This is a genomic window from Geodermatophilus sp. SYSU D00708, from assembly GCF_054050115.1.
The window spans coordinates 226,680-282,420 of record NZ_JBJGYS010000003.1 but is presented as its reverse complement, the minus strand read 5'-3'; the positions used below and the strand labels follow the sequence as shown (position 1 = coordinate 282,420).

Annotated in this window: 56 protein-coding genes, 2 tRNA genes and 1 pseudogene (1 of these 59 running past the window's edge); 31 read left to right on the top strand and 28 right to left on the bottom strand. The window is 75.7% G+C overall.

Translation table 11 applies throughout. The annotated features are described in order from the left end of the window. Positions 1–133: 133 nt before the first annotated feature. The 5 genes from ACI79D_RS04820 to ACI79D_RS04800 all read right to left on the bottom strand — a co-directional run bounded on the left by ACI79D_RS04820 (position 134) and on the right by ACI79D_RS04800 (position 5,973). Entirely contained in the window at positions 134–973 is an 840-nt protein-coding gene (locus tag ACI79D_RS04820; RefSeq protein WP_456917175.1) for a hypothetical protein, read from the bottom strand. Positions 974–1,025: 52 nt separating this feature from the next. Further along, entirely contained in the window at positions 1,026–1,913 is an 888-nt protein-coding gene (locus ACI79D_RS04815) for a TatD family hydrolase (RefSeq protein WP_456917174.1), read from the bottom strand. Next, positions 1,910–3,703, bottom strand: coding sequence for a methionine--tRNA ligase (gene metG, locus ACI79D_RS04810; protein ID WP_456917173.1), 1,794 nt, complete (start codon positions 3,701–3,703; stop codon positions 1,910–1,912). Before metG ends, ACI79D_RS04815 begins: the two co-directional genes overlap by 4 nt. A gap of 32 nt (positions 3,704–3,735) precedes the next feature. After that, positions 3,736–4,368, bottom strand: coding sequence for a hypothetical protein (locus tag ACI79D_RS04805; RefSeq protein WP_456917172.1), 633 nt, complete (start codon positions 4,366–4,368; stop codon positions 3,736–3,738). A 102-nt stretch (positions 4,369–4,470) separates the two neighbouring features. Beyond that, on the bottom strand, positions 4,471–5,973 hold the full coding sequence (locus ACI79D_RS04800) for an amino acid permease (RefSeq protein ID WP_456917171.1): 1,503 nt from the start codon (positions 5,971–5,973) through the stop codon (positions 4,471–4,473). A gap of 120 nt (positions 5,974–6,093) precedes the next feature. On the opposite strand from ACI79D_RS04800, the gene corA reads away from it, so the two are divergent. After that, positions 6,094–7,200 (top strand): magnesium/cobalt transporter CorA, encoded by a 1,107-nt coding sequence (gene corA, locus ACI79D_RS04795; protein ID WP_456917170.1) that lies wholly within the window; start codon positions 6,094–6,096, stop codon positions 7,198–7,200. Positions 7,201–7,250: 50 nt separating this feature from the next. Here corA and ACI79D_RS04790 read toward each other — a convergent pair whose 3' ends face one another. Next, positions 7,251–8,123, bottom strand: coding sequence for an endonuclease domain-containing protein (locus ACI79D_RS04790; RefSeq protein ID WP_456917169.1), 873 nt, complete (start codon positions 8,121–8,123; stop codon positions 7,251–7,253). A gap of 127 nt (positions 8,124–8,250) precedes the next feature. Further along, complete coding sequence (gene rsmI / locus ACI79D_RS04785; RefSeq protein WP_456917168.1) at positions 8,251–9,093, bottom strand: 16S rRNA (cytidine(1402)-2'-O)-methyltransferase; 843 nt, start codon at positions 9,091–9,093, stop codon at positions 8,251–8,253. A 145-nt stretch (positions 9,094–9,238) separates the two neighbouring features. Here rsmI and ACI79D_RS04780 point away from each other — a divergent pair, with 145 nt between their 5' ends. The 3 genes from ACI79D_RS04780 to ACI79D_RS04770 all read left to right on the top strand — a co-directional run bounded on the left by ACI79D_RS04780 (position 9,239) and on the right by ACI79D_RS04770 (position 12,971). Then, the gene (locus ACI79D_RS04780) at positions 9,239–10,759 is read left to right on the top strand and encodes a dolichyl-phosphate-mannose--protein mannosyltransferase (RefSeq protein WP_456917167.1); all 1,521 of its coding nucleotides are present in this window, start codon (positions 9,239–9,241) and stop codon (positions 10,757–10,759) included. Positions 10,760–10,804: 45 nt separating this feature from the next. Beyond that, the gene (locus ACI79D_RS04775; RefSeq protein WP_456917166.1) at positions 10,805–12,112 is read left to right on the top strand and encodes an MFS transporter; all 1,308 of its coding nucleotides are present in this window, start codon (positions 10,805–10,807) and stop codon (positions 12,110–12,112) included. A gap of 64 nt (positions 12,113–12,176) precedes the next feature. Next, positions 12,177–12,971 carry an enoyl-CoA hydratase/isomerase family protein gene (locus ACI79D_RS04770; protein ID WP_456917165.1) on the top strand — a complete coding sequence of 265 codons (795 nt, stop codon included), beginning with the start codon at positions 12,177–12,179 and terminating at the stop codon, positions 12,969–12,971. Here ACI79D_RS04770 and ACI79D_RS04765 read toward each other — a convergent pair. The 6 genes from ACI79D_RS04765 to galU form a co-directional block, all read right to left on the bottom strand. After that, the gene (locus ACI79D_RS04765; protein ID WP_456917164.1) at positions 12,968–14,728 is read right to left on the bottom strand and encodes a PQQ-dependent sugar dehydrogenase; all 1,761 of its coding nucleotides are present in this window, start codon (positions 14,726–14,728) and stop codon (positions 12,968–12,970) included. The two genes, ACI79D_RS04770 and ACI79D_RS04765, sit on opposite strands and share 4 nt — an antisense overlap. A gap of 206 nt (positions 14,729–14,934) precedes the next feature. Continuing rightward, a tRNA-Ala gene (locus ACI79D_RS04760) sits at positions 14,935–15,008 on the bottom strand. A gap of 122 nt (positions 15,009–15,130) precedes the next feature. Continuing rightward, complete coding sequence (gene sepX / locus ACI79D_RS04755) at positions 15,131–15,850, bottom strand: divisome protein SepX/GlpR (RefSeq protein WP_456917163.1); 720 nt, start codon at positions 15,848–15,850, stop codon at positions 15,131–15,133. A gap of 179 nt (positions 15,851–16,029) precedes the next feature. Next, the gene (locus tag ACI79D_RS04750) at positions 16,030–16,650 is read right to left on the bottom strand and encodes a GNAT family N-acetyltransferase (protein WP_456917162.1); all 621 of its coding nucleotides are present in this window, start codon (positions 16,648–16,650) and stop codon (positions 16,030–16,032) included. An 8-nt stretch (positions 16,651–16,658) separates the two neighbouring features. Continuing rightward, complete coding sequence (gene glp / locus ACI79D_RS04745) at positions 16,659–18,047, bottom strand: molybdotransferase-like divisome protein Glp (RefSeq protein WP_456917219.1); 1,389 nt, start codon at positions 18,045–18,047, stop codon at positions 16,659–16,661. Between the two features lie 41 nt (positions 18,048–18,088). Further along, positions 18,089–19,003 (bottom strand): UTP--glucose-1-phosphate uridylyltransferase GalU, encoded by a 915-nt coding sequence (gene galU / locus ACI79D_RS04740; protein ID WP_456917161.1) that lies wholly within the window; start codon positions 19,001–19,003, stop codon positions 18,089–18,091. A gap of 51 nt (positions 19,004–19,054) precedes the next feature. On the opposite strand from galU, the gene ACI79D_RS04735 reads away from it, so the two are divergent. The 5 genes from ACI79D_RS04735 (at position 19,055) to ACI79D_RS04715 (ending at position 24,636) form a co-directional block, all read left to right on the top strand. Next, positions 19,055–19,648 carry a 5-formyltetrahydrofolate cyclo-ligase gene (locus ACI79D_RS04735; protein WP_456917160.1) on the top strand — a complete coding sequence of 198 codons (594 nt, stop codon included), beginning with the start codon at positions 19,055–19,057 and terminating at the stop codon, positions 19,646–19,648. Positions 19,649–19,692: 44 nt separating this feature from the next. Further along, a complete protein-coding gene (locus ACI79D_RS04730; protein ID WP_456917159.1) occupies positions 19,693–21,072 on the top strand; it encodes an SLC13 family permease in 1,380 nt (459 codons plus the stop codon). Positions 21,073–21,091: 19 nt separating this feature from the next. Further along, a complete protein-coding gene (locus tag ACI79D_RS04725; protein ID WP_456917158.1) occupies positions 21,092–22,294 on the top strand; it encodes a CaiB/BaiF CoA transferase family protein in 1,203 nt (400 codons plus the stop codon). After that, positions 22,291–23,811 (top strand): carboxyl transferase domain-containing protein, encoded by a 1,521-nt coding sequence (locus ACI79D_RS04720; RefSeq protein WP_456917157.1) that lies wholly within the window; start codon positions 22,291–22,293, stop codon positions 23,809–23,811. The genes ACI79D_RS04725 and ACI79D_RS04720 overlap by 4 nt, the downstream gene beginning before the upstream one ends. Before the next feature lie 105 nt (positions 23,812–23,916). Next, entirely contained in the window at positions 23,917–24,636 is a 720-nt protein-coding gene (locus ACI79D_RS04715) for an AAA family ATPase (RefSeq protein WP_456917156.1), read from the top strand. Between the two features lie 3 nt (positions 24,637–24,639). Here ACI79D_RS04715 and ACI79D_RS04710 read toward each other — a convergent pair whose 3' ends face one another. Continuing rightward, entirely contained in the window at positions 24,640–25,674 is a 1,035-nt protein-coding gene (locus ACI79D_RS04710; protein ID WP_456917155.1) for an LLM class flavin-dependent oxidoreductase, read from the bottom strand. Between the two features lie 185 nt (positions 25,675–25,859). After that, positions 25,860–26,351 (bottom strand): MarR family winged helix-turn-helix transcriptional regulator, encoded by a 492-nt coding sequence (locus tag ACI79D_RS04705; protein ID WP_456917154.1) that lies wholly within the window; start codon positions 26,349–26,351, stop codon positions 25,860–25,862. A gap of 353 nt (positions 26,352–26,704) precedes the next feature. On the opposite strand from ACI79D_RS04705, the gene ACI79D_RS04700 reads away from it, so the two are divergent. The 3 genes from ACI79D_RS04700 to mscL all read left to right on the top strand — a co-directional run bounded on the left by ACI79D_RS04700 (position 26,705) and on the right by mscL (position 28,207). Then, complete coding sequence (locus ACI79D_RS04700) at positions 26,705–27,034, top strand: FmdB family zinc ribbon protein (RefSeq protein WP_456917153.1); 330 nt, start codon at positions 26,705–26,707, stop codon at positions 27,032–27,034. 84 nt (positions 27,035–27,118) lie between these two features. Then, a complete protein-coding gene (cpaB, locus tag ACI79D_RS04695; RefSeq protein WP_456917152.1) occupies positions 27,119–27,736 on the top strand; it encodes a Flp pilus assembly protein CpaB in 618 nt (205 codons plus the stop codon). Positions 27,737–27,769: 33 nt separating this feature from the next. Beyond that, on the top strand, positions 27,770–28,207 hold the full coding sequence (gene mscL / locus ACI79D_RS04690) for a large conductance mechanosensitive channel protein MscL (RefSeq protein WP_456917151.1): 438 nt from the start codon (positions 27,770–27,772) through the stop codon (positions 28,205–28,207). A 4-nt stretch (positions 28,208–28,211) separates the two neighbouring features. Here mscL and ACI79D_RS04685 read toward each other — a convergent pair whose 3' ends face one another. Continuing rightward, positions 28,212–28,913 (bottom strand): YbaK/EbsC family protein, encoded by a 702-nt coding sequence (locus ACI79D_RS04685; protein ID WP_456917150.1) that lies wholly within the window; start codon positions 28,911–28,913, stop codon positions 28,212–28,214. Positions 28,914–29,003: 90 nt separating this feature from the next. Between ACI79D_RS04685 and ACI79D_RS04680 the strand changes: the two genes are divergently transcribed. Further along, positions 29,004–29,363 carry a VOC family protein gene (locus tag ACI79D_RS04680; protein ID WP_456917149.1) on the top strand — a complete coding sequence of 120 codons (360 nt, stop codon included), beginning with the start codon at positions 29,004–29,006 and terminating at the stop codon, positions 29,361–29,363. Further along, entirely contained in the window at positions 29,360–29,794 is a 435-nt protein-coding gene (locus ACI79D_RS04675; RefSeq protein ID WP_456917148.1) for a PaaI family thioesterase, read from the top strand. Before ACI79D_RS04680 ends, ACI79D_RS04675 begins: the two co-directional genes overlap by 4 nt. Here the strand turns inward: ACI79D_RS04675 and proS are convergent. From proS to ACI79D_RS04645, 6 genes are all read right to left on the bottom strand, one after another. Continuing rightward, positions 29,788–31,200, bottom strand: a complete 1,413-nt coding sequence (gene proS / locus ACI79D_RS04670) for a proline--tRNA ligase (protein WP_456917147.1) — start codon at positions 31,198–31,200, stop codon at positions 29,788–29,790. The two genes, ACI79D_RS04675 and proS, sit on opposite strands and share 7 nt — an antisense overlap. A 37-nt stretch (positions 31,201–31,237) precedes the next feature. Beyond that, positions 31,238–32,158: an MSMEG_6728 family protein gene (locus ACI79D_RS04665; protein WP_456917146.1), complete on the bottom strand. Its 921-nt coding sequence runs from the start codon at positions 32,156–32,158 to the stop codon at positions 31,238–31,240. 31 nt (positions 32,159–32,189) lie between these two features. After that, entirely contained in the window at positions 32,190–32,483 is a 294-nt protein-coding gene (locus tag ACI79D_RS04660; RefSeq protein ID WP_456917145.1) for a biopolymer transporter Tol, read from the bottom strand. A 71-nt stretch (positions 32,484–32,554) separates the two neighbouring features. Further along, the gene (locus ACI79D_RS04655; protein WP_456917144.1) at positions 32,555–33,421 is read right to left on the bottom strand and encodes an NAD-dependent protein deacetylase; all 867 of its coding nucleotides are present in this window, start codon (positions 33,419–33,421) and stop codon (positions 32,555–32,557) included. Positions 33,422–33,461: 40 nt separating this feature from the next. Then, the gene (locus ACI79D_RS04650) at positions 33,462–33,908 is read right to left on the bottom strand and encodes an SRPBCC family protein (RefSeq protein WP_456917143.1); all 447 of its coding nucleotides are present in this window, start codon (positions 33,906–33,908) and stop codon (positions 33,462–33,464) included. 21 nt (positions 33,909–33,929) lie between these two features. Further along, the gene (locus ACI79D_RS04645; RefSeq protein WP_456917142.1) at positions 33,930–35,477 is read right to left on the bottom strand and encodes a PucR family transcriptional regulator ligand-binding domain-containing protein; all 1,548 of its coding nucleotides are present in this window, start codon (positions 35,475–35,477) and stop codon (positions 33,930–33,932) included. 139 nt (positions 35,478–35,616) lie between these two features. Here ACI79D_RS04645 and ACI79D_RS04640 point away from each other — a divergent pair, with 139 nt between their 5' ends. From ACI79D_RS04640 to ACI79D_RS04630, 3 genes are all read left to right on the top strand, one after another. Then, positions 35,617–36,114 (top strand): nucleoside deaminase, encoded by a 498-nt coding sequence (locus ACI79D_RS04640; protein WP_456917141.1) that lies wholly within the window; start codon positions 35,617–35,619, stop codon positions 36,112–36,114. Beyond that, complete coding sequence (codB, locus tag ACI79D_RS04635) at positions 36,111–37,427, top strand: cytosine permease (RefSeq protein WP_456917140.1); 1,317 nt, start codon at positions 36,111–36,113, stop codon at positions 37,425–37,427. The genes ACI79D_RS04640 and codB overlap by 4 nt, the downstream gene beginning before the upstream one ends. Before the next feature lie 91 nt (positions 37,428–37,518). Continuing rightward, on the top strand, positions 37,519–38,337 hold the full coding sequence (locus ACI79D_RS04630; RefSeq protein ID WP_456917139.1) for an alpha/beta fold hydrolase: 819 nt from the start codon (positions 37,519–37,521) through the stop codon (positions 38,335–38,337). Here the strand turns inward: ACI79D_RS04630 and ACI79D_RS04625 are convergent. After that, positions 38,334–38,723 carry a hypothetical protein gene (locus ACI79D_RS04625; RefSeq protein WP_456917138.1) on the bottom strand — a complete coding sequence of 130 codons (390 nt, stop codon included), beginning with the start codon at positions 38,721–38,723 and terminating at the stop codon, positions 38,334–38,336. The two genes, ACI79D_RS04630 and ACI79D_RS04625, sit on opposite strands and share 4 nt — an antisense overlap. 172 nt (positions 38,724–38,895) lie before the next feature. On the opposite strand from ACI79D_RS04625, the gene ACI79D_RS04620 reads away from it, so the two are divergent. From ACI79D_RS04620 to ACI79D_RS04585, 8 genes are all read left to right on the top strand, one after another. Next, entirely contained in the window at positions 38,896–39,168 is a 273-nt protein-coding gene (locus ACI79D_RS04620; RefSeq protein ID WP_456917137.1) for an SHOCT domain-containing protein, read from the top strand. 66 nt (positions 39,169–39,234) lie between these two features. After that, the gene (locus tag ACI79D_RS04615; RefSeq protein WP_456917136.1) at positions 39,235–39,744 is read left to right on the top strand and encodes a hypothetical protein; all 510 of its coding nucleotides are present in this window, start codon (positions 39,235–39,237) and stop codon (positions 39,742–39,744) included. Continuing rightward, complete coding sequence (locus ACI79D_RS04610; protein ID WP_456917135.1) at positions 39,741–40,619, top strand: MOSC domain-containing protein; 879 nt, start codon at positions 39,741–39,743, stop codon at positions 40,617–40,619. Before ACI79D_RS04615 ends, ACI79D_RS04610 begins: the two co-directional genes overlap by 4 nt. A 64-nt stretch (positions 40,620–40,683) precedes the next feature. After that, complete coding sequence (locus ACI79D_RS04605; RefSeq protein ID WP_456917134.1) at positions 40,684–41,262, top strand: sigma-70 family RNA polymerase sigma factor; 579 nt, start codon at positions 40,684–40,686, stop codon at positions 41,260–41,262. Beyond that, a complete protein-coding gene (locus ACI79D_RS04600; RefSeq protein WP_456917133.1) occupies positions 41,246–42,322 on the top strand; it encodes a hypothetical protein in 1,077 nt (358 codons plus the stop codon). Before ACI79D_RS04605 ends, ACI79D_RS04600 begins: the two co-directional genes overlap by 17 nt. Before the next feature lie 2 nt (positions 42,323–42,324). After that, on the top strand, positions 42,325–43,290 hold the full coding sequence (locus tag ACI79D_RS04595; protein WP_456917132.1) for an ABC transporter ATP-binding protein: 966 nt from the start codon (positions 42,325–42,327) through the stop codon (positions 43,288–43,290). Positions 43,291–43,363: 73 nt separating this feature from the next. Continuing rightward, entirely contained in the window at positions 43,364–44,203 is an 840-nt protein-coding gene (locus ACI79D_RS04590; RefSeq protein WP_456917131.1) for an ABC transporter permease, read from the top strand. 176 nt (positions 44,204–44,379) lie between these two features. Beyond that, positions 44,380–45,378, top strand: a complete 999-nt coding sequence (locus tag ACI79D_RS04585) for an anti-sigma factor RsbA family regulatory protein (protein ID WP_456917130.1) — start codon at positions 44,380–44,382, stop codon at positions 45,376–45,378. A 15-nt stretch (positions 45,379–45,393) separates the two neighbouring features. On the opposite strand, the gene ACI79D_RS04580 is transcribed toward ACI79D_RS04585, so the two are convergent. Further along, positions 45,394–45,466 (bottom strand) — tRNA-Arg (locus ACI79D_RS04580). 228 nt (positions 45,467–45,694) lie between these two features. On the opposite strand from ACI79D_RS04580, the pseudogene ACI79D_RS04575 reads away from it, so the two are divergent. Together ACI79D_RS04575 and ACI79D_RS04570 are read left to right on the top strand one after the other, a co-directional pair. Further along, positions 45,695–46,018, top strand: a pseudogene (locus tag ACI79D_RS04575) (GNAT family N-acetyltransferase); the annotation flags it as partial. Between the two features lie 37 nt (positions 46,019–46,055). Then, positions 46,056–47,423, top strand: a complete 1,368-nt coding sequence (locus tag ACI79D_RS04570) for a cryptochrome/photolyase family protein (RefSeq protein ID WP_456917129.1) — start codon at positions 46,056–46,058, stop codon at positions 47,421–47,423. Between the two features lie 3 nt (positions 47,424–47,426). Here the strand turns inward: ACI79D_RS04570 and ACI79D_RS04565 are convergent, their stop codons facing one another. Further along, positions 47,427–48,266 (bottom strand): SCO6745 family protein, encoded by an 840-nt coding sequence (locus tag ACI79D_RS04565; protein WP_456917128.1) that lies wholly within the window; start codon positions 48,264–48,266, stop codon positions 47,427–47,429. Positions 48,267–48,330: 64 nt separating this feature from the next. Between ACI79D_RS04565 and ACI79D_RS04560 the strand changes: the two genes are divergently transcribed. Together ACI79D_RS04560 and ACI79D_RS04555 are read left to right on the top strand one after the other, a co-directional pair. Further along, positions 48,331–49,140 carry an Fpg/Nei family DNA glycosylase gene (locus ACI79D_RS04560; protein WP_456917127.1) on the top strand — a complete coding sequence of 270 codons (810 nt, stop codon included), beginning with the start codon at positions 48,331–48,333 and terminating at the stop codon, positions 49,138–49,140. Between the two features lie 62 nt (positions 49,141–49,202). Then, positions 49,203–50,024 (top strand): hypothetical protein, encoded by an 822-nt coding sequence (locus ACI79D_RS04555; protein WP_456917126.1) that lies wholly within the window; start codon positions 49,203–49,205, stop codon positions 50,022–50,024. A gap of 7 nt (positions 50,025–50,031) precedes the next feature. On the opposite strand, the gene ACI79D_RS04550 is transcribed toward ACI79D_RS04555, so the two are convergent. Then, positions 50,032–50,343 (bottom strand): putative quinol monooxygenase, encoded by a 312-nt coding sequence (locus tag ACI79D_RS04550; protein WP_456917125.1) that lies wholly within the window; start codon positions 50,341–50,343, stop codon positions 50,032–50,034. Positions 50,344–50,417: 74 nt separating this feature from the next. Between ACI79D_RS04550 and ACI79D_RS04545 the strand changes: the two genes are divergently transcribed. After that, positions 50,418–51,827: an FAD-dependent oxidoreductase gene (locus ACI79D_RS04545; RefSeq protein ID WP_456917124.1), complete on the top strand. Its 1,410-nt coding sequence runs from the start codon at positions 50,418–50,420 to the stop codon at positions 51,825–51,827. A gap of 4 nt (positions 51,828–51,831) precedes the next feature. Here the strand turns inward: ACI79D_RS04545 and ACI79D_RS04540 are convergent, their stop codons facing one another. Then, entirely contained in the window at positions 51,832–52,902 is a 1,071-nt protein-coding gene (locus tag ACI79D_RS04540) for an inositol monophosphatase family protein (RefSeq protein ID WP_456917123.1), read from the bottom strand. 36 nt (positions 52,903–52,938) lie between these two features. On the opposite strand from ACI79D_RS04540, the gene ACI79D_RS04535 reads away from it, so the two are divergent. Beyond that, positions 52,939–53,436 carry a DUF1648 domain-containing protein gene (locus tag ACI79D_RS04535; RefSeq protein WP_456917122.1) on the top strand — a complete coding sequence of 166 codons (498 nt, stop codon included), beginning with the start codon at positions 52,939–52,941 and terminating at the stop codon, positions 53,434–53,436. 18 nt (positions 53,437–53,454) lie between these two features. On the opposite strand, the gene ppc is transcribed toward ACI79D_RS04535, so the two are convergent. Continuing rightward, positions 53,455–55,741: the 3' portion of a phosphoenolpyruvate carboxylase gene (gene ppc / locus ACI79D_RS04530; protein WP_456917121.1), read on the bottom strand. Its footprint extends 512 nt past the window's final position; only the last 2,287 of its 2,799 coding nucleotides appear in the window; its start codon lies off the right edge, out of view — the gene reads right to left on this strand; it ends in the stop codon at positions 53,455–53,457.

Genomic DNA, 55,741 nt, shown 5'->3' with positions numbered 1-55,741 from the left:
CATGTGGGCACGCCGACACGCACAGTCAGCGACGTGCCGCGTGGGACGGGTGTGACGGATGCGCTGCGTGAGGTCCGCGCGGTGAGCAACACCACAGTGTGGCGCCGCCCTCGACGGGGCAGCGCCGACGGCCTCAGCCGGCGAGCGCGCGGTCCCGGGAGCGCACCGGCCGCAGCCAGGTGAGCAGGAAGACGGCGACCGCGAGCCCCGCGGCGAGCCCGGCGAACCCGCCGGCGACGAGCGCCACGGGGAGCAGGTCCACGCCCTCGGTGACCCGGTCGCCCAGGTCGATGCCGGCGGCCAGCAGCAGGGTCCCCAGCGGCAGCAGCGCCAGCACGCTGGCCGCGGCGGTGACCAGGTGCGCGGTCCAGGTGCGCAGCGCCTCGTCGACGGGGACGTCGGCGCCCTCGGCCGGCAGCGGGCGGAGCACCGCCCGGAGCAGCGCGATCTCGGTCAGCAGCCAGGTGAGCAGCGGCACGACGAGGGCGACCCAGGCCACGGAGTCGGGCAGGCTGTCGCGCCGCCACATCAGCACGGTGGTGAGCACCTCCGCGGCGACCACCGCCCGCATCGTCCAGACCAGCAGCGGGGAGATCTGCTCGGAGCGCCGCGGCCGCCGCGCGGGGGAGCTGAGCCGCCAGCGCGGCCGCGGGCGGGTCACCTCGGCCAGGACGACGCCGACCAGCAGCCCGATGACCAGGGCCGGCGCCCACAGGAAGACCGACGCCTCGGCGAACAGCACGATGCTGACCCCGATGCCGACCAGTCCGACCAGCCAGCCCAGCGCGCGGATGCGGCGGCCGTGCTGCGCCTGGCGCTGCAGCGTGGCGGTGCCCTCCGGGGTGGGCGTCGCGAAGTCCACGGCGGCGCCCGCGACGGCGCGACGGCCGGCGGCCAGCGCCCAGGCGCGCGCGAGCAGGACACCCGGGACCAGCACGGCGATGAACAGCACGACGGCGATGAGGCGGCCCACGCCATCAGTGTCCACTCTTCTCCTGGGAGCGGGAGAGCCGTCCTCCCCGCGCTCAGCGAGCAGCCGGTGCGCCGTCCTCCCAGGGTCCGAAGACCCGCTCGGCGGTGGCGGTGAGCGCGGCACACAGCTGCGGCAGCTCGGTGCCGGTGACCTCGGCCAGCGCCCGGACGGTCAGCGGCACCATCCGCGAGGCGTTGGGCCGGCCGCGGTGCGGCATCGGGGTGAGGAACGGGGAGTCGGTCTCCACCAGCAGCTGGTCGAGCGGTGTGAGGGCCGCCGCCTCGCGCAGGTAGCCGGCGTTGCCGAAGGTCAGCGTGCCGGCGAAGGAGAGGACGTAGCCCCGCTGCACGCAGGCCTTGGCGAAGGCGGCGTCCCCGGAGAAGCAGTGGAAGACGGTGTGCTCGGGAGCGCCCTCGTCCTCGAGCACGCGCAGGATCTCCTCGTGCGCCTCGCGGTCGTGGATGACCAGCGCGACGCCGCGGTCCTTGGCGATCCGGATGTGCGCGCGGAACGACGCCTCCTGCGCCGCCCAGCCCTCGGGCCCGGTGCGGAAGCGGTCCAGCCCGGTCTCCCCCACCGCGCGCACCCGCGGCAGCCCGGCGAGGCGGTCGATCTCGGCCAGCGCCTCGTCGGTGGCCGCGCCGTCGCCGGCCTCGTTCGGGTGCAGGGCGACGGCGGCGAGCACGTTCGGGTGCCGGGCGGCGAGCTCGGCCGACCACCGCGAGGAGCCGACGTCCACCCCCACCTGCACCAGCCGTGGGACACCGACCGCCGCGGCGGCGGCGATCTCGGCGTCCACGGCGTCCTCGTCCGGACGGCGGTCGCTGTCGAGGGCGATGTCCAGGTGCGTGTGGCTGTCGACCGCCGGGGACGGCAGCGGCTCCGGGGACGGCGGCGGCTCCCCCCGCCGGTTGGCGCGGGCGCTGGCCGAGCGACTCACTCCTCGCCCTCGAGCCGGCGCAGTTCCTCCTCGACGATCGACTCGTCGAGCTTCTTGAACACCGGGGTGGGCGGGGACAGCGGCGTCCCCGCCTGCAGCGGCCGGGAGGCCCAGACCGCCTGGGCCGACGCGTAGTCGCCGGTGATGACCGGGTAGGGCGAGCCGTCGTCGAGGTCGGTGACCTCGTCGACGCGCGGGGCCGGCGACCACACGCCGGTGCCACCGAGCAGCTCGTGGATCTTCTGCGCCGAGTGCGGGAGGAACGGCGTGAGCAGCGCGTTGCAGTCGCTGACCGCCTGCAGCGCGGTGTGCAGGACGGTGTCCCGGCGGGCCGGGTCCTCCTTGAGCTTCCACGGCGCCTGGTCGGACAGGTACTTGTTCGCCTCGCCGACGACGCGCATCGCCTCGGTGGCGGCGGCCTTCTGCCGGTTGCGGGAGAGCAGCTCGCCGATCGGGCCGAACGCGCCCTGCGTCGTGGCCAGCAGCGCGCGGTCGGCGTCGGTCAGCTCGCCCGGCGTGGGGACGGCGCCGACGTTCTTGGCCGCCATCGACACCGAGCGGTTGACCAGGTTGCCCCAGCCGGCGACCAGCTCGTCGTTGTTGCGGCGGCGGAACTCCGACCAGGTGAAGTCGGTGTCCTGGGTCTCCGGCCCGGCGGCGGCGATGAAGTAGCGCAGCGCATCGGCGTCGTAGCGGGCCAGGAAGTCCCGCACGTAGATGACGACCTGCCGGGAGGAGGAGAACTTGCGCCCCTCCATGGTGAGGAACTCGCTGGAGACCACCTCGGTGGGCAGGTTGAGCCGGCCGAGCGACCCCGCCGTGCCGCCCTTGTCGCCCTCGCCGTTGTAGCCGAGCAGCTGGGCGGGCCAGATCTCGGCGTGGAAGACGATGTTGTCCTTGCCCATGAAGTAGTAGGCGTCGGCGTCCGGCGTCTGCCACCACTGCCGCCACGCGTCGTCGTCCCCCGACCGGCGGGCCCACTCGATCGACGCCGACAGGTAGCCGACGACGGCGTCGAACCACACGTAGATGCGCTTGTCGGGGCGGTCGATCCAGCCCTCCAGCGGCACCCGCACACCCCAGTCGATGTCGCGGGTGTAGCTGCGCGGCTTGAGGTCGGTGAGCAGGTTCTTGGCGAAGTTGAGGACGTTGGGGCGCCACCCCGAGCGGCTGTCCAGCCAGGTGCCCAGCGCCCTGGTGAAGGCCGGCAGGTCGAGGAAGTAGTGCTCCTCCTCGACGAACTTCGGCGTCTCGCCGTTGATCCGGCTCACCGGGTTGATCAGGTCGACCGGGTCGAGCTGGTTGCCGCAGTTGTCGCACTGGTCGCCGCGGGCGCCGTCGTAGCCGCAGATCGGGCAGGTGCCCTCGATGTAGCGGTCGGGCAGGGTGCGCCCGGTAGACGGGCTGATCGCGCCCAGCGTCGTCTTCGGGAAGACGTACCCGTTCTTGAGCAGCCCGAGGAAGATCTCCTGGCTGATCGCGGCGTGGTTGGCCGTCGTCGTCCGGGTGAACAGGTCGTAGGACAGCCCCAGCGACTGCAGGTCACCGACGATGACCCGGTTGTTCCGGTCGGCGATCTCCCGCGGGGAGACGCCCTCGGCGTCGGCGGCGACCGTGATCGGCGTCCCGTGCTCGTCGGTGCCGCTGACCATCAGCACCCGGTCGCCCACCATGCGGTGGTAGCGGCTGAAGACGTCCGAGGGGACGCCGAAGCCGGAGACGTGGCCGATGTGCCGCGGACCGTTGGCGTAGGGCCAGGCCACGGCGGTCAGGATGTGCCGATCACTCACACGTCAACAGTACGGAGCGCCGTCCACCCGGCTCAGCGCTGGCTGGTGCCCGCCGTCGCCGCGCCGCCGGGCGTCTCCGGCGGGGTGGGGGTGACGAGAGCGATCGTCAGCAGGGCCAGGCCGATCACGCCGACGGTGGCGGCACGCAGGGCAGGGTGCGCCGGTGCCGGCTCCGGCGGCCGGGTCGAGGCCCGGGGCCCGGCGGCCACCCAGGCCACGGCCGTGGGGGCGCCGGCGAGCAGCAGCTTGCCCACCGGGACACCGAGCGCCATCAGGGCCAGGGCCGGCCCCGGGAGGGACGCCGGCAGGCCGTCGAGCAGCGGCGTCCCGAGGCTGAGGCCCAGCAGGACGGCGAGCAGCCCGATCTCGGCGGTGGCCACGCCCGTGTGGAGGCGCCGCCCCGAGCCGTCGGCGAGCAGCACTCCGCCGCCGGCGCAGAGCACCACCCAGCCGGCCAGGACCAGCAGGACGACGGCGACGACCAGCCCGGAGGGCCGCAGCGGGGACAGCAGCAGGCCGTCGAGGCCGGTGAGCGCACCCGCGACCAGCGCCACGGCCTCCACCCCGGCGACCCCGGCGGCGGCCACGACCGTCACCGGCGGACGGCGCCGCGCCGGCGCCACCGGCGCGACGGTGGGGCGGGGGTCGAGGACGGTGCTCGCCACGGGGCTGCTCTCCCTGGCCGGGGACGACGGTCACCGGTCGGGTCGGCGCGGGCGGGAGCCCGCTGAACGCCCGCGGGGAGGGGCCTCACCCCTCCGGGGGAGTCAGCGGCGGGCGATGTTCTCGGCGGCCGGCAGCCGCTCTCCGGTGGCCATCCGGCTGCGTCGACGGCCGTACACGAAGTACATGCCGATGCCGAGCAGCATCCAGACGAGGAAGCGCAGCCAGGTATCGGTGGGCAGGTTCGCCATGAGCCACAGCGAGGCCAACGCCGAGACGATCGGCAGGACCGGCACCCACGGCACCCGGAAGGACCGGTGCAGGTCCGGACGGGTGCGCCGCAGCACCCAGACGCCGATCGACACGAGGAAGAAGGCGAAGAGCGTGCCGATGTTCACCAGCTCCGCGAGCGCGGTGAGCGGGACGAACCCGGCGAGCAGCGCGACCACGATCCCGGTGGCGATCGTGATGCGGTACGGGGTGCCGTACCGGTGGTGGACCTTCGCCAAGCCGGGCGGCAGCAGGTGGTCACGGCTCATCGCGAACAGCACCCGGGACTGACCGAGCATCAGGATCATGACGACCGAGGTGAGCCCGGCCAGCGCGCCGAGCGAGATGATGCTCGAGAAGACCGGCATCCCGTTGGCCGAGAACGCGCCCGCGAGGGGTGCGGTCGCGCTCAGCTCGGTGTAGTTCTGCATCCCCACGACCACCAGAGAGACCGCCACGTAGAGAGCGGTGCAGATGGCCAGCGAGCCGAGGATCCCGCGCGGCATGTCCCGCTTGGGGTCCCGGGTCTCCTCGGCGGCGGTCGCCACGATGTCGAAGCCGATGAAGGCGAAGAACACGATCGCCGCGCCGGCCAGGACCCCGCCCCAGCCGTAGAGGCCGGGGCTGAACCCGGTGAGCACCGAGATCAGTGGCGTGTGCAGCCAGCCGCCCTCCCCCGCGGGCGCGGGCTCGGCCGGCGGGACGAACGGCGAGTAGTTGTCCGCCGTCACGTAGAAGAGCCCGACGACGATCACGAGCAGGACGACGGCCAGCTTGATGGCCACGATGATCGCGGTGACCCGCGAGGAGAGCTTGATCCCCAGGATCAGGACGCCGGTCATCACCAGCGTGATCGCGATCGCCGGGATGTTCACCGTCGCCGTCTCACCCGCGATCGACGACGGCAGCGGTGTGCCGACGTCGCCGAGCAGCTGGTTGAGGTAGCCCGACCAGCCCACCGAGACCGTGGCGGCGCCCAGGGCGAGCTCGAGCACGAGGTCCCAGCCGATGATCCACGCGATGAACTCGCCGAAGGTCGCGTACGAGAACGTGTACGCCGACCCGGCCACCGGCACGGTGGAGGCGAACTCCGCGTAGCAGAGCGCGGCGAGACCGCACACCACGCCGGCGATCACGAAGGAGATCGCGACCGCGGGGCCGGCCTGGTCGCGGGCGACGATGCCGGTGAGCACGAAGATGCCGGTGCCGATGATCACCCCGACCCCGAACACCGTGAGGTCGAGACCCGACAGGTTCTTCTTGAGCCGGTGTTCGGGCTCGTCGGTGTCGCGGATGGAGTCCTCGACGGACTTGACCCGACGCGTGTTCGCGGCCACGGCGCCTCCTCGCGGTCCACCGGCCGACCCGGCCGAGCTCCTCCCGGCAGCGTGACACGGGTGCAGCGAGCCTGCATGCCTACGCTGACGTGCTGGACGGGACAGGAGGAGGAGCCAGGGATGACCGGCACGGAGATCCCCCGCAGCACGCCGGGCGGGCCGCTGCCGGAGCCGCCGACGCTGCGACCGCGTCCGGCGGGACCGCCGCGGGCGACGCCGAGCCGGCCCGACGGCGTGGGCCCGGTCGTCGACTGCGCCGTCTACGTCGACGGACGCCGGCAGGCCCCGGTCGACCCGGAGGAGGCGCTGCAGACGGCGGTGGCCCAGGGCGGTTTCGTGTGGCTCGGGCTGTACGAGCCCACCGAGGAGGAGCTCGGCCGGATCGCCGAGCGGTACGGCCTGCACCCGCTGGCGGTGGAGGACGCCGTCTACGCCCACCAGCGGCCCAAGCTGGAGCGCTACGACGACGCCCTGTTCATGGTGCTCAAGACCGCGACGTACGTGGAGCACGACCGGCTCACCGCGACCAGCGAGGTCGTCGACACCGGCGAGGTCATGGTCTTCCTCGGCCGGGACCACGTGATCACGGTCCGGCACGGGGAGCACGGTCAGCTCGCCGACCTGCGCCGCAGCCTGGAGGAGCAGCGCGAGCTGCTGTGCCTTGGTCCCGCCGCGGTCCTCTACGCGGTGGCCGACCACGTCGTCGACGACTTCGTGGACGTGGCCGGTGCGGTCGAGGAGGACGTCGACGAGCTCGAGGCGTCGGTGTTCAGCGACCGGCGCACCGACGACATCGGCCGGCTCTACCAGCTCAAGCGCGAGCTGATGTCGCTGCGGCGGGCGGTGTCGCCGCTGGAGGTCCCGCTGCAGCGGCTCGCCGAGCGGCAGATCGACGTGATCCCGCAGCCGATGCGGTCCTACTTCCGCGACGTCCAGGACCACGCCATCCGGGTGCGCGACCAGGTCGCCGGCCTCGACGAGCTGCTGACCTCGATCCTGCAGGCGTCGCTGGCCCGGACCTCTCAGGCCGACAACGAGGACATGCGCAAGATCTCGGCGTGGGCCGGCATCATCGCCGTCCCCACTGCGATCGCCGGGATCTACGGGATGAACTTCGAGTTCATGCCGGAGCTGCACTGGCGCTTCGGCTACCCGCTGGTGCTCCTGGTGATCATCGGCGCCTGCGTGCTCCTGTACCGCGGCTTCAAGCGCAACGGCTGGCTCTGAGGGCTCCTCGGGTCCGCTGCCGCTCGGATTCGCGGTGTGTGCACACTCCGTCATCGGGTGAGCGCCGCCCGGATCGTCGCCACGAGCTGCGCGGGACGGTGCAGGTCCGATGCGGTGACGAAGACGACCGTCCAACCCGCCGCCTGGAGTCGGTTGAGGCGCCTCCGGTCCTTCGCGAACTGGCCGGGCTCGGCGTGCCAGGCGCCGTCGTACTCGACGGCGATCCTGAGCTCGGGCCACGCGAAGTCGACCCGGGCGACCTCGTGCCCCTCGTGCCGGACGACGTACCGGGCCACCGGCGCCGGCAACCCGCTGTCGACCACCAGGAGGCGCAACCGGGTCTCCTGCGGCGACTCGGCCCAGCCGTCCGCTCGGCGACAGGCCCGTCGGACGCGGGCGGACGCCGCACCTGGGACGTCGACCCGAGCGCGGATCGACCCGAGGTCGACGAGTCCCGCGACGGCCACGCGGTCGATGGCGACGACGGCGTCGTCCGGAGCGAGCACCGCCGCAGCCCGGACGGTCGCCGACTCCGGCGAGAGGAGACGCACCCGGTCCAGCACCCGGACGTCGTCCGGGTCCAGCGGCAGTCGCCGGACCCGGACGCCGGGGATGCGGCGGGGATGCGCTCCCGGCCCCAGGACGACCTCCACGTCGTCCCGCTCGTCGGCGAGTTCCACGCCCCACAGGACCGCGGCGCTCAGGCCCGAGACGACCGCACCGGGGAGGAGGACCCGAGCCGCGGCTCGGGCACGCAGCCGATGCGAGTCGGGCACCCGCGCGTCGACGTAGACGTCCCGGTGGACCCGGCGACAGGACGGGCCGCGCAACGCCGCGGGAGTGAGCAGGCCGCGGTCCACCACGTCGGTCCCGCGGAAGACGCGGCCTCGCAGCGATTCGGGGAGAGGGGTCGCGGGTGGCATGCGCGCACGCTCGCCCAGCCGGCCCGCGCGGCCTCTCCCGTCGTCCACAGCGAACGTCTTGTGCACACATCGGCCTCCAGGCGGGCGTCGGACCGCGCTGTGTGCACACGACGCTAGGGCGCGAGGATCAGGCCTCGGGCTTCGCGGCGAGGACGGCGTCGTAGACGGTGCGCCGCGGCAGCCCCGTGCGGACGACGACGGCGCGGATGGCGTCCTTGCGGGTGGCGCCGGCGGCCTCCTCGTCGGCCACCAGCGCGGCCAGTTGCGCGGGGTCGACCGCCACCGGGCCGGCCGGCGCCCCGCCCACCACCAGGGTGATCTCCCCGCGCACGCCCTCGGCCGCCCACGACGCCAGCTCGACCAGCGACCCGCGGCGGACCTCCTCGTGGGTCTTGGTCAGCTCCCGGCAGACGGCGGCCGGGCGGTCCGGGCCGAACGCTGCCGCGGCGTCGGTGAGCGCGTCGGCCAGCCGGTGCGGCGACTCGAAGAAGACCATCGTGCGGCGCTCGTCGGCCAGCCCGGCCAGCCGCGACCGCCGCTCCCCGCCCTTGCGCGGCAGGAAGCCCTCGAAGCAGAACCGGTCCACCGGCAGGCCCGACACCGCCAGCGCCGTCGTCACCGCCGAGGGCCCCGGGACCGAGGTGACCGCATGACCCGCGTCGATCGCCGCCCGCACCAGCGTGTAGCCCGGGTCCGACACCGACGGCATGCCGGCGTCGGTGAGCAGCAGGACGGTCGCCCCGGAGGCCAGCGCGTCGAGCAGCCCGGGCAGCCGGGAGCGCTCCACCGACTCGTGGAAGGTGACCACCCGCCCGGTGAGGGTCACCTCGAGGTCGGCGGCCAGCCGGTGCAGGCGGCGGGTGTCCTCGACCGCGAGCACGTCCGCCGACGCCATCGCCGACCGCAGCCGCGGCCCGACGTCACCGGGCTGGCCGAGCGGGGCACCGCCGAGCACGAGGCGTCCAGTCACGCGGGCGAGCCTGTCACGCCGGAGCTCGCCGGCCCGCCTGCAGGGGGCCGCCCCCTGCAGGGGCCCGCCGCGAGCCCGCGAGTGGCGGGGGCAGGGGTGTCTCACGGTGCCGGGGGCAGGCGGGTCCGTTCACTACCCTGACCCCATGGCGGTGCTGGCTCCCGATCGCACGGACCGGGAGCCCGGCGAGCCCCGGTCCGGCCGGGTGCGGCGCCCGCCGGTCCCCCGCCCCCGCCGCGACCGCACCCCGCCCCTGCCGGCCGACCGGCGGCTGTCCTGGGTGCTGGCGGCAGTCCTGGGCGTGGTCACCTTCGCCGTCCGGATCTGGGACCTCGGCTACCCCTCGGACCTGCTGTTCGACGAGGCCTACTACCCGCCCGAGGCGAACGAGCTGCTCGAGTGGGGCCACGAGTACAACCGCGGCTACACGTTCATCGTCCACCCGCCGCTGGGCAAGTGGCTGATCGCCGGCGGCATCCACCTGTTCGGCTACGACTCCTTCGGCTGGCGGTTCCCGTCCGCGGTGGCGGGCACCGTCGCCGTCGTCGTCCTCACCCGGCTGGGCCGGCGGCTGACCGGGTCGACGCTGCTGGGGCTGGTCGCCGGGCTGCTGCTGGCGCTGGACGGGTTCGCCTTCTCGCTGTCGCGCATCGGCCTGCTCGACGTCTTCCTGCAGGTCTTCGTCGTCGGCGCGGTGGCCTGCCTGGTGGTCGACCGCGACCGGGTGCGCGAGCGCATCCGGGCCGCGCAGGCCACCGCCGGCTTCCGGCTGGGCCCGCGCGGCTGGCGGATCGCGGCCGGGTTCCTCTTCGGCTGCGCCTGCGCGGTCAAGTGGAGCGGGGTGTACTTCCTCGCCCTGTTCGCCGTCCTGTCGCTGTTCTGGGACCGGGCCGCCTGGCGGGAGGCCGGCGTCGCGCGCCCGACCCTCACCGCCGCGCGGCGCGGGCTGCCCGGGGCGCTGTGGGCGCTGGCCGCCGTCCCGGTGCTCACCTATCTCGCGAGCTTCACCGGCTGGTTCCTCGGGGAGACCTCGCAGGGCCGGGCCTGGGCGCAGCAGAACCCGGAGACGGCGTTCCCGTGGGTCCCCGACGCGCTGCGCTCGCTGTGGCACCAGCACGCCGAGTGGCTGCGGTTCCACAACGGCCTGTCGACGCCGCACCCGTGGGAGTCCGGACCGTGGTCGTGGCTGGTGGACGGCCGGCCGATCCTGCTGTGGAACCCGCAGGGGCTCACCGACGCCGCGGGCGAGCAGGTGGTCCGGTACATCCTCATGGTCGGGACGCCGACGCTGTGGTTCGCCTTCGCGCCGGCGCTGGTCTGGCTTGCCTGGCGCCTGGTGGCGCGCCGCGACCCCGCCGCCCTGCTGGTGGCCACCGCGATCGCCGCCGGGTGGGGCACCTGGTTCCTCAACCCCGAGCGGACCATGTTCGTCTTCTACATGGCCCCGGTGGTGCCGTTCTTCGTGCTGGCCGTGGTGCTGGTCCTGCAGGACGTGCTGGGCCGGCCGGACAGCGACCGCTGGCGCCGCCAGGTGGGGCTGGGCGCGGTGGCGCTCTACGTCGGCGTGGTGGCGGCGACCTTCGTCTTCTTCTACCCCGTGCTGACCGGGCAGCCGCTGTCGCACGCCGAGTGGCTGGACCGGATGTGGTTCCCCTCATGGTTCTGATCCCGGGTGGCACACCCCGATAGTTGGGGTCTACAACAGATTGGTGTGAGCGCACACGGAGCCGGCCTGTTCCGGCAGCCCAAGGCCGTCTACGCCGTCGCCTTCGCCTGTGTGGTGAGCTTCATGGGGATCGGCCTGGTCGACCCGATCCTCCCCGCGCTGTCCGAGCAGCTGCAGGCCTCGCCCAGCCAGGTGACGCTGCTGTTCACCAGCTACCTGGTGGTCACCGCGGTCGCGATGCTCGGCACCAACTGGGTGTCCAGCCGGCTGGGGGCCAAGCGCACGCTGATGGCGGGCCTGACGGTGATCGTCGTCTTCTCGGCCCTCGCCGGGTTCTCGGGCTCGGTGGGCCAGGTCGTCGGCTTCCGCGCGGGCTGGGGGCTGGGCAACGCGCTGTTCATCGCCACCTCGCTGGCGGTCATCGTCGCCTCGGCCTCGGGCGGCTTCGCCGGCGCGATCGTGCTCTACGAGGCCGCCCTCGGCCTGGGCATCGCCGCCGGACCGCTGTTGGGCGGCCTGCTGGGCGACATCAGCTGGCGCGGCCCGTTCTTCGGCGTCGCCTGCCTCATGGCGATCGCGCTGGTCGCCACCGCCGTCCTGCTCGACCCGACGCCCACCCCGCCGCGCCGCAGCACGTTCTCGGCGCCGCTGCGGGCGCTGCGCCACCGCGGGCTGCTGACGATGAGCGTCACGGCGCTGCTCTACAACTGGGGCTTCTTCACGATGATGGGCTACGCGCCCTTCCCGATGGGCCTCTCGGCGATGCGGCTGGGCCTGGTGTTCTTCGGCTGGGGCCTGCTCGTGGCGTTCTTCTCCGTCATCGGCGCCCCGGTCCTGCAGCGCCGCTTCGGCACCGCGCCGGCCCTCTACGCGGCCCTGGCGCTGTTCACCGTCGACCTGGTGGTCATGGCCGTCGGCGCGGAGTCGGTCCCGGTGCTCGTCACCACCGTCATCGTCAGCGGGGCCTTCATCGGCATCAACAACACGCTGACCACCCAGGCGGTCATGCTGGTCGCCCCCGTCGAGCGCCCGGTCGCCTCGGCCGCGTACGGCTTCGTCCGCTTCCTCGGTGGCGGGCTGGCCCCCTTCGCCGCCGGCGAGCTCGCCGAGGCGGCCGGCGTGCACGTGCCCTTCGCCGTGGGCGCGGGAGCCGTGGTCGCCGGCATCGCGGTCCTGGCCACCGGTCACCGGCTGCTCGCGCAGGCCGACGCCGGCCTGGACGAGGACGGCGCCGCCGCGGAGAGCCACGGCCCGGTGGACGACGTGGCCGGTGAGGTGGCCGACGAGTTCGGCGGCGCACCCGGCGCGATCGACAGCGAGGTGCAGGTGGCCCACCCCCGCGCCCGCGCCTGAGCGGGCCGACCTCCGTACCGTGACGACCCAGGCAGACCCGCGCACCGGCACGGAGGAGACGGCGATGACCAGCGCACAGGACCGACCGCGGGTGCTGACCGGGGTGGACGGTGACGTCTGGGCGATCACCCTCGACCGCCCCGAGACCGGCAACGCCCTCGAGCCGGCGATGGCCGCCGAGCTGGCCGCGGCGGTGCGCGACCGCCCCGCCGAGACCCGCACCGTGCTGCTGCTCGGCAACGGGGACCGGTTCTGCGTCGGGGGCGACGTGCGCGCCTTCGCCGGGGTGGACGACCCGGCCACCTACGTCGGGCAGCTCGCGCAGGACTGGCACCAGGTCATCCGGGCGCTGCTGTACTGCCCGGTGCCCGTGGTCGCCGGCGTGCAGGGCGCGGTCGCCGGCGCGGGCGTCGGTCTGATAGGAGCCTGCGACATCGTCGTCTGCGCGCGGTCGACCAAGATCCGCCCGGCCTACGGCGCGATCGGCTACTCCCCGGACGGCGGGAGCTCCTGGGCGCTGACCCGCGCCCTCGGTGCCCCGCGGGCCCTGGAGCTGATGCTCACCAACGGCGCGCTCACCGCCGCCGAGGCGCACATGTTCGGCCTGGTCGCCCGCCTCGTGGAGGACGAGGAGGTGCACCAGGCGGCGATCGCGCTGGCGCAGGCGGTGGCGGCGGGCCCGGTGCGGGCGATGGTGCGCACCCGCGCGCTGGTGCGGCAGGCCGCCGTCCGGACGCTCGAGCAGCAGCTGGACGACGAGGCGCGGCTCATCGCCGAGTCCGCCGCCGACCCCGAGGGCAGAGAGGGCGTGCGGGCCTTCGTGGAGAAGCGCCAGCCCGACTTCCGCAACGCGCGCTAGACGACGTCGGCCGGCAGCGCCTCGAAGGAGGCCCGGGCCTCGACGCCGGCCGCGTCGGTGACCGTCGCCGTCACGACCAGCCGGGTGCCCTCGCCGTGGTCGACGAACGGCCGGGAGTACTCCGGCCCCTCGAAGGACTCCCCCGGGTGCTCGTGGCACAGCCCGGCGCTGCAGTGCACCAGCACCTCGCTCCACCGGACCGTCAGCCGCCCGTCCTCGGCGTCGGTGCCCTCCGCGGTGGCCTGCACCAGGTCGTCGGGGACGTAGCGGCGCTCCGGCGGTGGCGGGGTCAGCGTCAGCACCGGCGGGGAGTTGCCCGGGACGACGGTGAGCGTCGTGCTCGCCTCCGCCCCGCCGGGGTCGGTGACCGTGAGCCGGGCGGTGACCGGCCCGGGGTCGGCGTAGGTGTGCTGCACCTGGACGCCCTCGCCGGTGGTGCCGTCGCCGAAGTCCCACCGGTGGGTCAGCGGCTCGCCGTCCCACTCGCTGGACGCGCTGCCGTCGAAGGTCACCGTGCGGGTGGCGGCGTCGACGGTGGCGGTGGCCCGGGCGGTCGGGGGCCGGTTGCCGGGCGCGTACACCAGCCGCTTGAGCACGCTGCCGCCGATGTCGGCCCAGACGACGTCGCCGTTGTCCGGGGCCGAGGCGAACGCCACGGGCAGCCCGTTGCCCGCGCCGAAGCCCTCGGCCTCCGGCTCGCGGACCAGCCGCCCGTCGGCGTCGGAGCGCAGCGTGTAGACCCGCTGGGACGAGTAGTCGCCGAAGAAGTAGGCGCCCTGGTACTCCGCCGGGTACGCGCTGCCGGTGTACACGACGCCGCCGGTGATGGACGTGCCGGCCGGTCCGTGCCGGTAGGTCCACAGCGGCACGGTGTTCGCCGCGTCCTCGCAGCCGGGCAGGTCGCGGTAGCCGGGGGTGCGCTCCTGCCCCTCCCAGCACGGCCAGCCGTAGCTGGCCCCGGGCCGGACGACGTCGACCTCCTCCCACGTCCCCCAGCCGACGTCGCCGAGGATCGGCACCCCGGTCACCGGGTCGAGGCTGAGGCGGAACGGGCTGCGGAAGCCGCCGGCGTACACCCGGCTCTGCCAGGACGCCGGGTCGGCCTCGTCGTAGAACGGGTTGCCGGGGACGCCGCGACCGTCGGGCAGCAGGTGCAGGAGCTTGCCGTAGCCGCTGGTGGGGTCCAGGGCGCGCAGGGCGAGCGGGTCCATGGCCCGGAAGTCGGCGCTGTCGCCGATGGTGACCCACAACGAGCCGTCGGGGTCGGCGACCACCCCGGTCAGGGCGTGCACGTCGGACCCGGCCGGCAGCTCGAGGACGACGTGCTCGTCGGTCAACTCGGCGTCGGTGAGGGTCCACGCCGACAGGCGCATCGTCCAGCGGCCGTCGACGTCCAGCGTGCGGCCGGTGTAGACCGTGCCGTCGGGCGCGACCTCGACGGCGACCAGCCCCAGGTCGCCGGTGGTCACGACGGGCAGCTCGGCGACCGTCCGCGCCTCTCCGGACGGCGCCACCCGGGCCACCCGCCCGTTCTTGCCGGTGGTGAGCCAACCCCCGTCGGGCAGGAAGGCGACGTCGGTGAGCAGCTCGTCCTGGCCGCTGGGCAGGTCCACGACGACGAACCCCGACGTCAGCGTCGGCGCGGCCGCGGCCGACCCGGGGGTGACCACCACCGCCCCGGCGACCAGTGCCACGAGGGCGGCCAGCCGCACCGCGGCACGGGCCCCCGGGGAGGAACCGCCTCGCTCTCGCGTCACGCCGCGCGACGCTCCCCGAGGGCGTCCCGATCACCAAACACGACACGACGGTGTCGCCGACCCCTCGGGGCGTTCCCACGATGGGTGGCCGGCCGTGCGCGGGCTGTCGCACGTCGGAGCGAGATGGTCCCGGCCGGTGACGGAACGCCGCCCGGAGATGCAGCAGGCCCCGCCCGGTCTGCCGGGCGGGGCCTGCTGTGTCGGGGTGGAGCTGAGGGGATTTGAACCCCTGACCCCCTCGATGCGAACGAGGTGCGCTACCGGACTGCGCTACAGCCCCTGACGGGAGACGAGTCTACCGTCCGCCCGCCCCGCCCCCGCCACCGGCCTCGTGACGCGCTGGAACGGCCGCCCTCCAGGGCCCCGCGCCGAGCTTGCGAGGCGCGGGGGGAGGGTGGTCCTTCAGCCGTTGACGACCTTGCGCGGCTGGTAGACGTCGATGTCGGCGAAGCCGATGTCGTCGTCGTCCAGGCCCACGACGGCGCTGTTCTGCCAGCCGGCCGGCGCCGCGGCGCGGGCCGCGACGACACGGCCGGGGCGCAGCGGGTGCACCGGCGCGAGCGGCAGGCTCGGGTGCGGCAGGTCGACGGGGTGGTGGTGCACCTCCTCGGCGACCGGCGCCTCCGCCACCGGTGCGTGGCGCGGCGCCGGCACCGGCCGGGCGGCGGGCCGCGCACCCGGCTGGCGGGCGGCGCGGGCGGCGGCCCGGGCGGCGCGGCGGGCGGCCAGCCGCTCCCGGCGCGCGGCGGCGCGCAGCACCATCAGGTAGGCCACGACGGCGAGGTCGAGCACGCCCTGGGCGATCCACAGCCAGGGGCTGTAGAACAGCGCGCCGACCAGGGCCAGCAGCGTGAGCGCCACCAGGCCGGCCAGCGTGCGACGGCGCACCGCGTGCACGTCGACCCGCAGCTCGCCGGAGGTCAGCAGGGCCCCGCGGTCGATCGCGACCTTCTCGGTCTCGGCATAGAGCGCCGGGTCCACCACTCGTCGCCGCTGCAGGGTCCGGCCGGAGTCGGTCAGACCGCCGCGACCCGCCTGGGAGTCACCGCGGGTCACCACCATCGGGACCAGCACGACGAACCACAGCACGACCAGAGCGGCCAGCAGCACGCCCGAACCCATCCAGAACACCACCCGTCACACGAGTCACTTGCCGGGCGAAGTTACGGCCTGCACTACCCCGTTCGGGGGAGGCGCGCGGGCGTGTCACTGAAGTGTCGTGTGACTGGAGTGTCGTCGGCGCGGCGTGTCGACAAAGACCCCCGCGGAGGACGACCGCCGGCGTGGTAGGGCGCCCCGGGTCAGCGGGGTTCGCCGGACCGCCAGCGGGCGAGGACCCCCTCCGGCGCGTCCTCGGCGAGCAGCGCGTAGCACCGGTGGTCGCGCCAGTCGCCGTCGATGTCCAGGTAGCGGCGCAGCAGTCCCTCGGCCCGGAACCCGAGCCGCTCCACCAGGCGCTGGCTCGGGCCGTTCTCCGGCCGGATGTCGGCCTGCAGCCGGTGCAGCCGCGCCGGGCCGAACGCGTGGTCGCACACCAGCGCCACCGCGAGCGTGGCCAGCCCCCGGCCGGCCACCGAGCGGTCGATCCAGTAGCCGAGGTTCCCCGAGCGCAGGGCTCCCCGGACGACGTTGTCGATGGTGACCTGCCCGACCAGCCGCCCGTCGACGCGGACGACGAACGGCAGCGTCGTCCCGGCGACCGCGCGGCGGAGCACCGCGCGGCGCATCACCCGGTACGACTGCGGGGTGTGCCGGGCCGCCCACGGCGAGGGCGCGGTCGGCTCCCACGGCGACAGCCACGCCTCGTTGGCCAGCCGGACCCGACTCCACTCCTCGGCGTCCCGGCGGCGCGGCGGGTGCAGCTCGACCGGCCCGAAGGACAGGCGGGCGGGCCACCCGGGGTGGAGCGCGGGGTCGGGCACGGGTCGGCTCAGCCGCCCAGCAGCAGGGGCATGACGGTGACCAGCCCCCCGGCGGCGACCTCGGTGACGTCCTCGTCCACCACGATCAGGCAGTTGGCCCGCGCCATGCGCGCCAGCATCGCCTCGTCGCCGTCCCCCAGGGGCTCGACGACGTAGCCGCCGTCGGGGTGGCGCATGACCTGGCCGTGCAGGTACTGCCGGTAGCCCAGCGGGGAGGTCAGCTGCTCGGCGGCGATCGCCTGCACGGTGCGGCGGAACAGCTGTCGCTTGCCGAGCATGAGCCGGATCGCCGGCCGCACGAACACCTCGAAGGCGACCAGGGCCGCCACCGGCTCCCCGGGCACGCAGATGACCGGGACGCCGTCGCGGCCCAGCCGGCCGAAGCCCTGCACCGGGCCCGGGTGCATGAACACCGGGGAGAACCGCATGTCCCCGAGCTCGGCCAGCACCTCGCGCACCATGTCGCCCTCGGCGGCGAGGGTGCCGGAGATGAGGACCAGGTCGCTGCGCAGCAGCTGGCTCTCCAGCACCTCCGACAGCCGGCGCCGGTCGGCGGGCACGATGCCCGACCGGTAGGCCTCGGCCCCCGCGTCGCGCGCGGCGGCCGCCAGCGCGTAGCTGTTCACGTCGACGACCTGGCCGGGGGCCGGCGGGGTGCTGATGTCGACCAGCTCGGCGCCCGCCGAGAGGACGGCGATCCGCGGGCGGGGGCGCACCAGCACGCGGTCGCGGCCGACGGCTGCGAGCAGGCTGATCTGGGCCGGCCCGATGGGGGTGCCGACCTGCACCGCCGTCGTCCCGGGCGCGACGTCGTCGCCGGTGCGGCGCACGTAGCCGCCGGGCGCCACGGCCGCGTGCACGGCCACCGTGGCCATGCCCTGGTCGGTCCACACCGCGGGGACGACGACGTCGGCGCCGGTGGGCAGCATCGCGCCGGCGGCCACCTTCATGGCCAGCCCGGGGCCGATGGACGACGGTCCGCTGGCGCCGGTGTCGGTCTCCCCCACGACCGCCAGCGAGGCCGGCTCGCCGGGGGTGGCGCCCTCGATGTCGAGGGCGCGGGCGGCGTACCCCTCCAGAGCGGCCTGGTCGAACGCCGGCAGCGCCCGCTGGCTGACGACCTCCTCCGCGCAGAGCAGCCCCTGCGCGTCGAGGACGGCCAGCTCGATCGGGTCCGGCTGCGGCACCGCGGAGAGGATCTCGTCGAGCTGCTGCTCGACCGTCCGCGGTGCGGGCGGCTCGACCGCGCTGGGGGGCGGCGGGACCTGACCGCGGTCGATCGCGGTCGTCTCGTGGCTGCCCTCCGCCGCCGGGGGCAGCACCGTGCCCCGGCGCAGGTCCATCGCCGTGGTGTCCCGCTGTCCTGCGGGCGTCCCGCGCGTGCCGTCCTCGGTCATTCCCACCACGGAGGTCGATGCTGCCCCCTGAGGGGCCGCGCTCAGGCCTGCGACGCGCCCTTCGGGGACAGGTCGGCCACGAACTCGGTCAGCCAGGCCCGCAGCGGCGGCCCGAGGTCGTCGCGCTCGGAGGCGAGCCGGATCACCGCCTTGAGGTAGTCCAGCCGGTCGCCGGTGTCGTAGCGGCGGCCGCGGAACACCACGCCGTGCACCGGCTCGCCGCGCTCGACGAGGGTGGCCAGGGCGTCGGTCAGCTGGATCTCGCCGCCGCGGCCGGGCGCGGTCTCCCGCAGCACGGCGAAGACCTCCGGCGCCAGCACGTAGCGGCCGATGATGGCCAGGCTGCTGGGGGCCTCGTCCACGGGCGGCTTCTCGACCAGGCCGGTGACGGCGACGACGTCTCCCTCGGCGTCCTCCACCGCGACCGCGCCGTACTTGTCGATGTTCTCCCGCCCGACGTCGAGCAGGGCGATCACCGAGCCACCGTGCTGCGCCTGGACCTCCAGCATCTGCTCGAGCAGGAGGTCGCGGGCGTCGATGAGGTCGTCACCCAGCAGCACGGCGAACGGCTCGTCACCGACGAAAGCCGCGGCCTGCAGCACCGCGTGCCCCAGCCCGCGGGCCTCGCCCTGGCGCACGAAGTGCACCTGGGCCACGTCGGTCGAGGCCTGGACGGCGGCGAGCCGGTCGGCGTCGCCCTTCTTCTCCAGCGCGGTCTCGAGCTCGGGGTTGCGGTCGAAGAAGTCCTCGATCGAGGCCTTGTTGCGCCCGGTGACCATGAGCACCTCGGCCAGCCCGGCGCGCGCGGCCTCCTCGACGATGTACTGCAGCGCGGGCCGGTCGACGACCGGCAGCAGCTCCTTGGGCACCGCCTTGGTGGCCGGCAGGAACCGCGTCCCCAGTCCCGCGACCGGGATGACAGCCTTCCGCGCCGGGCGGGAGCTCGAAGTGGGCATGACCGGAGCCTAGTGAGGGGGCCGACCACCGGCCCTGGCTAGCCTGCGGCGGTGCCCCCTCCGGATGACGTGGCCGCCGTCAAGGCGGCGCTGCGCACCCGGTTCCGCGCCCGGCGCGAGGTGCGCCCGGCCGTCGAGCGGGCCGCGGCGGCCGCCGCGGTCACCGCCGCCCTGCTGGACGGGCTGGCCGGCGTCCGGACGCTGGCGGCCTTCGTCCCCGACGCCACCGAACCGGGTGCGGGTCGGCTGCCGGCGGCCTACAGCCGGCTCGGGGCGCGGGTGCTGTTGCCGGTGGTGCCCCCCGAGGGGCGGGAGCTGGGCTGGGCGGTGGACCGCGGCCGGTTGGCGCCGGGGCGCTTCGGGCTGCTGGAGCCGGTGGGCCCGCGGCTGGGGCCGACCGCGCTCGGGACGGCGGAGGTCGTCGTCGTCCCGGCGGTGGCGGTGGCGCGCTCGGGCGTGCGGCTGGGGCGGGGCGGCGGGTACTACGACCGGGCACTCCGGCACGCCCGCCCCGAGGCTCGGCTGGTGGCCCTGGTGTTCGACGACGAGCTGGTCGACGAGCTGCCGTCGGAGCCGCACGACGGGCCGGTGACCGCGGTCGTCACGCCGTCCGGGGGCTGGGAGGCGCTACCGACCGGTCACTGAGACAGTGATCACGCCCTCGTCCCCCGACGCTGTGGGAGCCCACCGTGTCACCCGAGATCGTCACCATCCTGGCGCTCGTCGTGATCTTCGCGATCGCGACGCTCCTGCCGATCAACATGGGCGCGCTCGCCTTCACGGCCGCGTTCATCGTCGGCACGCTGTCGGTCGGGTTGACCACCGACGACATCCTGGGCGGCTTCCCCGCCGAGCTGGTGGTGACGCTGATCGGCGTCACCTACCTGTTCGCGATCGCGCAGAACAACGGCACCGTCGACCTGCTGGTCCGGGGCGCCGTGCGGCTGGTCGGCGGCCACGTCGCGGCCATCCCGTGGATCATGTTCTTCGTCACCGCGCTGCTCACCGCGATCGGCGCCCTCTCCCCCGCCGCGGTGGCGATCATCGCCCCGATCGCGCTGACCTTCGCCGTCCGGCACGGGATCAACCCGCTGCTCATGGGCATGATGGTGATCCACGGGGCCCAGGGCGGCGGGTTCTCGCCGATCAGCGTCTACGGCGTCACGGTCAACACGATCGTCGACGACGAGGGTCTGCCCGGCAGCCCGCTCGCGGTCTTCCTGGGCAGCCTGTTCTTCAACATCGCCATCGCGGTCGTGCTCTTCCTGGTGCTCGGCGGCCGCCAGCTGATCGGCCGGAAGGTCGCCGCCACGGTGCCGGTGGAGGCCGAGCGGGAGGAGGCCACCGTCGTCCGCGGGCACGGCGCCTCGCCCGGCCCGGCGGTCGGCGGGGGCGGCGGCACGACCGGCGGCGACCGGACGACGGGTGGGGCCGGCGGCGACGACACCGCGGAACCGGCGAGCCCGAAGGTCACGATCGACCAGGTCCTGACCCTCGTCGGCCTGGCCGTCGTCGCGGTCCTGGCCCTGGTGTTCGACCTCGACATCGGCTTCGTGGCGATCACCGTCGCGACGGTGCTCGCCCTGTTCGCCGCCGCCCGGCACAAGAACGCCGTCAGCCAGATCAGCTGGTCGACCGTGCTGCTCATCGCCGGCGTGCTGAGCTACGTGTTCGTCCTGCAGGAGGCCGGCGCGATCGACTACGTCGGTGAGGCGGTCACCGGTCTCGGCGCACCGCTGCTGGTGGCCCTGCTGCTCTGCTACATCGGCGCGATCGTGTCGGCGTTCGCGTCGTCCGTCGCGATCATCGGGGTCGCCATCGCGCTGGCGGTGCCGTTCCTGCAGGGCGGGACCATCGGCGCCGTGGGCGTCGTGGTGGCCCTGTCGGTGTCCTCGACCATCGTCGACGTGAGCCCGTTCTCGACCAACGGGGCCCTGGTGCTCGCCAACGCCCAGGACGTCGACAAGGACCGCTTCTACAAGCAGATCCTCGCCTACGCCGGGATCGTCGTCGCCGTCGGACCGCTGCTGGCCTGGCTGGTGTTCGTCGTCATCCCGTCGTGGTTCTGACCGGAACGGAGACCTGAACGTGTCTGGACCGCTCGACGGCGTCCTCGTCGTCGACCTGACCCGCGCCCTCGCCGGCCCGCACGCCGGGATGATGCTGGGCGACCTCGGCGCCCGCGTCATCAAGGTGGAGAGCCCCGGCACCGGGGACGACACCCGCGGCTGGGGCCCGCCGTTCGTCTGGCCCGGGGGTGGTGGGGCGGGCGACGACTCAGCCGGTGACCGGGAGTCCACCTACTTCCTCTGCACCAACCGCAACAAGGAGTCGGTGACCCTCGACCTCAAGGACGACGGCGACAAGGAGCTGCTGCGCGAGCTCGTCCGCCGTGCCGACGTGCTGCTGGAGAACTTCCGCCCGGGCACGCTGGCCCGGCTCGGCTTCGGCACCGACGTGCTGGAGTCGCTCAACCCGCGGCTGGTGACCCTGTCCATCAGCGGGTTCGGCCACGACGGGCCCGAGGGCGGGCGCGCCGGGTACGACCAGATCGCCCAGGGCGAGGCGGGCCTGATGTCGCTGACCGGGCCCGGCCCGGACGACCCGCAGCGCGTCGGCGTCCCGATCGGCGACCTGCTCGCCGGCATGTACGGCGCCTACGGCGTGCTGGCCGCCCTCATCGAGCGGGAGCGCACCGGCCGCGGCCAGGTGGTGCGCACCTCGCTGCTCGCCGCGATCGTCGGCGTGCACGCCTTCCAGGGGACGGCGTGGACGGTGGCGGGCAAGGTGGGCCGCGCGCAGGGCAACCACCACCCCTCGATCGCGCCGTACGGGCTGTTCCACTGCAAGGGCGGCAGCGTGCAGCTGTCCTGCGGCTCCGAGGGGCTCTGGCGCAAGCTGTGCGCCGAGTTCGGCCTGGACCCCGATGCCCCCGGGCTGGCCACCAACGGCGAGCGGGTGGGCAACCGCCAGCAGGTGATCGAGCTGCTGGAGCGGACCTTCGCCGACATCCCCCCGGAGGAGCTGCTGGCCCGGCTGGCCGCCGCGGGCATCCCGGCGGGCAAGGTGCGCTCGATCGACGAGGTCTACGGGTGGGACCAGACCCTGTCGCAGGGCCTGCTGGTCGACGTCGAGCACGCCACCCTCGGCCGGCTGCAGTTGCCCGGCCCGCCGCTGCGGTTCTTCTCCGCCGGTCCGGACGGCGAGACCGAGACCACCCGCCGGGACCACGCCGCGCCGCCGGTGCTCGGCTCCTCCAACGAGGCGATCCGCGCCTGGCTGCAGCAGTGAGTCGCCCGCTCGACGCGCGAGCGCTGCGGGACCTCGTCCTCGATCCCGGCTCGTGGCGGAGCTGGGACTCCCCCGTCGAGATCGGGGACGTGCCCGAGGAGTACGCCGCCGAGCTGGCCCGCGCGGCGGAGAAGTCCCGCCAGGACGAGGCGATCATCACCGGTGAGGGCCGGCTGCGCGGCCGGCGGGTGGCCGTGCTCGCCGGCGAGTTCGGCTTCCTCGCCGGCTCGATCGGCACCGCCGCCGCCGAGCGGCTGATCGCCGCGGTGGAACGGGCCACCGAGGAGGGGCTGCCGCTGCTGGCCGCGCCGGTCTCCGGTGGCACCCGCATGCAGGAGGGCACCGTCGCGTTCCTGCAGATGATCGGGATCACCGCGGCCATCGCCCGGCACAAGGAGGCCGGGCTGCCGTACCTGGTCTACCTGCGGCACCCGACGTTCGGCGGCGTCCTGGCCTCGTGGGGGTCGCTGGGCCACGTGACGATCGCCGAGCCGGGCGCCTCCGTCGGGTTCCTCGGCGCGCGGGTCTACCAGGCGCTCTACGGCGAGCCGTTCCCCGACGGCGTGCAGACCGCCGAGAACCTCGCCGCGCACGGGGTGATCGACGCCGTCGTCCCGCACGAGGAGATCGCCGACGTCGCCGACCGGGCCCTGCGGGTGCTCGCCGCCCGCCAGACCTGGCACCACGACGTCCGGGACGCCGAACGGCCGACCGCCGAGGACGGCACGGACGCCGACGACCCGGAGGACGGCCGCAGCGCCTGGGACGTCGTCACCGCGTCGCGGCGCCCGGACCGCCCTGGCGTGCGCCGGCTGCTGCGGACGGCGGCCACCGACATCGTCGGCCTCTCCGGCACCGGCGCCGGTGAGAAGGACCCCGGGCTGCTGCTGGCCCTGGCCCGCTTCGGCGGCGCGCCGTGCGTCGTCCTCGGCCAGGACAGGCGCGGCCAGTCCCTGACGGCGCCGCTGGGGCCGGCCGCGCTGCGGGAGGCCCGGCGCGGCATGCGGCTGGCCGCCGAGCTGCGGCTGCCGCTGCTCACCCTGATCGACACCCCGGGTGCCGCGCTGTCGAAGGAGGCCGAGGAGGGCGGGCTGGCCGCCGAGATCGCCCGCTGCCTGCAGGACCTGGTGATGCTCAAGGCGCCGACGCTGGCCGTGCTGCTCGGTCAGGGCACCGGCGGCGGGGCGCTGGCGCTGGTGCCCGCCGACCGCGTGCTGGCGGCGGCCAACGGCTGGTTGGGCCCGCTGCCGCCGGAGGGCGCCTCGGCGATCGTGCACCGCACCGTCGACCGCGCCGGGGAGATGGCCGCCTCGCAGGGCGTGCGCGCCACCGACCTGTGGCGGGCCGGGATCGTCGACCGGGTGGTGCCCGAGCGGCCCGACGCCGCCGACGAGCCCGTGGAGTTCTGCCGGCGGCTGGGCCGCGTGCTCGGCGAGGAGCTGGCCGACCTGCTCGGCCGGGACGACGGCGAGCGGTTCCGCCGCCGGCTGCACCGCTACCGGCACCTGGGGCGCTGAGCGGACGCCTCCACCGTGGCCCTGGAGCCGCGGGGAGTAGCCGGAGCCGCGTCGGGGCGCGGCTCCGGCGAGCCCGGCGCGGCTCCGGTGGGCCAGGATGCGCGCGTGGACCGACGACCCGTCCGGCGGCTGCGGCCCGACCCCTCCGCGCCGCGCCCTCCGGACGGCGTGTGGCCGGTGACCGTGCCGGCCGTCGCGCAGGTGCTGCGCGAGGGCCTGGAGCTGCCGGCCGGCGCGACCGTGCTGGTCGGCGAGAACGGGTCGGGCAAGTCGACGGTGCTCGAGGTGCTGGCCGCGGCGCTCGGGCTCAACGCCGAGGGCGGCTCGGTGGGCGCCCGCCACGAGACCCGGCGCAGCGAGCCCGGGTCGCTGGACCTCGTCGTCGAGCGCAGCCCGGGGGCAGCCCGCTGGGCCTACTTCCTCCGCGACGAGACCCTGCACGGTCTCTACAGCTACCTGGAGGACAACCCCGACCTGCACCGCCCCGAGACGCGGTTCCACGAGATGTCGCACGGCGAGGGGTTCCTCTCGCTGCTCGGCCGCCGCGCCACCCGCCCCGGCTTCTACCTGCTCGACGAGCCCGACGCCGCGCTGTCGTTCACCGGCACGCTCTCCCTCGTGGTCCGGCTGGCCGAGCTGGTCGCGGGCGGGGCGCAGGTCGTCGTCGCCACCCACTCCCCGGTGCTGGCCGCGCTGCCCGGCGCGCGCCTGCTGGAGGTCGGCTCCTGGGGGTTGCGGGAAGCGCAGTGGGCGGACCTGGAGCTCACCGCGAACTGGCAGCAGTTCCTCGGCGACCCGGCGTCCTTCCTGCGGCACCTGACCTGAGGGTCAGGCGGCGGTCTCCCGGGCGGTCAGGCCCCACGCCCGCGCGACCAGCTCGAGGCTGCGCACCCGCTCGTCGACGCCGTGGGTGGACGCGGTCAGCATGAGCTCGTCGGCGCCGGTGTCGGCGGCCAGCCGCCGCAGCCGGTCGACCGCCGAGCCGACGTCGCCGACGATCGCGTTGCTCGCCATCCCCTCGGCCGCGGCCCGCTCGGGGTCGACCTCGGCCTCCTCGATGGTGGGCACCGGCCGCAGCCGGTTGAGCCGGATCGACAGCCGCATCAGCTGCCCGGGCAGCGCCAGCCGGCGGGCCTGCTCGTCGGTCTCGGCGGCCAGCACGTTCGCGGTCACGATCGTGTACGGCCGCTCCAGCGCCGGTGAGGGGCGGAAGGTGTCGCGGTAGAGCTCGACGGCGGTCAGCGTGTGCGGGCTGCCGAAGTGGTGGGCGAAGGCGAACGGCAGCCCGAGGTGGCCGGCCAGCTGCGCGGAGAACCCGCTGGAGCCCAGCAGCACGACCTGCGGCGCGGACGACGCCGCCGGGGTGGCGCGGAACTTGTCGGCGAGGCCGCCCTCGACGCGGGGGTCGCCGAACAGACCGAGCAGGTCGATCAGGTGCTGCGGGAAGTCGTCGGCGGAGAGCGCGGCGGGGTCGCGGCGCAGGGCGACCGCCGTCTCCTGGTCGGTGCCCGGTGCCCGACCGATACCCAGGTCGACGCGGCCGGGGTGCAGCGCCTCCAGCAGCGCGAACTGCTCGGCGACGACCAGCGGCGCGTGGTTGGGCAGCATCACGCCGCCCGAGCCGATCCGGATCCGCTCGGTCACCGCGGCCAGGTGCGCGATCAGTACCGGCGGGTTGGTGCTGGCCACCGCCGGCATGTTGTGGTGCTCGGCGACCCAGAGCCGGGTGTACCCGAGGCGGTCGGCAGCCTGCGCCACACGGGTGGTGGCGGCCAGCGCGTCGGCGGTGGACTGCCCCGACCCGACGGTGGCCAGCTCGAGGACGGACAGCGGCAGCGGCTCGGACATCACCCGCGGCAACACGCCGACGACGTCCCCGCTTCCCGAGTCAGGCCACGGTGACACGGGTCGGGTTCCGCGCCCCGGTCCGCTCCTCGCTCGTCCCTCGCTGCGATGCTCCCGCGGCTGTCACCCGACGGTGACACGGGTCGGGTTCCGCGCCGCGGTCCGCTCCTCGCTCGTCCCTCGCTGCGATGCTCCCGCGGCTGTCACCCGACGTCGGCGCCGTGCTCCAGGCGCAGGCTGTGGTCCGGGTCCAGCCGCTCGATGACGGCGTGCAGCGCCTCGCCCAGCGCCTTGACCTGCTCGTCGGTGAGCGGGTCGAACAGCGCCGCCCGGACGGCCTCCACGTGGCCGGGCGCGACCGAGCGGACGACGTCCCACCCGTCGTCGGTGAGGACGGCGACGTTGCCGCGGCCGTCCTCGGGCGAGCGCTCCCGGCGCACCCAGCCGCGCTCCTCCAGCCGTGCCACCGTGTGCGACAGCCGACTCTGCGACTGGTTGGCCCGCCGGGCCAGGTCGCTCATGCGACGGCTGCGGCCCGGGGCCTCCGACAGCATGGCGAGGACGACGTACGCGGCGTGGGTCAGCCCGGCGTCGCGCTGCAGCTGGGCGTCGAGCACCCGCGGGACCAGCTCGGCCACGGTCAACCAGGCCCGCCAGGTCTGCTGCTGCTGCTCGTCGAGCCACTCCTGCGCCACGAACCGAACCGTACTGGCGTGTTCCGGGTCGGCCGCGGGCCGGAGGACCGGGTCCGCGGCAGGACGTTGGACCCGCCTCACGCGCCTGGTGGCCCGGCCGCCCACGGGGAATGTCCCGGCGCGGGGGGCGTTGACAGCAGTGCCGGTCCGCTACGTGCCCCCGGGCCTCACCTCCCGCCGCTGCGTGCGGCCACTCGCCGAGAGGCGGCCGTCGGACCGGCGCACAGACCCAGGCGGCCCCTCGTGCTCGTGACACTCGTCCCCCGCACGTGGACGTCGCGCGTTCCAACCCGCATCATTGGCAGTCGCCGGGTGAGAGTGCCAGCCCGGCCCGTCCGACGAGGAGCTCCGCCGTGCCCACGTACCAGTACGCCTGCACCAACCCCGAGGGCAGGCACGAGTTCGAGGTCGTGCAGTCCTTCACCGACGCGCCGGTGGGCGAGTGCCCGTCGTGCGGCAGCACGGTGCGCAAGGTGTACGGCTCCGTGGGCGTCGTCTTCAAGGGCTCGGGCTTCTACCGCACCGACAGCCGGTCGAGCTCCTCGTCCAGCGAGCAGGCAGGCTCCGCCAAGAAGGAGCCCGCCGCCGCGTCGAGCAGCAGCTCGTCCAGCTCGTCCTCCTCGTCGTCCACCGGCAGCTCCTCGACGTCGAGCTCCTCGGCCGGCAAGGCCGCCGCCAGCTGACGCCGGCCGGTCCACAGGCCGGCACTCCTCCACAACCCGGCGGTAGCCGACTCCGAGACGGGTCCGAGCCGCCAGCGTGGACGCATGCGTCTGCGCCGTCCTCGCTCGCCGCTGCACACCGCCCGGCGGGCCCTCGCCGGGCTCCTGGCCGCCGTCGCCCTGGTGCTGGCCCTGCACCCGGCCCCCGCACCGGCGGTTGCGGCCGCCCCCGCGACCGTGCCGGTGGTCGTCGCCGCGGCCGACCTGGCCCCCGGCGCCGTGCTCGCCACCGGCGACCTCACCCTGGCCCGCTACCCCGCCGCCCTGCGCCCCGCCGGGGCGGCGGCCGACCCAGCAGCGCTGGTGGGGGCCACCCTCGCCGGAGGGGTGCGCGCCGGGGAGCCGCTGACCGACGCCGCCGTGGTGGGCGCCGGGCTGACCGCGCAGCTGGCCGAGGGGGAGGTGGCCGCGCCGGTGCGGCCGGCCGACCTGGCGGTCAGCGGGCTGGTCCGGCCCGGCGACCGGGTCGACGTCCTCGCCACGACGCCCGGCGCCGAGCGAGCCGAGGTCGTCGCCGCCGGCGCCCTCGTGCTCGCCACGCCGGGGCCGGACGACGCCGACGACGGGCTGCTGCTCCTCGCGGTGGACGCCGCCACCGCCGCGGAGCTGGCCGCCGCGGCCACGACCGCGACGCTGGCCCTCAGCCTCCCGCCCCCGGCGTGACCGGCACCGGGCCGGTGTGGGTGGATGGCGTCCATGCTCAAAGGCTTCAAGGACTTCCTGCTCCGCGGCAACGTCGTCGACCTGGCCGTCGCGGTCGTCATCGGCGCGGCCTTCACCGCGGTCGTCAGCCAGTTCACCGCGTCGTTCCTCGAGCCGCTCATCGCGCTGTTCGGGGGCGGCGGCATCGAGGGCGGCACGTTCACGGTCAACGGCCAGGTGTTCGACTGGGCGGCGTTCGTCAACGCGGTCATCACCTTCGGGATCACCGCCGCGGTCGTCTACTTCCTCGTCGTGCTGCCGATGAAGACGATCATGGAGCGGCGCCAGCGCGGGGAGGAGCCCGGTCCCGTGGCCCCCACGCAGGTGGAGCTGCTCGTCGAGATCCGCGACCTGCTGCGGGCCCAGCAGGGCACCGGCCCCGGCCTCGACCCGTCCGGCCCGGGGACGACGACGCTGCCCGGCCAGCTCTGAGCCTTCAGTCGCTGCCCCAGTGCGGCGGCCGGTCCTCCAGGTAGCGGCGGTCGGCGGAGGAGGCCTCGTCGGGTCGCTCGCCCCACCCGAGGTCGCGGTCGTCCGGTGCCCGATCGGCCCGGGCGGCCGGTGCCGGCCCGGGCGGCTCGACCGGCTCGCGGCCCAGCCCCTCGAGGACCTCCACCGACGGCAGCGCGGCCAGCGCGGGCCCGGGCACGGCGAGCTTGCTGCCGCGGGTGCCCGATCCGACGACGACGAGGTCCGTGGCCGCCACCGCGGCGTCGACCAGCACCGGCCAGGACGACGGCAGCCCGATCGGGGTGATGCCGCCGTAGGCCATGCCGCTCTCGGCGACCGCGACGTCCTGCGGGGCGAAGGACGCCTTGCGCGCGCCCAGGTGCCGGCGCACCAGCCCGTTGACGTCGGCGCGGGTGCTCGCCGGCACCAGGCAGGCGGCCATCGTCGTCTGCCCGGCCCGGCGGGCGGCCACCACCACGCAGTTGGCCGAGGCCTCCAGGGGCACCCCGTAGGCCTCGGTGAACGCGGCGGTGTCGGCGAGGTCGTCGTCGATCTCGGCCACCCACGCCGGCCCGGTGAGGTCCGCGAGCGCCGCGGCCACCGCGGCGGCCAGCAGGTCGGGCCGGTCGGCAGCGGGCAGCCAGGTCAGCGAACCGAGCTGGGGGGCGGTCGAGGGGGTCGCAGGCACGGACCGATCCTGCCCCGCCGGCCGGGACGCCGCGCCGGCCGGCCCGGGACCGCGCTGGTGAGCGGTGCTGCGGACCCGCAGGATGGGGCCATGATCGGCCAGCTGCACTCCGTCGTCCTCGACGCGCCCGACGCGCACGCCCTCGCCACCTTCTACGCCCAGCTGCTGGGGATGGAGGTCAGCAAGGGAGGCCCCGGCGACGACTGGGTCGTCGTCACCGGCCAGGGCTACCGGCTGGCCTTCCAGCAGGCGCCCGACCTGCAGCCACCGGACTGGCCGGACCCCGACCGGCCCCAGCAGTTCCACCTCGACGTCCGGGTCGCCGACATCGACGAGGCCGAGCCGAAGGTGCTCGCCCTCGGTGCCCGGCGGCTGCCCGGAGGCGGCGGCGACTTCCGCGTCTTCGCCGACCCGGTGGGCCACCCCTTCTGCCTGGTGTGGGACGCGTGACCACCGCCGGGGACGCCCTGCCGTCGGTCGACCTGGCCGCGGCGAGCCGGTTCGTCGCCGCCTCCGGGTTCGAGGTCACCGAGGTCAGCGGCACCCGGGTCACCGGGCACGTCGACCTCGGGCCCGACCAGCACACGCCGTGGGGCGTGGTGCACGGCGGCGTGTACTGCACCGTCGTCGAGTCGGCCGCGAGCATCGGCGCGAGCGCGGCCGTGGTCGACCGCGGCCAGTTCGCGGTCGGCGTCAACAACAGCACCGACTTCCTCCGGCCGGTGACCACCGGCCGGGTCGAGGTCCTGGCCGAGCCGATCCAGCAGGGCCGCACCCTGCAGCTGTGGCTGGTCACGCTCAGCCGCAGCGAGGACGGCAAGCCGGTGGCGCGCGGCCAGGTGCGCCTGCAGAACGTGCCCCTGCCGGGCAGCGGTCAGTAGGCGCGCCCGACGACGGCCAGCACGCCCGGCTCGTCGTCGGTGCCCGGCAGCCCGCCGTCCGGCCGGACCAGGCAGCGGACGGTGACGCCGTGCTCGGCCAGCCGCGCCTCCCCCTCCGGGCCGAGCCGGTCCCAGGGGATCCGGCCCCACCCGTCCTGGGCGGCGGCACGCGCCTCCTCGGCCGTCCCGACGTCCGCCGTCCGCTCGGCGAGGCGGGCGCGGGCCTCCGCGAGCAGCCGGGGCTGGTCCTCCTCGAGCGCGCGCCGGACGGCCCCGGCCACCGCGCCCAGCGGGACCGCCGCGGTGTCGCCCGGGATCCGCCGGACGACGGTCGCCCGCCCCTCGACGAGGTCCCGCGGCCCGAGGTCGACGCGCACCGGGACGCCCTTGAGCTCCCAGTCGACGGCGCGGCGCCCGAACGGGACGTCGGCCCGGTCGTCGACCTCGACCCGCACCCCCTGCCCGCGCAGCTCGCCGGCCAGGGCGCCCGCCGCCTCGGCGACGCCCTCGCCGGCGCGGGCCACCACGACCACGGCCTGCACCGGGGCCAGCCGGGGCGGCAGCCGCAGGCCGGCGTCGTCGCCGTGGCTCATGACCAGCCCGCCGACCATCCGGGTGGAGGAGCCCCACGACGTCGTCCAGGCCAGCCGGCGCTCGCCGTCGGCACCGAGGAAGTCGATGTCGAACGCCCGGGCGAAGTTCTGCCCCAGCTCGTGGCTGGTGCCCATCTGCAGGGCCTTGCCGTCGCGCATCATCGCCTCGCAGGTGAGCGTGTTGACCGCGCCGGCGAAGCGCTCCCGCCGGGTCTTGCGCCCCGGCACGACCGGCACGGCCAGCACCTCGGTCATGACGTCGGCGTAGACCTCTCGCAGGATCTGCCGCGCGTAGCCGGCGGCCTCCTGCTCGGTGGCGTGCGCGGTGTGGCCCTCCTGCCAGAGGAACTCCGTCGTGCGCAGGAAGACCCGCGGCCGCAGCTCCCAGCGCACGACGTTGGCCCACTGGTTGAGCAGCAGCGGCAGGTCGCGGTGGCTCTGCACCCACTTGGCCATGTACTCGCCGATGACCGTCTCGCTGGTGGGCCGGACGACGGCGGGGACCTCCAGCTCCCGGCCGCCGGCGTGCGTGACCACGGCCAGCTCCGGGCTGAACCCCTCCACGTGCTCGGCCTCGCGCCGCAGGTACGTCTCGGGGATCAGCAGCGGGAAGTAGGCGTTGCGCGCGCCGGCGGCCTTGATCCGGTCGTCGACCTCGCGCTGCAGCCGCTCCCAGATCGCGTACCCGTAGGGCCGGATCACCATCGTGCCGCGGACCGGGCCGTTGTCGGCGAGCTCCGCCTTGGCCACGACGTCCTGGTACCAGCGCGGGAAGTCGGCCGCCTGGCTGGGGAGGACGAGGTGTCGGGCCACGCCGGCACCCTGGCACAGCCGCCGGGCCGGGCGCCGCTCAGTTCCCGGGCACGTGCGCGGGGTCGAGGACGACGGAGAACAGGGCGCGCGGGTCCTGCAGCGTCGCCGGCGGGCGGGCCGCCGACCGGGGCACCACGCGGTCCCAGCGGGCGGGACGGCGGTGCGGCAGCAGCTCCCGGCCCTCGAAGAGGTACTCCCCCACGACCTCGCCCAGCAGCAGCCCGGCGCCGTGCTCGATCGGCAGGCCGACGCGGTCGCCGGGGCGGACCTCGTCGAGGAAGGCCGACAGCTGGCGCAGGTCCTTGGCCGGGCGCCGCCCGGAGATCTCCTTGGACAGCGCCCGCAGCTCCGCGGGGGTCAGCCCGGTGGCGTCGACGTCGATGCCCGACTGGGTGCCCAGCCCGACGACTCCGGCGGTCAGGCACGCGCCCAGTTCGTTGTGCGCCCGCGGCCGCACCACCCACACCGGGACGCCCTCCGGCGGCGGCGCGGGCGGGACGTCGTCCGGCTCCGGCCAGACGTAGGGCAGGTCGTCGGGCTCGGGGCCGAATCGCTCGGTGAACCGCGGCCGGTAGAAGTCCGGCTCCTTGGCCAGCAGGTTGGACCGGTGGGACAGGTGCAGCGCCGCGTCGCCCACCCAGGAGGGCAGCAGCCCGGCGCCGGCCAGCTCCTCCTGGGACACGCCGACGACGTCCGGGGCGAACTCGGCGATCAGCGCGTGGGTGCTGTCGGCGAAGCCGCGCTCGCGCCACACCCGGACCATCGCCAGCCCGTAGGCCACCAGCCCCGCGGTGCGGCCCCGCCACATCCGCACGACCGGGTGCGAGACCCAGCCGTAGTCGGGCAGCTCCAGGGCCCGCAGCACCTGCAGGGTCTCCACCCGCTGCTTGCCGAGGCGGGGCGAGTCCAGGAGCCGGGCGCTCTCCTCGAAGTCGGCGACGGGCAGGAAGGTCTGCATCGCGGCTCCTCCTTCCCGGGCCGGCGCGGGGTCAACCGCCCGACGACTCCAGCCCGGCCAGCGCCGCCGTCCACCGCGCGCGGCGCTCGGCGTCGTCCTGCTCCCACCACGCGGTGCCCCGCTCTCCGAGTCCGGTCTTGGCCAGCCCCACCCGGGTGCGGGCGGCGGCCACGGCCGCGGCGTCCCCGGCGCGGCCGGCGGTCCGGACGGCGGCCCGCGCCACTCCCAGGTGGTGCAGCAGCCGCGCCCGCACGTCGTCCGGCAGCGCGGGGTCGGCACGGCGCCACCGCCGCCCGTCGACCACCAGCCAGCGGCCGTCGGTCACGTGGCCTCCGTGCAGGGGCCCGGCACGAGCTTGCGAGCGCTGGGGGGCAGGGAGGTCCTTTCTCTCGCGGCTCACGCGGCCAGGCGGCGGACCAGCTCGGGCAGCACCGTGCCCAGCGGCGCGTCGAGGCGGACGTCGACCTTCGCGTCCCCCCGGGTGGCGCCGAGGTTGACCAGGCCCACCGGGATGCCGAGCTTCTCGGCGCGGAGCACGAACCGGTAGCCGCTCATCACCGTCAACGACGAGCCCAGCACGAGCAGCGCGCCGGCCGCCTCCACCCGGGCGAAGCAGTCCTCCACCCGGTCCCGCGGGACGGTCTCGCCGAAGAAGACGACGTCGGGCTTGAGCGGGCCGCCACCGCAGGCCAGGCAGTCGACCATGACGAAGCCGTCGAGGAGGTCGTCGGACAGCTCGGCATCGCCGTCGGGGTTGACCTCGTCCACGTGCGGACCGAAGTGCGGGTTGACCACTCGCAGCCGCCGGTCGAGCTCGGCCCGGTCGGCGACGTCGCCGCAGGCCAGGCAGACGGTCCGGTCGAGGCCGCCGTGCAACTCGACGACGTCGCGGGCGCCGGCCGCCTGGTGCAGCCCGTCCACGTTCTGCGTGATGACGCCGCTGACCAGACCGGCGTCCTGGAGGTCGGCGACCGCGCGGTGCCCCGCGTTGGGCCGCGCCGCCCGGATCTGCCGCCAGCCGACGAAGCTGCGCGCCCAGTACCGGTGCCGTCCGCGCGGGTCGCGCAGGAACGTCTGGTAGGTCATCGGCGTGTGCCGGCGCAGCGACCCGGAGGCGCCGCGGTAGTCGGGGATCCCGGAGTCGGTGGACAGCCCGGCCCCGGAGAGGACGACGACGTCGCCGTCCCCCACGAGGTCGGCGAGCGAGTCGAGGCCGGCCGGGTCCAGGGCGGGCGGCTCGACGGCGGTGCGCACTGCGGTCACCGGGCCATCGTCCCCTCGGAACGCGGCGCGCGCCGCCGGCTCAGCCCGCGGCGAGCTCGCGGTCCAGCCGGGCCAGCAGGTCCTCGTACACCCGGCGCAGCCCCTTGGGCGCGAACGTGCGCTCGAAGAAGCCGCCGATGCCGCCCGCCCCGTTCCAGGTGGTGCGCACGCGCACGGTGGTCAGCCCGGCGTCGGCCGGGTGCACCGTCCACGTCGTCACCATCGACGACCGCGTGTCGGTCTCGACCAGCGTCGAGGCGTCCGGCTGGCTGACCTCCACGAGCTGGTCGCGCACCCGCTTGGACGTGGCGGCGAACCGCCAGGCGACGCGGGTGCCCGCGCCCTGGCCGCCGGCCTCGACGCGGTAGTCGCTGAACTGCTCGGGGAGGACGCGGCGGCGCGTCTCCGTGTAGTCGGCGAGAGCGGGGAGCACCCGCTCGACCGGTGCCCGGACGACCCGCTCGGCGGTGGCGACGACCTGTCCCATCGCCCCATCCTGCCTGGAGGCTCAGCCGCGGCTGTGTCCGGGCGCCGCCTGCGGGTCCAGCCCGGTCCGCAGCCGCCAGGCGGCCAGCGCGACGCCCAGGGCCACGTGCTGGACGGGATCCTCCACCGGCGCGCCGAGCAGCTGCCCGACCCGGTCGAGCCGGGCGTAGAGCGACTGGCGGCGGATGCCGAGCAGCTCCGCGGTCCGCGTCTTGCTCAACCCGGTGGTCAGGTGGGCGTCGAGCGTGCGCAGCAGCTCGGTGCCGTGCGCGGCGTCGTGGTCGACCAGCGGCCCGAGCAGCCCGGCGACGAAGCGGGCCACCTCCGCGGGAGCGGTGCCGGCCGCCAGCAGCCGGTGGATGGCGACGTCCCGGGCGAGCACCACCGGCGCCCGGCTGCCGATGCGCCGGCTCAGCGCGACCACCTCCCGTGCCTCCGCCACGGCGGCCGGGACGTCGGCCAGCGCGCCGACCGTGTCGGCGACGCCGACGGTGCGGATCGCCGCGGCCAGCGGCCCCTCGCACAGCCGGGCGCGCAGAGCGGCGACCGCCTCCCGCTGCCGCCGCAGCTCCGAGCGCGGCCGGCCCCGGGCGAGCACGAGCACGGCGCTGCCCGCCGCGCCGACCAGGCACTGCCCGAGGAGCTCCTCCGCGGCCTGCCGCACCGCGGGCACCGCCTCGCTCGCCGGGGTCCGGCGATCGAACTCCACCGCGGCCACCAGCACCGGCACGCCGGGTGCCGGCACCCACCCGGCCGCCGCCAGGCGGGTCCGCAGCTCGCCCTCGGAGGCCAGGACGCCGGCGACGAGGTCGGTGACCACGGCCTGCGCGAGCGAGGGCCGGGAGCCGACGTCGGGGTGTCTGCCGAGTTCCAGCGCGACCGCCACCGCCGCCCGGTCGGCCACCCCGGTGCGGCGCGCGGTGCGCCGACCCAGCAGCACCAGCCGGCCGACCGGCCCGTGCGGGCCGCGGACCTCCGCGACCGTCCGGTCGGTCGGGTGCGCCACCCCGGGGAGGCGGCTGCGCTCCACCACCCGACCGTCGACGTCGACCAGCTCGGCGGGGCAGTCGGCCAGGCGCGCCACCGCGTCGAGGAGCCCGGCCAGCCCCTGACCGGAGACGACCAGCCCGAGCAGCTCCTGCCAGACCGGCTCGCCCGCGTGCCGCCAGGAGAGCTTGCGGCGCAGCAGCAGGTCGGCGAAGTCCTCGACCATCCGGACGAACGGCACGACCTCGCGCAGCTCCAGCAGGACGACGTCCCGCCGCTGCGCCGTGTCGACCAGCTCCGGGGGGACGACGGAGAAGGTGCGGCCCACCTCCAGCGCCAGTGCCGCGCACCCGGCGTCGGCCAGCCGCTCGACGTAGTCGACGACCTGCTGGGCCGACCGGCCGTGCAGCCCGAGGCCCGTGGTCAGGAGCAGCTCGCCGCCGGCCAGCAGCCCGCCCATCTCGTACACCTCCGACGAGTGCACCCAGCGGACGACCGCGGCGTCCGGGTCGCCCGCCAGCACGACGGGGTCGGCGGCGCGCACAGCCGGGAGCTGGAGGACCTCGGAGACGGTGGGCAGCACGGAGGGGAGGGTGCGCAGGAGGGGGCACCGCGTCAAGCCGCGAGCGGCACCGACCGGACACCGCGCCCCTTGTCCGGCGCGGCCGTCGCCCGGTTCGCTGACGACGTCCCCGCCCTCGCCCGTCCCGCCAGGAGGACCCGTGACCACAGCGGACCTGCCCACCGTCCCGCCCGACCTCTCCCCCGCGGACCGCGACCGGTTCTTCCTCGGCCTCGCCGTCGAGCAGGCGCGCACCGGCTGGGAGGAGGGCGGCGTCCCGATCGGCGCGGCGCTGGTCGACGGCGACCGCGTGCTGGCCGTCGGCCGCAACCGCCGCGTGCAGATGGGCAGCGCCATCCGGCACGGCGAGACCGACTGCATCGAGCGGGCCGGCCGGCTGCCGGCGGCGGTGTACCGGCGCAGCGTCCTCTACACGACCCTCTCGCCCTGCTTCATGTGCGCGGGCACGGCGCTGCTCTACGACATCCCGCGGATCGTCGTCGGGGAGAACCGCAGCTTCCAGGCCTCCGAGGAGCTGCTGCGGTCCAAGGGCGTGCAGGTCGACGTCCTGGACGACCCGGACTGCATCGCGCTGATGGAGCGGATGCTCGCCGAGCGTCCCGAGCTGTGGCTCGAGGACATCGGGGAGGAGTCGTGACCGCGCCGGAACGGTCGGTCGCTGCGACCAGGGCCGAGGCCGACGTCGTCGACCCGGACTACCCCGTGACGCCGGTACCGGCGCACGCCCGGAAGTCGTTCTTCTCGATCGCGGTGGTGCTGCTCGGCTTCACCGTCTTCACCCCGACCATGCTGGCCGGCGCCACGCTGGGTCCGGCGTTCGGCTTCGGCGAGCTGGTGCTGGTCATCCTCGCCGGCTCGCTGATCCTCGGCACCTACGTGGCGGTGATGGGCTGGGTCGGCGCGCGGACCGGCCTGACCACCGTGGTGATGAGCCGCTACACGCTGGGGTCGCGCGGCGCGAAACTCGCCTCGATCCTGCTCGGCGGCACCCAGATCGGCTGGTACGGCGTCGTCGTCGGCACCATCGGCGACCTGACCGCCGAGGCGCTGGACTGGCGCTCGTACGGCGCCCGTGCCGCGGTCATGGTGGTCACCAGCGCGCTGATGTGCGCCACTGCCTACTGGGGCTACCGCGGCATGTACTGGGTGTCGCTGGTCTCGACACCGCTGATCCTGGTCCTGGCGTTCTGGGTGGTCTGGCGGTCGGTGCAGGAGGTCGGCGGCCTCGAGGGGCTCACCGGCGTGCAGCCGACGGCGTCGATGGCCGTGGCCGTGGCGATCACCACCGTGGTCGGCACGTTCGTGTCCGCCGGCACCCAGGCCCCCAACTGGACCCGGTTCGCCCGCCGCGGCTCGCACGCGGTCTGGGCCTGCGTCATCGGCTTCCTCGTCGGCAACGGCCTGATGGTGTTCTTCGGCGCGATCGGGGCGCTGACCTTCGGGGAGGGCGACTTCGTCCTCGTCCTCTACCAGCTGGGGCTGGTCGGCTGGGGGCTGGTGCTGCTGTTCGGCAACCTCTGGAAGAGCAACGCCGACACCGCCTACGCGTTCGGCGTGGCCGGCGCGGAGCTGTTCGACCGACCGAACAAGGGGCCGTTCGTGATCGGCGGTGCGGTGATCGGCACCGTGCTGGCCCTCACCGGGGTGCAGAACCACCTGGTCGAGTACCTGGGCCTGCTCGGCACGTTCATCCCGCCCCTGGGCGGCGTCATCATCGGGGACTTCCTCGCCCGCTGGCGACGGCGCGGGATCCCCGCCGGGGCCACCCCGCCCGCGGTGCGCTGGCCCAACCTCCTCGCCTACGCGGTCGCGGCCTTCCTGGCGTGGCTCAGCGGCGAGCTCGGCGTCGGCATCCCGCCGGTGATCGGCATCGTCGTGGCCGTGGCGCTGTCGATGGCCCTCTCCCGCGTCGGCACCCGGCCCGCCGAACCGGTCGGCGCGGGCCGCTGACCCTCGGCCCGTGGGGCGCCCCGCGCGCCCCACGGGCCGGCGTGACCGGTCTCACGGCACGACCGGCGGGCCCGCTGGGTAGCCCGAACGGGTGACCCAACTGCTGTCCCTCACCCGAGAGGGCTCCGGTGAGCCGCTCCTGCTGCTGCACGGCATGGGCAGCTCCCGCCGCGACTTCACCGCCGTCCTCCCGGCGCTGACCGACCGCTTCGACGTCATCAACGTGGACCTGCCCGGCATCGGGCGCTCGCGGCACCTCGACCAGCGCCCCACCGTCGCCGCGCTGACCGACGCCGTCGAGCACACGCTCGACACGCACGGCGTGGGTCGCGTGCACGTGCTCGGCAACTCCCTCGGTGCCCGGATCGCCCTGGAGCTCGCCGTCCGCGGCCGGGCACGGTCGGTGGTGGCGATCGCGCCTTCCGGGCTCAACGTCCCCCGGGAGCGGCTCTACCAGGGCGCCGGCATGGGGATGGCGCGGATCGCCATGCGGGCGGCCGAGCCGCTGATCGCCTCCGTGTCGCGCTCGGCGATCGGCCGGGCGGCGCTGCTGGCGCCGCTGAAGGCGCGGCCGTGGAGCACCTCGCCGGAAGAGGCGATCGGCGCCCGCGAGGGCTTCGCCGAGTCGCGCGACTTCTGGCGCACCGTCCTGTGGGCCCTGGTGCTCGACGTCCCGCGCGGCCTGGACCGCATCGACTGCCCGGTGACCCTGGTCCAGGGCGTGGCGGACTGGATCGCCTCCGGCCAGACGGTGCGCTACCTGCCGCTGGTGCCCGGCTCGCGCTTCAGCCCGCTGCTGATGGCCGGCCACGCGCCGCAGTCGGACCGGCCGGCGACGATCGCGCGCCTGGTGGAGCGGACGGTGGCGCGAGCCGCCGACCGGACGCCGGCCCTGCGCGCCGTCGCCTAGTCCCGCTCCCCCGGTCGCTCCTCGGCGTTGAGGTAGGCGCACCGGAACCGCGCACCGGACATGGCCTCGGTGAAGCGCGCCTCCCACGCGGGGTCGGCCGCCGGGAACGTCGCGAACAGCCGCTCCTCGAGGACGACGGGCAACCCGTCCAGCCCGGTGTAGGACCGGCGCAGCAGCACCCGGGTGAGGCCGTCCACCTCGTCGTGGGCCGCCGCCCAGTGGGCCTGCGCGACGGCCGCGGCCACCTCCGCGCGCGCCCGGGCGGGCAGCCGGGTGGCGCCCGAGCCGGTCCGCAGCGCCGGGCGGGTGGACCACACCCCGAGCGCGTACAGCAGCAGGCCGGCGAGCAGCACCAGGAGCAGCAGCTCGGCCACCGCGAGCACCATGTCCCGACGGTAGTGCGCTCGTGCGGGGACCGGCCAGGGACCGTGCACGGCACGGGCCGGAGGTCCGGCGGGCGAGGGACCTTCGGCGGGTCCCGGCGACGGCGCGACGGTCGACCCTGGAGCCCGCCCATGGCCCGGCCGCCGGGTCGGGCCGGCGGAGGAGCTGGGGTCCATGGACTGGGACGACTGGGACGGCTGGGACCACATGGGCGACTGGGGCTGGGGCGCGACAGCCGTCGTCGTCCTGCTCCTCCTCGGCCTGCTGGTCGTCGGTTCGCTGCTGCTCGCCCGCCGCGTGCGGCGGCCGGCCCCGGGCTCGTACCCGCCGCCGGTGCGGTCGGCCGAGCAGTTGCTGGCCGAGCGGTTCGCCCGCGGTGAGATCGACGAGGAGGAGTACCGCCGCCGGCTCGCCGTCCTCCACGAGACGCGGACGCCGACCCGCTGACCCGGCCCGTCCGCCGGTCGGGGGACACCGGCCCGACCCGGGGTTTCCCCGCCGGGTGCGGCGGCCATGAGCACGTCCGTGGTGGTCGCCGTCGGGTTCGTGCTGCTGTTCCTGGTCGGCGGCCCGCTGTTCGCCTGGTGGCTGGGCCGCCGGCGGTTCTGGGAGCGGCAGTCGGGCCCGCTCGAGCCGCACGTCTCCCGGGAGCTGGCCGCCCGCCACGGGCTGCGGCCGACCGAGTTCGCGCTGGTCGAGCGCGCCGCCACGTGGGGCCGTGAGGTGTCCGACGACCGCCTGCGGGCCGCCGTCGTCGACCTGGCCACGCAGAAGGTCGAGGCGGCGAGCCGGCGGCCGGCGCCGCGGCCGTGGCTCGTCGTCCTGGCCGTCGTCTGGGGTGCCGCGATCGCCGGCGTCGTCGTCTTCGCCGTGGCGCAGGGCCGCTGGGGCGACGTCAACTGGGTCACCGCGGCGTGGTGGGGAGTCCTCGCCGTCGTCGGCGCCCGGTGGCGGACCGGCCCCGAGCGGGCGATCCGGCGCAACGGCCCGCGCCTGGAGCCCCCGGGGAGGATCGACCCGTGATCGACGTCGCGCTCCCGCCCGGTCCCGCCGCACGTGCCCTGGTCCGCGGGTTCGCCGCGTGCCTGGCGTCGGTGACGGAGACCCCCGTGGCCGACCTGCCGCTGCCCGACGACGACCTGGCCCACGCCCTGGGCGCCTGGCGGACCTGGCTGGCCGAGCACGGCTCGGGCCTGGTGCCGATCGCCGACCCCGGGCGCTTCCAGTGGGCCGGCTGGTGGATCGCCGTCGCCGACGACCCGGCCGGCGAGGGACCGGTCGCCGTGCTGGCCTTCGGCACGCCGCCGGGCGTCGTGCTCAGCCCGCAGGCCCCCGCGCTGCTGGGCCGGGCCACCGCCGACCTGCGCATCCGCGAGGCGCACGCGGTCGCCTCCCTCGACCCGGTCCTGCGCCCCGCCCCGGTCACCGGCGACCTGTCCGGGACCGTCGAGGGCCTCGCCGTGGCGCCCGCGGCGGAGGCGCCGATGCAGCTGGTCGAGGCGGCGCGGGCCCGGGCCGGCCGCGGGCTGGACGGCGACCGCTACGCCGCGGGCGCCGGCACCTTCAGCCCCCGCGCCGGACGCCGGCCCGGGTACGACCTGACCCTGGTGGCCGCCGAGGTCCTCGACGAGCTGGCCGCCGCCGGGCAGGCGCTGGACTTCGCCGGCACCCGCCGCAACGTCCTCACCCGCGGCGTCGACGTCAACGCCCTCGTCGGACGGCGCTTCCGCATCGGCGACGTGCTGTGCGAGGGGCGCCGGCTGTGCGAGCCCTGCGCGCACCTGGAGCGGCTCAGCGGCCCCGGGACCCTGCGTCCGCTCATCCACCGGGGCGGGCTGCGCGCCGACGTCCTCGGCGACGGCGAGATCCGCGTGGGAGCGCCGATCCGGGCCGGCTGACGAGGTGCATCCTCGGCGGGTGTCACATCCGCGGCCCCGGCGGTGCTCTACCGATGTGGACCTGGTGCAGCACGAGCGATGGACGGCGCGCGCCCTGACCGCACCCGCCGCCCAGGGCCGTACGGCCGAGCGGGCGCACCGGGCCGGCGGGGTGCGCGACGACCTCGAGCAGGTCTTCCGGGCGGAGTACCCGCGGGTGGTCGGCGTGGCCGCCCGGGTGCTCGGGTCGCGGGACCAGGCCGAGGACGTCGCCCAGGAGGTGTTCCTCTCCTTCGGCCGCTCCTCGGTGCCGGCGCGGGAGGCCGGCGGCTGGCTGAGCGTGGCCGCCGCCCACACCGCGCTCAACGTGCTGCGCTCCGGTCGCCGTCGCACCGCCCGCGAGGAGGCGGCCGGCGGGGAGCCGACCGTCGTCCCCGACGTCGCCGACGCGGTGGTCTCCCGCGAGGAGCACCGCCGGGTGCGGGCCGCCCTCGCCCGGCTGCCCCGCAAGCAGGCGGTCGCCCTGGTGCTGCGGCACAGCGGCCTGGGCTACGCCGACGTGGCGGCCGCCCTCGATCTGTCCGTCGGCAGCGTCGGCACGACCGTGCGGCGCGCCGAAGCTGCGCTCAAGAAGGAGTTGGACCACGATGCGTCATCCCGGTGAGGGTGTGCTGCGCCGGCTGCTGGACGAGCCGCTCGGCGTCGCCGACGCCGAGCGCGCGCACGTCGCCGCGTGCCCGGCCTGCCTGACCGCCCTGGAGGAGGTCCGGGCCGACGCCCGCGCCGCCGGCGCCGCCCTCGGCACGCCGGCGCGGCCCTCCGCCGACGTCGACACCGCGTGGGCCCGGCTGGCCTCCGCCGTCCCGGCCGGGTGGGCGCCCGCGCCGACCCGCCGCGCACGGTGGGCGGGTGCGGTGCGCAAGCCCGCCGTCGCGGCGCTCGGCCTGGCCCTCGTCCTGTCCGGCGCGGGCGTGGCCGCGGCCAACGACTGGCTGCCGATCTTCCGCACCGAGCGGGTCGCGCCGGTCGCCGTCCCCACGGGCGAGCTGGTCGCCCTGCCCGACCTCTCCGCGTTCGGCGACCTCGAGGTCACCGGCGCGGCCGAGCCCTCCGAGGTGCCCGACGCCGCCACCGCCGAGGAGCGCACCGGCTTGACCGTGCCCGTGGTGGGCGAGCTGCCCACGGGTGTCAGCGGCGACCCCACCTACCAGGTGGTGGACCAGGTCAGCGCCGTCTTCACCTTCTCGGCGGAGAAGGCCGCGCAGGCCGCGGCCGCCACCGGGGAGGCCCTCCCGGCCGTGCCGCCCGGGCTGGACGGCAGCCGGGTGCGGCTGCAGGCCGGACCGGCCGCCGCGGCGGTGTGGGTGCAGCCGACCGGCCTGCCGGTGCTCGCCGTCGGCCGGGCGGTCGCGCCCACCGCGGACTCCGACGGCGTCCCCTTCGAGACGGTGCGCGACTACCTGCTCTCCCTGCCCGGCATGCCCGCCGACGTCGCCGCCCAGCTGCGCGACTTCTCCGGCGACGCGACGACGCTGCCGCTGCCGGTCCCGGCCGACATGGTCACCACCAGCACGGCCGAGGTGGCCGGGCAGCCTGCGACCGTGCTCGCCTCCCGCGACGGCAGCATGGCCGGCGTGGTGTGGGTGGAGGACGGCGTCGTCACCGGGGTCGCCGGGGCCGTGAGCACCGACGAGGTGCTCGCCGTGGCCGACGACCTGCGCTGACCGTGTCGCTGGAGGACACCCGCACCGCGGCCCAGCTCGTCGCCGAGCTGCCCGCCTCCCCCGCCGTCTGGTGCTCCGGGCTGCGCAAGCGGTACGGGCGCCGGACGGCGGTGGACGGCGTCTCGTTCACCGTCGGGCGCGGCGAGGTGGTCGGCCTGCTCGGCCCCAACGGGGCGGGCAAGACCAGCGTCATCAAGATGCTGCTCGGGCTGGTCCGCCCCGACGCCGGGGACGTGGTGCTGCTCGGTCGCCCGGGACGCGACCCGCAGTCCCGGCTGCGGGTCGGCTACCTGCCCGAGCTGTTCCGCTACCAGCAGTGGCTCACCGCCGCCGAGGTGCTGGCCCTGCACGCGCGGCTGGCGCGGGTGCCGATGACCGCGGACGAGGAACGCGAGCGGCTGGCCGCGGTCGGCCTCGACGGGCGGGCCGGCGACCGGGTGGGCGGGTTCTCCAAGGGCATGCAGCAGCGGCTCGGCCTCGCCGTCGCCCTGGTCGGCCGGCCCGAGCTGGTGGTCCTCGACGAGCCGACCAGCGCGCTGGACCCGCTCGGCCGGGTCGACGTCCGCGACCTGGTGCTCTCGCTCAAGGCGCAGGGTGTGGCGGTGCTGCTCAACTCGCACCTGATCGGCGAGGTGGAGCGGGTCTGCGACCGCGTGGTCATCCTCGATCACGGGCGGGTCGCGGCCGCCGGCACGCTGGCCGAGCTGCTCGGCCGGCGGGAGGTCCGGCTGCACCTCACCGGGGTCGACGGCCGCGCCGAGGCGCGGCTGCGGGCGGCCGGGCCGGTCACCGGCGGCGCGGACCGGTTCACGGTCGCCCTGCCGGCGGACGACGACGGCGGCACCGTGCCCCGCCTCGTCGCCGACCTGGTGGCCCTGGGCGTCTCGGTGCACGCCGTCGAGCCCGCACGGATCAGCCTGGAGGAGCGGCTGCTGGGCATCCTCCGCGGCGAGGAGGGTGTGCCGTGAGCGAGCTCGCGAGCTCACGCAGGGGTACAGCAGCGCCGCGAACGCGGCCGACGAGCGCCAGCGAGGAGGGCCCGTGAGCGTGCTGACCGTCGCGGGGCTCACCCTGCGGGAGGCGGTCCGCCGGCGGGTGGTGTGGGCCCTCGCCGTCCTCACCGTCGCGCTGCTGGGGCTCAGCGGCTGGGGCTTCTCCCGACTGGCCGGCCTGGACACCGAGTTCGGGGACCTCACCTCCGGCCAGGCCCGGTTGTTCGCCTCCACGCTGCTCAACCTGGTGATGTTCGGGCTGAGTCTGATCGCCGCGCTGGGCACCGCGTTCCTGGCCGGGCCCACTCTTGCCGGGGAGATCGAGTCCGGCATGGCGCTGGCGCAGCTGGCCCGGCCGGTGCGCCGCTCGGCCGTGCTGCTCGGCAAGTGGCTCGGGCTGGTCGCCTTCGGCTCCGGCTACGTGGTGGTCGCCGGGCTCGCGCAGTTCCTCGTCGTCGGGTGGGCGGTCGGTTACTGGCCACCCGACCCGGCGGCCGGCCTGGCGCTGCTGGCCGGGCAGACGGTCGTGCTTCTCACCCTCGCCCTGCTGCTGTCGAGCGTGATCTCGCCGATGGCGTCGGGGGTGGTCGCCGTCGGGCTGTTCGGCGCGACCTGGGTGGCCGGCGTGGTGGGCAGCGTCGGGGACGTGCTCGGCAACGAGGGCGTGGCCCGCGTCGGCACCGTGTCGCGGGTCATCCTGCCCACCGACGGGCTGTGGCGGGGCGCCATGCACGCGTTCCAGGACCCGACCCCGCTCGGGCTGGACTTCGCCGGCTCGCCGTTCCTCAGCGAGGCCCCGCTCACGGTCGCCTACCTGCTGTGGGCGGTCCTCTGGGTGGCCATGGTGTGGGGCCTGACCGCACTGGTGTTCACCCGCCGCGACGTCTGACGCCGGCCGTCCCGTCGCCGGTGGACCCTCCACCGGCGCCCGGCCTCACCCGTTCTGGCCATGTCGCCCGGCGACGGCGTAGGCGGCCGGGTGAGGGGTACAGCCCCCGGCGAGCGGCACCGTGACCACGTTGGCCCTCATCACCGGGACGGCCGACAGCACGGAGGGCGGACGACGTGCACCGCAGCGAGGGCACCCGACCCGCCGGTGCCGTGGTGGGCGCTGGCCCCGGTGCCGAGCGCCCGTCGCCGGGGTTCCGGCACGAGGCCCTGGTGTACGACACGGCCGAGCAGATGGCCGCGATCGCCGCCCCGTGGCTGCGCGACGGGCTCGCGGCCGGGGACGCCGCGGTGATCGCCGTGGGACCGGGCGCCACTGGACCCCTGCGCGAGGCCGTGGGCAACGACCCACGGGTGATCGTCGTCGAGCGGCACGCCCTGTACCGGTCGCGCACACCGACGGCGATCACGGCCTTCCGCCGGTTCGCCACCGAGCACGCCGCCCCCGGACTGCGGGTCCGGGTGGTCGGGGAGGTCGACTTCGGCACCACCGCCGCCGACCGCCGGGAGTGGCAGGCCTACGAGGCGGTCATCAACGCTGCGTTCGCCCCGTTCCCACTGTGGGGGCTGTGCGTGTTCTCCGCTGACCTCCCCGAGCCGGTCCTGGCCACCGCGCGGCACACCCATCCACGGCTGGTCACCGCCGCCGGCCGCGTCGACAACCCCGACTTCGTCGACCCCGCTGCGTACCTGCGCGCCCTGCCGGTGCCCGCCGAGCCGTTGGAGGACACCGTCCCGGCGCTGGCCGACGACGACATCACCGACTACGCCGGCCTCCGGCACGCCGTCCGCGAGCACCTGGCCGGTGTCGACGGGCCGCCCGACGTCCTCGAGGACTTCCTCCTGGCCGTCGACGAGATGACCTCCAACGCCGTCCGGCACGGCCGCCCGCCCGCCGGCCTGCGGCTGTGGAGCGCACCCGGGCAGCTGGTGTGCACCATCCGCGACTCCGGTCACGGCCTGGCCGACCCGTTCGCCGGGTACGGCCCTGCGCACGGCGACGACCTCTCCCACGGCGGCATGGGTCTGTGGCTGGCCCGCCAGCTCTGCGACCACGTCGCCGTCCGCCGCGATCCGGACGGCACCAGCGTGCGGCTGACCAGTCGCTGGGCCTGACCGGAGCGCTGCAGGTGGCCCCGAGAGGATTCGAACCTCCGACACACGGTTTAGGAAACCGTTGCTCTATCCCCTGAGCTACGGGGCCGTGACGGCCCCGAGCGCGAGGCCGGGGACGCCGTCCCCATCCTGGCACGCCGCCGTTGCGCTCCGGCGGGGACGCCCGGGAGCCGGCGTCGCGACACTCCCGACGGCCGGCGTCCGGGACACGCCCGTCCCCCGCTGAGGGGAAACCCAGAGGCGCTGCGAGGCGTTACCGTTCCAGTACGCATGTCGAACCCGGCAACGGCGCCGGGGCAAGCGGAGGTGGAGCACGAGCATGGAGACGAGCGTGGTCGACGTCCCCGACCGGGGGCGGTTCGAGGTGGTGCTCGGTGACCGGGTCGTCGGCCTGGCGAGCTACCACGTCGAGAACGGCACCATGACGCTGCCGCACACCGAGGTGGACCCCTCCGTCGGCGGGCGCGGCATCGGCAAGGCCCTGGTGAAGGGCGTCCTCGACGCCGCCCGCGAGCGCGGCCTGCACGTGCTCCCCTACTGCTCGTTCGTCCGGCACTACATCCAGCAGCACCCCGAGGAGCTCGACCTGGTCGCCGAGGCCGACCGGCCGCACTTCGGCCTGGAGACCGCCGACCGCTGACCTGCGGGTCCACCCGCGCCTGCCTAGGCTGGCGCGGGTGCCCACCGCGCTGCTGTGGTTCCGCCGCGACCTGAGGCTGGCCGACCACCCGGCGCTGCTGGCCGCGATCGACGCCGCCGGTCCCGAGGGCGCCGTCCTGCCGCTGTTCGTCGTCGACCCGCGGCTGTGGGACCCCGCGGGGGTGCCGCGCCGCCGCTTCCTGCTCGACTGCCTCGCCGACCTCGGCGCGGCGGTGGGCGGCGCGCTGGTGCTGCGCTCCGGGGACCCCGCGCGCGTCGTGCCCGAGCTGGTGCGCGAGGTCGGCGCGGGCGGCGTGCACGTCAGCGCCGACGCCGGCCCCTACGGCCGGCAGCGCGACGCGGCGGTCGAGCGGGCACTCGGCGACGTGCCGCTCGTGCGCACCGGCTCGCCGTACGCGGTGACGCCCGGCCGGGTCACCAAGGCCGACGGGACGCCGTTCCGGGTGTTCTCCCCCTTCGCGCGGGCCTGGCGGCAGCACGGCTGGCGCGCCCCCGCCCCGCGACCGCGCTCGGTGCCCTGGCAGACCGGCGTCCCGTCCGACGCCCCGCCACCGGCCCCCGCGCCGGACGGCGTCCGGCTGCCCCCGGCCGGGGAGGCCGCCGCCCGCGCGGCGTGGCGGCGCTTCCGCGAGGAGCGGCTGGCCGGCTACCGCGACACCCGCAACACCCCGGGGACCGACGGCACCAGCCGGCTCTCGGCGTACCTGAAGTACGGCTGCCTGCACCCCCGCACGCTGCTGGCCGACCTCGCTCAGGAGACCGGCGAGTCCGCGGCGAGCTACGCGAACGAACTGGCGTGGCGGGAGTTCTACGCCGACGTGCTCTGGCACCGCCCCGAGACGCACCGCGAGGCGTTCGACCGGCGGATGCGGGCGATGACCTACGACACCGGCCCGGACGCCGACGAGCGGTTCGCCGCCGGGGCGCAGGGCCGCACCGGTTACCCGATCGTCGACGCGGGGATGCGCCAACTGCTCGGCGAGGCGTACGTGCACAACCGGGTCCGGATGGTCGTGGCGTCGTTCCTGGTCAAGGACCTGCACGTCGACTGGTGGCGCGGCGCCCGGCACTTCATGGCCCACCTGGTCGACGGCGACCTGGCCAGCAACAACCACGGCTGGCAGTGGGTGGCCGGCACCGGCACCGATGCCTCCCCCTACCACCGCGTCTTCAACCCCGTCCGCCAGGGACAGCAGTTCGACCCCGACGGCGCCTACGTGCGGCGCTGGGTGCCCGAGCTGCGCGACGTCCCGGCCCGGTTCGTGCACGAGCCCTGGCGCAGTCCGGACGGCGTCCCCGAGGCCTACCCGCTGCCGATCGTCGACCACGCCGAGGAGCGCCGGGTCGCCCTCGACCGCTACGAGCGAGTGCGCGCCGCCCGCTGAGGGTCAGCCGCGGGAGCGGATCCAGGCGGGCAGCAGGCCGGAGTCGAACAACCGCTCCCGCAGCGGGGCGAGCAGTTCGACCAGCCGCTGTGCCCCGTCCGCCCCGAGGTGCGCCCAGCCGGGCAGCGCAAGGACGTCGGTGGCGTCCTCGACCTGTGCGCGCAGCGCGGCGCCGGCCGCGGTGAGCCCGCCGTCGTCCACCAGCTCACGCGCCCGGCACCGCTCGACCCCGGCGGCCCACTCCTCGTCGGTCCAGCCGCGGGTGGTGCGCACGAACGCGGTGCTGTCCGACGCCAGGCCGCCGGTCACCAGCGCCTCGACCGGGTCGAGCCCGGCGGCCATCAGCGCGGTCCGGTGCCCGTCGCCGCGGTGCTCGCGCACGAGCAGGCCGGCGTGCCACAGCTGCAGCAGCGGGTCGGTCGGCCACTCCACGCCGGTCCAGGCCGCGTACAACGGTCGCCCGGCGACCGGGAGCCCCGTGCACGCCTCCCGGGCCAGCTGGGCGGCCTCGGCCACGTCGGGCTCGCCGAGGACCCGGTGGAGCGCAGCGGCCACCGCGCCCCGCCGGGCCGCCGCCCACTCGGCGGGTGGCGCGACCTCCCACACGGCGGGCACCGCTCCGGCGACGAGGCCGGGCGAGAACACGTAGAACAGCGCCGTCACCACCGCCGGGTCCACCGGGCCCAGGGCCGAGGCGCGGGCGGCGAAGTAGCCGGCGCGGGTCGCCTCGACGCCGAACCGGTCGTAGGCGGCCTGCACCTCGGGAGCGAAGAAGGCCACCACGTGGACCGTCTCCAGCGCACCCCACGCCGTCCGCCCCAGCCGCGGTGTCACCTGCGTCACCGGGCCATCGTGGCGGGTGCGCAGGTCAGGGGGGAAGCTGGGGACGTGACCTGCCGAGCCGCTTGTGCCTGAGGGCCACACCCTGTTCCGGCTGGCCCGGGACCAGTCGCTGGCCTTCGCCGGCCGCCCGGTGCACGTCACCAGCCCGCAGGGCCGGTTCGCCCAGGGCGCGGCACTGCTCGACGGGCGGGTGCTCGAGGAGGTGACCTCCTACGGCAAGCACCTGTTCGCCTGCTTCGGCGCCGACACCCTGCACGTGCACCTCGGGCTGTACGGCTCCTACACGTCGGGCACCGGCACCCCGCCGCCGGCGAGGGGGGCGCTGCGGATGCGCTGGGTCGGCGACGGTCCCGACGGCGCCGGCGTGTGGACCGACCTCCGCGGCGCGACCGCCTGCGAGGTGCTCACCACCGCCGAGGTGGAGGGCATCCTCGCGCGGCTGGGCCCCGACCCGCTGCGGTCGCCGCGCGGCGCGGCCGCCGCGCACCGGCGGATCGCCGGCAGCCGCACCGCGGTCGGCGCCCTGCTCATGGACCAGTCGGTGCTCGCCGGCGTCGGCAACGTCTACCGCGCCGAGCTGCTGTTCCGGCACCGGGTGTCGCCCTTCCGGCCCGGCCGGGACGTCGACGCCGACCTGTGGGCGCGGATGTGGTCGGACCTGGTCGTGCTCATGCGCGCCGGGGTCCGGATGGGCCGGATCGTGACCACCCGGCCGGAGGACCGCAGCCGCCGGCGCGGCGCGGTCGAGCGGGAGGACGCGCACTACGTCTACCGCCGCACCGGCCTGCCCTGCCGGATCTGCGGCACCGAAGTGCGCACCCAGGAGATGGTCGGCCGCAACCTGCACTGGTGCCCGGTCTGCCAGGCGGCCTGAGCCGGCCTCCTGACCCGCCCGGGTGAGTGACCGGGCGCACGGCCGCCGGTACCGTTGCCAGGATGCCGAGCACGCTGCGCGCCCTCCTGGTCGCCGTGCTCGCGTGCGCCGGTCTCGCGGTGGGGCTGCCCTCGGCGGCGGCCTCGACCGACGACGGCGCCGAGGTGGGCTACGACGTCTCGCACCCCCAGTGCGGGAAGGACCTGCCCGAGGAGTTCCCCTTCGCGGTCGTGGGGGTCAACGGCGGGCTGGCCACCAAGCCCAACCCCTGCCTGGCCGAGCAGCTGGCCTGGGCGGCCGAGGCGACCGGCGAGGTGCCCGGCCAGCCCGGGCTGCAGCTCTACGTCAACACCGCCAACCCCGGCGAGGTCCTCGACGAGGTGCACACCTGGCCGTTCAGCGGCCAGACGCCCTACGGCAGCTGCGAGGCCGACAACAGCATGGCCTGCTCGTGGCAGTACGGCTGGCTGCGGGCCTACGTCGACGTCGAGGCGTTCTTCGGCCGCGCCGCGGACGAGGCCGACGTCGACCCCGACCCGGGCGCCCACCGCTGGTGGCTCGACGTCGAGACGATGAACACCTGGCAGGCCGGGTCGGCCGCCGCGCGGGAGCGCAACCGGGCGGCGCTCGAGGGGATGACCGCCTACCTGACCGGCCGCGGCGCCGAGGTGGGCCTGTACTCGACCGGCTCGCAGTGGCGCCGCATCGTCGGCGAGGTCCCCGAGCGCAGCCCGCTGCACGGCCTGGACAGCTGGCTGGCCGGGGCCTCGAGCCCCGAGGCGGCGCGGGCGAACTGTCGGCGGGCCCCGCTGGTCGAGGGCGGCGACGTGGTCCTCACCCAGTACGTCGACCACGGGCTCGACCACGACGTCGCCTGCGACTGAGACCGCCCTAGAGCGCGCCCTTGGCCTCGTCCCCGGCCGGGACGGCGGTGAGCACCTGCACCTCGGGCGCGCCGGTGAGCTTGCCCTCCAGCGCCCGGCCCAGCGCGGTGAGCGCCTCGGCCTTGCCGTGGGCGGCCAGCTCCTCGGGGCTCTCCCACTGCTCGACCATCACCAGGCGGCCGTCCTGCCCCTCGTGCAGCGCGTAGCGCCGGCAGCCCGGCTCGTCGTGGACCTGCGGGATCGCGGCCAGCACCGCCTCGCGGACGGCGTCCCGGTGCTCGGGCTGGGGGGTGATGGTCGCGACGACGACGACGGCCACGGGTGCGCTCCAGGGATCGGGGACGGGGGCGGATGCCTGGTGCATTCCCACCCGGCCGGGTCAGGATGCCTCTCGTGTCGGTCGACGAAGACCCCGGTCCCCCGTCTCCCGTGCCGCCCCTGCGGGTGGCCGTCGTCGGCGCGGGACCGGCCGGCATCTACGCCGCCGAGGCGCTGACACGGCAGAAGGACGTCCCGGTCGCCGTCGACCTGATCGACCGGCTGCCCACGCCGTTCGGCCTGGTGCGGCACGGCATCGCCCCCGACCACCCCAAGATGCGCGCCATCCGCGACACGCTGCACCGCGCACTGGACCACCCCTCGGTGCGGTTCGTCGGCAACGTCGAGATCGGCCGGGACGTCTCCTGCGCCGACCTCCTCGGTGCGGTGGACGCGGTGATCTACACCTACGGCGCGGCGCTGGACCGGCAGCTGGCCATCCCCGGCGAGGAGCTGCCGGGCAGCCTGGCCGCCACCGACCTCGTCGCCTGGTACACCGGGCACCCCGACGCCGACCGGGCGAGGGTCGAGGCCGCGCTGGCCGGGGCGCGGTCGGCCGTGGTCATCGGGGTCGGCAACGTGGCGCTCGACGTCGCGCGCGTGCTGGCCCGCACCCCGGCCGAGCTGGAGCCGACCGACATGCCCCAGCACGTGCTCGACGCGCTGGCCGCGGCGCCGGTGCAGGAGGTCACCATCCTCGGCCGCCGCGGTCCGGCGCAGGCCACCTTCACCACCCAGGAGCTCCGCGAGCTCGACGAGCTGGCGCAGGCCACGGTGCTCGTCGACCCCGCCGACCTGGAGCTGGACCCGGCCGCGCAGGAGCGGGCCGACGCCGACCGGGTGGTGCACCGCAACCTCGACGTCCTGCACGAGTGGGCGCGGCACACGCTGGAGCCCGGCCGGACGCCGCTCCGGCTGCGCTTCTACTCCCGGCCGGTGCGGCTGCTCGGCGAGGACCGCGTGACCGGCGTCGAGGTCGAGCGCACCGTCGTCGACGCCGACGGGCGGGTCTCCGGCACCGGCGAGACGACCGTGCTGCCGGCCGACCTGGTGGTCCGCTCGGTCGGCTACCGCGGCTGCGGGCTGCCGCAGCTGCCGCTCGACGAGCGCCGCGGCGTCGTGCCGAACGAGGCCGGCCGGGTGCTGCGCGACGGCCGGCCCGCGCGCGGCGAGTACGTGGCCGGCTGGATCAAGCGCGGCCCGACCGGCGTCGTCGGCACCAACAAGCACGACGCCCGGGAGACCGTCGCCGCGCTGCTGGAGGACGTCGCCGCCGGCGTCCTGCGCCCGGGCGGCGGCGGGGTCGACGACCTGGTGTCGGAGCTGCGGACGCGCGGCGCCGACCCGGTGCTGCTCGAGGACTGGCGGGCCATCGACGCCGCCGAGGTCGCCCTGGGCGCCACCCGCGGGCGGGCCCGCACCACGCTGCACGAGTGGGAGTCGCTGATGGCGGCGGTCCGGGAAGCGGCCGCCCGGGCCCGCTGACGCCTCAGCGCACGGTGCCCAGCAGCGCCCGGGCGGTCTCCTCGCTGCCGGCGGCGACCAGCCGGATGAGCGTCCCGGTGTCCGGCGGCAGGAGCAGCGGCGCGCCGTCGGGATCCAGCGCCACCCCGCCGGCCGCGGCGAGCACGGCCAGCCCGCCGGCGACGTCGTGGACGTGGGTGCCGCTGCGGTCGACGTCGTGCCAGGCGGCCGCGGACCCGTCGGCGACCAGGCACAGGTCGACGGCAGTGCAGCCGGTGACCCGCACCCGGCGCAGGTCCGGCGGCACCGCGACGGCCTCTCCCGCCGGCGCGGTGGGGGCGACCAGTGTCCCGCCGGGTCGCGGCGCGATGGGCACGCCGTCACGGCGGGCGCCGGAGCCGGCCGCCCCGGCCCAGCGGCGCCCCGACGACAGGTCGGCGACCAGCCCGGCCACCGGGCGGCCGTCCTGGACCAGCCCCGCGGAGAACGCCCACGGCGGCAGGCCGGCGCGGAAGTTGCCGGTGCCGTCGAGCGGGTCGAGCACGACCCAGGGGGCGTCGTCGGCGACCTGCCGGTCGCGGCGCTCCTCGCTGAGCAGGGGAACGCCCAGCGGTGCCAGCACCTCCGCGGCGGCGGTGTGCGCGGCCTCGTCGGCGGCCAGCGCGGGGCTGCCGTCGTCCTTGACCCGGCCGGGGCCGGCGTCCCGGGCGAGCGCGACGGCGACCTCGACGCGGGTGGCGGCCAGCGCGGCCAGGTGCAGGAACCGCTCGGCCAGCGGCGCCTCCGGCGGGGGCGGCGGCACGGGGACCACGTCGTCCCCCGTCCGGATCGTGTCGCAGCCCCAGGCCGCGGCGGTGGCGAGCACGGCCGCGGCGTCGGCGCGCAGGCCGGCGCGGCGCAGCACGACCGCCTGGGCGGTGCCGTCGTCGTCCCACTCCCGCCGCAGCAGCGCCGTCCCGCCCTCGCCGACCAGCAGCCGCAGGCTGGGGTCGGTCAGCGCCGGGGCCAGCGCGGCCGGGGGCAGGCCGAGCGCCGCGCCGGCCGCGACCAGGTGCGGGCCACCCACCGCCACCGCGCCGGAGCCGGCGCCCGTCACCTGTCCCCTCCCGGCCGGGCCTGGCAGGCTGCGCCCATGACGAGGGCCGTGTTCGGCGCCAGCCTGCTGGTGCTGCTCGTGGAGGTCGCCGTGCTCGCGGTCGTGCTGCCCGAGCGGGTGCCGCTGCACTTCGCCGCGGAACTGACCGCCGACCGGTACGGCAGCCGGGCGGCGTTCCTGTGGGTGGCGGTGGGGACCGCCGCGGGGACGGCCGCGCTGTTCGCCGGGCTGGCCGCGTTCGTGCGGAGGGTGCGGCTGGAGCACGTCACCGTGCCGCACCCCGGGTACTGGAAGACGCCCGAGCGCGAACCGGAGCTGCGCCGCCGGCTGGTCGACGACCTGCTGCACGTCAGCACGGCGACGTTCCTCCTGCTGACGGGGGTGTTCGCGTTCGTCGGGCACGCGGCGCTCACCGGGAGCGACACGCTGTCCCCGGGAGCGGTGGTCCTGGTCGGCGTGTTCGTCGTCGGCGTCCTGGCCTGGGTCGGGCGGCTGTTCACCCACCGGTACCGCCCGCCGGCGCACGCCTCCTGACCCGGCGGCACCGACCGCTCAGCCACTGTTGCGCAGGGCGGTGGCGATGCCGTTGATGGTCAGCTGGATGTTGCGGCGGACCAGCTCGTCGTCGTCCCCGCCGCGGCGGCGGCGGAGCATCTCGACCTGCAGGTGGTGCAGCGGCTCCAGGTAGGGAAAGCGGTTGCGGATCGAGCGGGCCAGCGACGGGTTGTCGGCCAGCAGGTGGTCGTCGCCGGTGATCGCCAGCAGCATCCGGCAGCTGCGCTCGTGCTCGGCGGTGACCTGGTCGAACACCCGGTGCCGCAGCTCCTCGTCGGGCACCAGCTCGGCGTAGCGGGCGGCCAGCCCCAGGTCGGTCTTGGCCAGCACCATGCCCATGTTCGACAGCATCGTGCGGAAGAACGGCCAGCGCTCGTGCAGCTCGCGCAGCCGCGCCAGCCGATCCTCGTCCCCGGCCACCCAGCTCTCCAGCGCGGTGCCGGTGCCGTACCAGCCGGGCAGCATGATCCGCGCCTGCGACCAGCTGAACACCCACGGGATCGCCCGCAGGTCGGCGATGGAGTCGCCGGCCTTGCGCGACGGCGGCCGGCTGCCGATGTTGAGCTCCGCGAGCTCGCCGATCGGGGTGGCCGCCCGGAACCACTCGACGAACCCGGGGGTCTCGTGCACCAGCGCGCGGTAGGCCGCCCGGGCGCGCTCGGCGAGGTCGTCGAAGAGCGTGTACGCGTCCTCCGCCGCGTCCCCCAGGCCCTCGACGTCGAGCAGGGTCGCCTCCAGGGTGGCGGCCACCATCGCCTCGAGGTTGCGCCGGGCGCGGTCGGGCTCGGCGTACTTGGCGGCGATGACCTCGCCCTGCTCGGTGATCCGCAGCGCCCCGGACACCGCTCCCGGCGGCTGGGCCCGGATCGCGTCGTAGCTGGGCCCGCCGCCGCGGCCGACGGTGCCGCCACGGCCGTGGAACAGCCGCAGCCGGATGCCCTCGCGCCGGGCGACCTCGACGAGCGCCAGCTCGGCCCGGTACAGCGCCCAGTTGGCCGCCAGGTAGCCGCCGTCCTTGTTGCTGTCGGAGTAGCCGAGCATGACCTCCTGCACGTCCCCACGGTTGGCCAGCAGCGCCCGGTAGAGCGGCTGGCCGAGGACGGCGGTCATCGTCTCCGCCGCGCGGTGGAGGTCCTCGATCGTCTCGAACAGCGGCGAGATCCCGACCGGGCAGGTGGGGCCGTCCTCGCCGTCCGGGTCGAGCAGGCCGACCTCCTTGAGCAGGACGGCGACCTCGAGGACGTCGCTCACCGACTCGCACATGCTGATCACGTAGTTCGGGATCGCCCGCGGGCCGAGCGCGGCGACCTGCTCGGCGGCGGCGGTGAGCACGTCGAGCTCACCGCGGGCGGTGTCCGACAGCTGCGCGTCGGGCCGGACCAGCGGACGGCGCATCCGCAGCTCGCCGACCAGCAGCCCGACCCGCGCGTCCTCGTCCAGCGCCGCGTAGTCGGGGCAGACGCCGGCCCAGGCCAGCAGCTCGGCGAGCACCTCGGCGTGCACGGCGGAGTTCTGCCGCATGTCCAGCCCGCACAGGTGGAAGCCGAAGACCTCCACGCCCTCCCGCAGCCGCGCCAGGCGGTCGTCGGCCAGCGCGCCGGCGCCGTGGGTGCGCAGTGACGCGTCGATCGTCGCCAGGTCGGCCAGGAGCTCGGCGGGGGACTCGTAGGGCTCCAGGTCGGTGTGCGGCGGCGGACCCGGGACGTGCCCGAGCACTCGCTGCGCGGTGGCCGCCAGCCGGGCGTGCACGCCGTAGGTGGCGCGCCGGTAGGGCTCGTCGGCCCGGAACCGCGAGTCGTCGCGGGACGCCTCGGCGAGGCGGTACAGCTCCGGGGTCGGCGTGACCAGCCGGTCGGACATCGACAGCTCGTCGTGCAGCACGAGCAGCTCGGCGAGATGGTGGCCCAGCGCGGTCTCGGCCTGCCGGGTGCTGGCGCGGCGCACGGCGTCGGCGGTGACGAACGGGTTGCCGTCGCGGTCCCCGCCGATCCACGAGCCGGGCAGCAGCATCGGCCGGGGCAGCAGGTCGACCCCGGGCCAGCGCGCGCGCAGCGCCCGGCGCAGCTCGGCGTTGATCGCCGGCACCACCTCGAACAGCGACAGCTCGTAGTAGCGCAGCGCCTCGTCGATCTCGTCGGCCAGCCGCAGCCGGGACAGCCGCAGCAACGCCGTCTGCCACAGGGTCAGCACCGCCCGCTCCAGCTCGGCCGACCACTCCGGGTCCTCGGCCTCCCCCGGCGTGGAGCGGTCGCGGCGGCGGATCAGCTCGGTGACCTGCCGCTGC

Excerpts from the sequence above, each read along its gene's own strand:
- corA (WP_456917170.1), top strand. The coding sequence starts at position 6,094 with ATGACCGGCACGGAGATCCCCCGCAGCACGCCGGGCGGGCCGCTGCCG.
- ACI79D_RS04790 (WP_456917169.1), bottom strand. The coding sequence starts at position 8,123 with ATGCCACCCGCGACCCCTCTCCCCGAATCGCTGCGAGGCCGCGTCTTC.
- ACI79D_RS04780 (WP_456917167.1), top strand. The coding sequence starts at position 9,239 with ATGGCGGTGCTGGCTCCCGATCGCACGGACCGGGAGCCCGGCGAGCCC.
- ACI79D_RS04770 (WP_456917165.1), top strand. The coding sequence starts at position 12,177 with ATGACCAGCGCACAGGACCGACCGCGGGTGCTGACCGGGGTGGACGGT.
- sepX (WP_456917163.1), bottom strand. The coding sequence starts at position 15,850 with ATGGGTTCGGGCGTGCTGCTGGCCGCTCTGGTCGTGCTGTGGTTCGTC.
- glp (WP_456917219.1), bottom strand. The coding sequence starts at position 18,047 with ATGACCGAGGACGGCACGCGCGGGACGCCCGCAGGACAGCGGGACACC.
- galU (WP_456917161.1), bottom strand. The coding sequence starts at position 19,003 with ATGCCCACTTCGAGCTCCCGCCCGGCGCGGAAGGCTGTCATCCCGGTC.
- cpaB (WP_456917152.1), top strand. The coding sequence starts at position 27,119 with ATGCGTCTGCGCCGTCCTCGCTCGCCGCTGCACACCGCCCGGCGGGCC.
- mscL (WP_456917151.1), top strand. The coding sequence starts at position 27,770 with ATGCTCAAAGGCTTCAAGGACTTCCTGCTCCGCGGCAACGTCGTCGAC.
- ACI79D_RS04680 (WP_456917149.1), top strand. The coding sequence starts at position 29,004 with ATGATCGGCCAGCTGCACTCCGTCGTCCTCGACGCGCCCGACGCGCAC.
- ACI79D_RS04665 (WP_456917146.1), bottom strand. The coding sequence starts at position 32,158 with ATGCAGACCTTCCTGCCCGTCGCCGACTTCGAGGAGAGCGCCCGGCTC.
- ACI79D_RS04650 (WP_456917143.1), bottom strand. The coding sequence starts at position 33,908 with ATGGGACAGGTCGTCGCCACCGCCGAGCGGGTCGTCCGGGCACCGGTC.
- ACI79D_RS04625 (WP_456917138.1), bottom strand. The coding sequence starts at position 38,723 with ATGGTGCTCGCGGTGGCCGAGCTGCTGCTCCTGGTGCTGCTCGCCGGC.
- ACI79D_RS04620 (WP_456917137.1), top strand. The coding sequence starts at position 38,896 with ATGGACTGGGACGACTGGGACGGCTGGGACCACATGGGCGACTGGGGC.
- ACI79D_RS04615 (WP_456917136.1), top strand. The coding sequence starts at position 39,235 with ATGAGCACGTCCGTGGTGGTCGCCGTCGGGTTCGTGCTGCTGTTCCTG.
- ACI79D_RS04600 (WP_456917133.1), top strand. The coding sequence starts at position 41,246 with ATGCGTCATCCCGGTGAGGGTGTGCTGCGCCGGCTGCTGGACGAGCCG.
- ACI79D_RS04555 (WP_456917126.1), top strand. The coding sequence starts at position 49,203 with ATGCCGAGCACGCTGCGCGCCCTCCTGGTCGCCGTGCTCGCGTGCGCC.
- ACI79D_RS04535 (WP_456917122.1), top strand. The coding sequence starts at position 52,939 with ATGACGAGGGCCGTGTTCGGCGCCAGCCTGCTGGTGCTGCTCGTGGAG.